Genomic DNA, 56,607 nt, shown 5'->3' on the forward strand with positions numbered 1-56,607 from the left:
TCGGCCCTCAGGCGGTCTTTTTCGGCCTCGTCAAGGTTCAGCGCCGCGCGGTCGTAAACGGGCGGGCGGCCCATGTTCAGCTGCTTCTTGCGCTTGAGGTCCAGCTCGGTCGGGGTCTCGAACGCCTCGTAGAACCGCTCCATCCCGCGCAGCTTCTCTGCCGCCTCGTGATAGCGGTCCAGCCGCTCGGACTGACGCTCGACCCGGTCCCAGTGCAGGCCCAGCCATTCGAGATCGTATTTCAGACCGTCGACATATTCCTCCTTGGAACGCACCGGATCGGTGTCGTCGATGCGCAGGATGAACGTGCCACCCGCCTTGCGCGCGATGAGCCAATTCATCAGCGCGGTGCGCAGGTTGCCGACGTGGATATAGCCGGTGGGCGAGGGGGCGAAACGGGTGATGGTCATGGCGCAGCTCCTTGATCGCATGGGATGTGTCACAGGGCGCGCGTCTTGTCCAGTTTCTGGCGCGGTTTCAGTCCATCCGGCGCACCATCAGCTGATTGCCCTCGCGCCGCGTCTCGAGCACCTTGATGGCGGTGATGAGATCGCTCAGCTTCTTGTGGCCATAGCTGCGGGTGTCGAAATCGGGATTGGCGGTCGTCATCTGTTGGCCAAGGCGGCCCAGCGCATACCAATCGCTGTCCTGATCAATGCTGTCCATCGCCTGAAAGAGCATATCCCGCGCCTCGTTGAGGTTCGCAGTGGATGGCTTGGCCGGGACCTCCTCGGGGGCGCCGCCAAGGTTCTCCAGATAGATGAAGCGCTTGCATGCCTTGCGGAACGCCTCGGGCGTCTTCTTGGCCCCGATGCCGAAAACATCCAGCCCCTGCTCGCGGATGCGCGAGGCCAACCGGGTGAAATCGCTGTCCGAGGAGACCAGCACAAAGCCATCGAAGCGGCCCGAGTGCATCAGGTCCATCGCGTCGATCACGAGGGCGATGTCGGAGGCGTTCTTGCCCACGGTATTGGCGGGCTGATGGTGCGGCACGAGGCCAAATTCGGCCTGCACCTTGTTCCAGCCCGTCATCTGCTGGGACGAGAAATCTCCGTAACAGCGGCGCACCGACGCCTCGCCGATGCCCGCAATCTCGTCGAAGATCGCCTTGGTCCAACGGGGGGATGTGTTGTCGGCGTCGATGAGAACGGCCAGAAGAGGGGTGCTGTCGCGCATGGGATGTCTCCTTTGCCGCCCTACATGCCCTATCGGAGCGCAAGGGGAAAGCCGTGTGCCGCGTGTCGCAGCGGACGCGATCGAGTATTTTTGGAACAATGAAAGCCCCTGACGGGCGGATGAGTGCCCTAGGGGCTGGCATTGACGCAGGCGGCGCGATACCTTGGCGAGCGGGCAAGAGAGCATCGAGAGGCGCGGGATGACGACGAGACGGGCGATGATGATGGGGCTGGGTGCCGCCGGGCTGCTGGCCGGATGTGGCAGCACGCCCGAGCGGATCGGCACCCAAGGCGGCGCCGCAGAGCTGGAGACGGCCCTCATGGCGCTGGGGCCGGACGTGGACCCCGCCGAGGCGGCGCGCGCGGCGCGGATGGCCTATTCCATCACAGCCGATCTGGTGCGTGAATACGAGATTGTCGACCCGCCCTTGGTGCATAACGCCAAGATCAATGTCGGGCTGAAGGAGCGTGGTCTTTGCTATCACTGGGCGCGCGACATCCAGACCCGCATGACCCACGCACGCTATGCAACGCTGCAATTCAACCGGCTCGTGGCCAATGCCGACAATCCTTTCCGGTTGGAGCATTCGACGGCCGTCGTCTTTGCCCGTGGCGGTGATTGGCGAGACGGGATCGTGCTGGACCCGTGGCGCACGGGCGGTCGGCTGCATTGGGACCAGGTGCGCGACGATACCAAGTATGACTGGAAGCTGCGCGCGGACGTGCCGGTGCGCAAGCGCGGCGCGGGCGTGACAATTGCCCGCGCCGATGGCTGAACACTGACGGCTTTCCCCTAACGGCTGACCGCCTCGGAGTATAGCTACTCCTTGGGGCCGATCTTGTCCTGCGTCTGCGTGTCGAAATCGGCGGCCGCGTGGCGTTCGTGCAGCTGCATCTCGGGCTTGCCGAAGTTGCGGTTTACCTTGCGGCCCCGCTGAACGGCCGGGCGCGCGTCGATGGACTGCGACCAGCGCTGAAGGTTCTCATAGCTGCCGACATCCAGAAATGTACCCGCGTCCTCATAGGTGCGCCCCAGCGCCAACTGGCCATACCACGGCCAGATCGCCATATCGGCAATGCTGTAGGCGTCGCCTGCGATGTGCTCGCGTTCGGCCAGTTGGCGGTCCAGCACGTCGAGCTGGCGCTTGGTCTCCATCGCGAAGCGGTTGATGGGGTATTCGTATTTTTCCGGCGCGTAGGCATAGAAATGGCCAAAGCCACCGCCAAGATAGGGCGCGCTGCCCATCTGCCAGAACAGCCAGTTGAGCGTCTCGGTGCGCGCCGCGCCCGAGGCAGGCAGGAAGGCGCCGTATTTTTCGGCCAGATGCAAGAGGATCGCGCCGCTTTCGAACACGCGCACCGGCGTCTCGCGCGAGCGGTCCAGCAGCGCGGGGATCTTGGAATTGGGATTGATGTCCGTAAAGCCGCTGCCAAACTGGTCCCCCTTGCCGATGTCGATCAGCCAGGCGTCGTATTCGGCGTCATGCCCGGCCTCGAGCAATTCCTCGAACATCACGGTAACCTTGACCCCGTTGGGCGTGGCGAGGGAATAAAGCTGGAAGGGGTGCTTGCCGACGGGCAGTTCCTTGTCATGGGTCGCGCCGGCGATCGGGCGGTTCGTGCTGGCGAATTTGCCGCCGCTTTCGGCGTCCCATGTCCAGACGCGTGGCGGTGTGTAGGTATCATCGGTCATTATCGAATGCTCCTTTAGCGATGCGTTGGCTGGGAAACTATGCCTTTCGGAGCGTGGCACAAGGGAGGATCTGCAAGCCCGCAGAGAGCAGTATCCTCCGGACGTCTGCTTTAGAGTTTTTGGCCGGGAAGCTTCAGCGCCTGTCGAACCCAGCTTGCCAGCTGCTTTGCATCAAGAGGTTCATCCTCATGAATATCCAGGTACCGGGTCCCCTCAACTCTGGATGCCTTGGGCGGCATTGGGTCAAGCGACGAGCCGGTCATGAAAGTGACTTGCACGTAGTTCTTGTAGCAATACATCGCGAGAAACCATCCGTCCTCCTTGCCATAGAACGGCGTGTTCCATCGAACCTGCTTGCGCACCTCGGGAAGGACGTTCTCTACGGTTTCGTCGATCTGTTTGCCGAGGACGCTCTTCCAGCCCGGCATCGCCGAAATATAGGCTTGCACAGGTTCGTCGCCGTCACCCTTCGGAATGTAGGGATTGGTGCTTGATGAATGAGTTGGTTTTCCCGGTTCAGCCATGAGCCAAGCTTAGCACAGAGATCGCGCAAAGCCGACCTTCGAACTTTCGCAGCATCAAGCACTACGGGCTCGACGCCAACATTTCGCTCCCAGCCTCATCTGCACCACGAAATGCAAAGGGCGACCGCTGCGGGCCGCCCTTGAAAACCGCGCCGTTAGGGGCTGGCTTCAGTAGACCACGACGCTGCGGATGCTCTCGCCCGCGTGCATCATCTCGAAGCCCTTGTTGATCTCGTCCAGCTTGAGGATGTGGGTGATCATGGGGTCGATCTCGATCTTGCCGTCCATGTACCAATCGACGATCTTGGGCACATCCGTGCGGCCGCGTGCGCCGCCAAAGGCCGTGCCTTTCCACGTGCGGCCCGTGACCAGTTGGAAGGGGCGCGTGGCGATTTCGGCGCCCGCAGGCGCGACGCCGATGATGACGCTTTCGCCCCAGCCCTTGTGCGACGCCTCGAGCGCGGTGCGCATCACACCGACATTGCCGGTGGCGTCGAAGGTATAGTCGCCGCCGCCGCCCGTCAGCTCGACCAGGTGGCCGACCAGATCGCCCTTGACCTCGTTCGGGTTGACGAAGTCGGTCATGCCGAAACGCTTGGCCATCTCGACCTTCTGGGGGTCGATATCGACGCCGACGATCTGGCTGGCGCCGGCCATGCGCAGGCCCTGAATGACATTGAGGCCAATGCCGCCAAGGCCAAAGACGATGGCGCGGCTGCCGATTTCCACCTTGGCGGTGTTGATGACGGCGCCGATGCCTGTGGTGACACCGCAACCGATGTAGCAGATCTTTTCGAAGGGCGCGTCCTTGCGGACCTTGGCCAGCGCGATCTCGGGCAGGACGGTGTGGTTGGAGAAGGTCGAGCAGCCCATGTAATGCAGGATCGGCGTGCCATCCAGCATCGAGAACCGCGAGGTGCCGTCAGGCATCACGCCCTGCCCTTGGGTCGATCGGATCGACTGGCAGAGGTTCGTCTTGGGGTTCAGGCAGTATTCGCATTCGCGGCATTCGGGCGTGTAGAGCGGGATCACGTGATCGCCCACTTCCAGCGATGTGACGCCCTCGCCCACCTCGACGACAACGCCCGCGCCCTCATGGCCGAGGATAGCCGGGAATGCGCCTTCGGGATCGGCACCCGAAAGGGTGAAATCATCGGTGTGGCACAGGCCCGTCGCCTTGATCTCGACCAGAACCTCGCCCTTCTTGGGGCCGTCGAGGTTCACTTCCATGATTTCCATGGGTTTGCCGGCCTCGAGGGCCACGGCGGCTGTCGTGCGCATGATGAGATGTCCTTGCTGTTTCGTCGGTCGGGCGCAGTTTGGGGGAAATCGCTGGGCGATTCAATGCGCGTCAATCAGGCATCTCAGACAGGGACTTGTATCCGGCGGCCCGCTGGGCGACGCTGAACTCTCAATCCGAGGAGAGTGCCATGCCCCGCCGTTTTCCGATGACCGCCCTGATTCTGAGCGCCGCAACAGCGCTGGCCGCCTGTGGCGGTGCGCCGGGGGACCGGCGCAGCGCGCAGCCGGCGAACAGCCCGGCAGTCACCGATAGCTGCGGCGCAGCCGCCTATTCGGACCGCATCGGCAAGGATCACAAGGCCTTTGACTTCAGCGCGCCGGACCGGCCCGTGCGTATCATCGGGCCGGATTCGGCGATGACGATGGACTACAATCCCGACCGGCTGAACGTCGACACGGACGGCAGCGGGCGCATCACGCGCATCTGGTGCGGCTGACCCAAGGGGTTGGCAGAGCCGGGCACGCTCAGCACCTGGGGCGGCGGCGCGGGATCGATGGACGTGGTCGCGGCCAAGGCCTTTATCGTTCACGCGCAAGCGCCCAGCCTACAAAGCACAAGAACACGTTGGAGCGAATCCTCGACTCTGCAGGTGGCCCATTCTATTTGTTCAGAACAAATAGCGAACAAAGCACTGCCATGCCCGCCCGCCGAATCCTCTCTGTCTGGTTTCCCCGCCTCGGGGCCGACCGCCTGCTGCGCCGCTTGGGCGATCTGCATGGCGCTCCCTTTGCCGTCGTGCAGGACACTGGCCAGATGCAAGTCATTTCGTCCCTCTGCCCGCTGGCCACGGCGGCGGGGCTGCGCGTGGGCCAGCCCGCCCGCGATGCCCATGCCATGTGCGCGGGCCTCATCACGCGGGTGCAAAACCCCCATGCCGAGGCGGCGTTCCTCAATGCGCTGACCCGCTGGGCCGGGCGCTATAGCCCATGGGTTGCGGCGCAGTCGCCCGATGCGCTGATGCTGGATGTGACAGGCTGCACACATCTATTTGGCGGCGAGGCGGCACTGATCGACACGGTCACACAGGAGGCTGGCGATCTGGGCGTTGCGGCGGACTGCGGGCTGGCCGATACGCCCGGCGCGGCTTGGGCGCTGGCGCGCTATGCGGGGCGCGGGGTAGTGCATGACCGCTCGGGCGATGCAATCGACCAGGAGGCGCGCGCGACACGCTCGCGCGCCGCCAAGCGACGTCATTGGGAGCGGGGCGGTGCGGCCCCTGCCACGAGTGCCCAAGGCGCCGCCCCCCGCATTGCCGCGCCCGGCCACACACGTCAGGCGCTGGCAGCCCTTCCCGTCAACGCCCTGCGCCTCGATGGCGATACCGCCGCCGCGCTGGCGCGTCTGGGTCTGCGCCGCATCGGCGATCTGACCGGGCAGCCGCGCGGGCCACTGGCCCGGCGCTTTGGCAAGGGTTTGCTCATGCGTATGGATCAGGCCCTGGGCGCGGTGCCCGAGCCTGTCTCGCCCCATGCCGCGCCGCCGCGCTTTGCCACGCGGCTCAGCCTGCCCGAGCCCATCGGCCTGCGCGAGGATGTCGAGGCGGCGCTGGCGCGCCTGATCCCGCGTCTGTGCGAGATGCTGCGCGCCAAGGGGCAAGGCGCGCGCGCGCTCCGGCTGGAGGCATATCGCAGCGACGGCACCGCGGGCTGGGTCCAGATCGGCCTCGCCCGCCCCGCCGACCAGCCCGAGCGTATCACCCCCCTTCTGGCGATGAAGCTGGACGAGCTGGATGCAGGCTATGGCATCGACATCCTGCGGCTGGAAGCGACTCAGACCGAGCCGGTCTATACCACCCGCCCCGCAGGGCATCTGGATGCTGGCCGCATCGCGCGCGAGCGCGCGGGGTCAGATGCGCGCGAGCGCGCCGGGCGCGATACCGCGATGGAGGATCTGATCGGACGCATCGGCGCGCGCGTCGGTCTCGACGCGATCACCCGCCGCCATCCAGCCAGCAGTCACATCCCCGAAAAATGCGCCACAGTGCAGCCCGCCACCTGGTCGGAGGCCGCCCCTGCGGGGACATGGCCCCGCCCGCCCGGTGCACGCCCGCTTCTGCTGTGGCGGCCCGAGCTGGTGAGCGCGCCCGAGACGCCGCGCCCGCCCACCACCTTTCGCTGGCGCGGGCAGGATCACACACTGGCCGATGCGCAAGGCCCCGAGCGGATTGCGCCCGAATGGTGGCTGGACGATCCCGAGTGGCGCAGCGGCGTGCGCGATTACTGGCATGTGGTGACGGCAGGCGGCGCGCGGCTCTGGCTGTTCTACGCGCATGGCGCGGCGCTCAGCCCCGGCTGGTTCTGTCAGGGGCAGTTCGCCTGAGCTTGGGCGTTAGGGCTTGATCTGCCGCGATTTCAGCGCAACTCTGATGTCATGAGTTACCAATCTGTCACACCGGGCTTTGCCCCGGCATCCGGCACCCCCGAGCAAGTCGCGTTTCACCGCACCGAGCTGGGGGTGATCCTGTCGCTTTACGGACGCATGGTGGCTGCCGGGGAATGGCGCGACTACGGCATCTCCAGCCTGCGCGAGGTCGCCGTCTTTTCCGTGTTTCGCCGCACTGCCGAAAATCCGCTTTATCGCATCGAAAAACGGCCCAAGCTGCGCGGCAAGCAGGGGCAATATGCGGTGATCGGCATGGATGGCCAGATCCTGAAGCGTGGCAGCGACCTGCGCCAAGTGCTCAGGGTGCTGGAGCGCAAGCTGATCCGCGCGGTGGAATGACACCCACGCCCTGCGCATCGCGCAATTGGCCTGCATAGCCGGCCCGCCGCGACCGCAGCGGTGATAATCCGCCGCCCCCTACTGCCGCCAGTCGAAAAAGCCCGGCCCCGCCTCTTTGAGCATGTCGGCGGCCATCGCGCGGCCCAGCTCGGGCCCGTCTTCAATGGGCGCGCTGCGGGCATCCTTGATGGATTGCGAACCATCGGGGCGCAGCACTTCGCCGCGCAGATGCAGCGTATCGCCGTCAAGCTCGGCCAGACCGGCAATCGGCGTCTCGCAAGACCCATCAAGCGCGGCGAGAAACGCGCGCTCGGCTGCAAGGCGCTGGCCGGTTTCTTCGTGGTGCAGCGCGCTCAGCATTTCGGCGGCGTTCATGTCGTCTGCGCGGCGCTCGATCCCGATGGCGCCCTGCGCAATCGCGGGCAGCATCACGGACGGGTCCAGCGCGCTTTGCGCCACATCGGTGCGGTCCAGCCGGTTCAGCCCCGCCATGGCGAGGAAGGTGCAGGCCGCAACACCGTCTTCCAGCTTTTTCAGGCGGGTCTGCACGTTGCCGCGAAACTCGACGACCTCCAGATGCGGATAGGCGACCAGCACCTGCGCGCGGCGGCGCAGCGAGGATGTGCCCACCTTGGACCCCTCGGGCAGATCCGCCAGCGTGGCATAGCCGGGCGAGACAAAGCCGTCGCGCACATCCTCGCGCGGCAGATAGGTGTCCAGCAGCAGGCCCTCGGGCTGAAGCGTGGGCATATCCTTCATCGAGTGGATCGCGATGTCGAGCGCGCCCGACAGCAGCGCATCCTCGATCTCGCGGGTAAAGAGCCCCTTGCCTCCGATGTCTTTCAGCGGGCGGTCGATGATGCGATCCCCCGTTGTTTTGATCACCACGATCTCGAACGCCTCGAACGGCAGATCGAACGCGGCGGCAAGGCGCGCGCGGGTCTCGTTGGCTTGCGCGAGCGCAAGTGGCGAGCCGCGCGTGCCCAGTTTCATCGGGGCCTTGGGAGTGGGCAATTGCAATGTCATGAAGGCGGTTTAATGTCGGAATTGCCGCAGGGCAATAGACGGCGCGCTTGACTTCCCTGGTCGTGGGCGCGACCAAACGTGCAAACGAGAGGACGCAACATGGCCAACCCCACCCCACAAAAGACGATTCTGCGCAGCCTTGCTGGCGAGACGCTCGAGACGCCGCCCATCTGGATGATGCGTCAGGCGGGGCGCTATCTGCCCGAATACAAGGCGACCCGCGCCGAGGCGGGCGACTTCCTGTCGCTGTGCTACAACCCCGATCTGGCCACCGAGGTGACGCTGCAACCGATCCGGCGCTATGGCTTTGACGCGGCGATCCTCTTCGCCGATATCCTGCTGGTGCCTCAGGCCCTGGGGGCCGATCTGTGGTTCGTCACCGGCGAGGGCCCGCGCCTGTCGACCATCACGGGCGAGGCCGAACTGGCGCAACTGCGCACCGTGGACGAAATTCACGAGACGCTGTCGCCGATCTATCAGACCGTGCGAAACCTTGCCGGCGCGCTGCCCAAGGAGACGACATTGATCGGCTTTGCTGGTGCGCCCTGGACGGTGGCCACCTATATGATCGCAGGCAAGGGCACGCCCGACCAAGGCCCCGCGCACGAGCTGAAAGGCACGCACCCGGCGGTCTTTGATGCGCTGATGGAGCGTATCACCGCCGCCACGATCGAATACCTCTCGGCCCAGATCGAGGCGGGCGCGGAAGTGGTCAAGATCTTTGACAGCTGGGCAGGATCGCTGGAGGGCCCCGATTTTCAGCGCTATGCGCTGGAGCCGACCAAGGAAATCATCGCAGCCCTCAAGGCGCGCCATCCAGACACACCGATCATCGCGTTTCCGCGTCAGGCAGGGGATGCCTACAAGGGCTTTCACGCGGCCACCGGCGCCGATTGCGTTGCGGTCGACGATTCAGTCAGCGCCGAGTGGGTGGCCAAGCATGTGCAGCCCGGTGGCTGCGTTCAGGGCAATCTGGCCTCGCGCCACATGGTCACGGGCGGCGACGATCTGGTGCGCGAGACGCGGGCCATCGTCGAGGCGCTGCGCGGCGGCCCGCATATCTTCAACCTCGGGCATGGCATCACGCCCGATGCGGACCCGGCAAACGTGCAGCTGATGATCGATACGGTTCGCGGCTCCTGATCACTTGCGCTTGCGCAGCTTCTTGGGCGTTTTCGAATGAAACGTGGCCGGGCGTTTGCGCATCCACGCAATGAACTTGGCAAGGCGCGGATGCGCGCGTAGCGCATCCGGTGTGTTGAACGCGCGCGCCAGCTCGGCCTCGGTCAGGGTCGCGTGGATCTCGTTGTGGCAGATCTGGTGGACCAGCACGACGGGCCCGCCCTTGCCGCCTTTCAGCTTGGGGACAAGGTGATGCAGACTTTGCCTCGCCTCGGGCGGGATGGGCCGCTGGCAGAGCGGGCATATGGGGTGCGGCGCGTCTATCACTTGGTCCTTCGGCACTTGATCCTTCGGCGTTCTGCGCCCAAGAGGATGGCACGGCACCGCGGGGAGGCAAGAGCATGACGACGGAAAACGCGCCTGACGCGCTGGTGATCGGCGCAGGCCCCGCCGGCCTGATGGCCGCCGAAGCGCTGGCGCAGGCTGGCCATGCGGTGATGGTGGCCGAGGCCAAGCCGTCGCCTGCCCGCAAATTCCTGATGGCGGGAAAATCCGGGCTGAACCTGACCAATGCCGAGGGCCTGGAGGCATTTTTGGCCGCCTATGGCGCGGGCGCCGCGCCCTTGCACCCCATTCTGACGGCCTTCGGCCCCGAGGCTGTGCAGGACTGGGCGCGCGGGCTGGGCCAGCCGCTTTTCACCGGCTCCACGGGCCGCATCTTTCCCGAGGCAATGAAGGCATCGCCGCTTCTGCGCGCATGGCTGGCGCGGCTGGACGGGATGGGCGTGCGCATCATGCGCCGCTGGCGCTGGCAGGGCTGGGAGGGGGACGCCGTATTGGTCGACACACCCGAGGGTGTCCGGCGATTGACACCCCGCGTCTGCGTGCTGGCCTGCGGCGGGGCCAGTTGGGCCCGGCTTGGGTCGGACGGGGCATGGGCCGCGCCCCTTCTGGACAAGGTGGCGCCATTTCAGCCCGCCAACATGGGGTTCGCGGTCACTTGGTCCGCGCATATGCAGCGGCATATGGGCCAGCCGGTCAAGGGGATCGCGCTCAGCGCCGGCGCGCTGACTTCGCGCGGGGAAATCGTGCTGAGCCGCGCGGGCATCGAAGGCGGCGGCATCTATGAGGTCTCGCGCGCCATGCGGCAGGGCGCGCCCCTCCTGCTGGACCTGATGCCGGATCTGAGCACCTCGGATCTGCGCCAGCGCCTCAGCCGCGCGCGCGGCAAGCAAAGCATGGCCAACCACCTGCGCAAGGCGCTGAAATGGACGCCGGAAAAGCAGGCCCTCCTGATGGAGTTCGCACAGCCCCTGCCAAAGGATCTGGCCCCACTCATCAAGGCGCTGCCCGTGACGCACCAAGGCCCGCTGCCGATGGATCAGGCGATTTCCACGGCGGGTGGCCTGCGATGGGACGCTCTGGACGGTGCCCTGATGCTGAAGGACCGGCCCGGCACCTTCGCCGCCGGTGAAATGCTGGATTGGGAGGCGCCGACGGGCGGCTATCTGATCACCGCCTGCCTTGCGACGGGGCGCCACGCAGGACAGAGCGCTGCGGCGTGGCTGGCGCGCTGAGGCGGTCCGCCCGTAGCTGATGTATGAGGCCAAAGACGTGGGGTGCTAAACGACCTGCCCCGCGTCCATCCGGGCCAAGAACGCCTCAGCGGTTTCCAGCACTTCGGCGCGGCGCTCCGCATCCATCTTGTCCCATGTGCGAAAGACCATGCCCATGCGGTGATTGCCCTCGAAGCGCTGGCGGTGGCGGTCCAGAAACTGCCAGTAAAGCGTGTTGAACGGGCAGGACCCCGCGCCTGTCTTTTGCTTTACCGAATAGCCGCAACCCTTGCAGTAGTCCGACATCTTGTTGATGTAATTGCCGGAACTGACATAGGGCTTGGATGCGATGATGCCTCCGTCGGCCCATTGGCTCATCCCGATGACGTTGGGCGCCTCGACCCATTCGTAGGCGTCGACATAGACTGACAGATACCATTCATGCACCTGTGCAGGATCAATGCCAGCCAGTAGCGCAAAATTGCCGGTGACCATGAGGCGCTGGATATGGTGGGCATAACCCTCGTCCCGCGTCTGGCCGATGGCGTCTGCCATACAGGCCATTTTGGTCTCGCCGCCCCAATACATCCACGGCAACTTGCGGTCGTGCCTCAGGATGTTGCGCGCGGTATAGTCCGGCCCCTCGCGGAAGTAGATGCCGCGCACATATTCGCGCCAGCCGATGATCTGGCGGATATACCCCTCGGCGGCATTGATCGGCGCGGCGCCCTCCTTCCACGCCTGCTCAACGCGGCGGCACACTTCCAACGGCCCCAGAAGACCGAGGTTGAGGTATGGCGACAGCAGCGAGTGGTTCACGAACGGATCGCCCGTCAGCATGGCATCCTGATAGTCGCCGAACCCCTCCAGCAGATGTTTGACGAAATGATCCAGCGCGCGCAGCGCCTGCCCGCGCGTCACGGCGAAATGAAACGGGCGCAGCGTGCCGAAGTTGTTGTCGAAGCGCCGCTCGACCAGTGACAGAACCTCTTCGGTGATCTCATCGGGGGTGAATTGCATCGGCGCGCTGCGCAGCATGTCGGCCTCGGCCGGTTTGCGATTGTCGTGGTCATAATTCCACTTGCCGCCCGCAGGCGCGCCGTCCTCCATCATGAGGCCGGTCTTGCGACGCATGTCGCGATAGAAATACTCCATCCGCAGCTCTTTGCGCCCCTTTGCCCAGCCGTCGAACTCGTCAAGCGTTGCGATAAAGCGGTCGTCGGCCAGTTGGCGCACCGTCAGGGGCATCTCGTCCAGCGCCTCGATCAGGCGCCACTCGCCGGGGCGCGTGGCGATGACCTCGCTGGTGTCATACTCCTGCGCGCGGCGCAGCAATTCGCCGGTGATCGAGCCGGAGTTTTTGCCATCGTTCAGTTGCGAATAGGCGACGGTCCAGCCGTCATCGCGCAAACTGGCGGCAAAGTGGCGCATGGCCGACAAAACGAGCGCGATTTTCTTGGGGTGGTGCGGCACATAGCCGGTCTCGTCCGTGACCTCGGCCATGACCACCACGTCGCGCGCCTTATCCGCCGCCGCCAGCGCGGACAGGCCCTCGCTCAGTTGGTCGCCCAGGACCAGAACCAGACGCGCTGTCACCAGACGACCCGCTCGCCCTGCCAGTCAAAGAACTGGCCCGTGTCGTCCGGGCCCAGCCCTTCGAGCACGCTGAGCAGATTGTGCGCGGCTTCGCTGGGCGCGACAGTCTTGTGCCGGCCTGCGTATTTGGCCGTGAAATCGGTGGCTACCGTGCCGGGATGCAGCGCCACGCAGACCGCCTCGCGGTGCGTGCGCTTCAGCTCGATCGCGGCACCGTGGATCATCTGGTTGAGCGCGGCCTTGGACGTGCGATAGGAATACCATCCGCCGATCTGGTTGTCTCCGATGGAGCCGACTCGCGCCGAAATCGCCGCAAAGCATGACGGCCCCTTGCGCGGCAGCATCGGCAGCGCGTGCTTCATGATCAGCGAGGGGCCGATACAATTCACGGCGAACTGATCGGCCATTGCCTTTGCGCTTATGTCCTTCAGCGCCTTTTCAGGCTCGGCGCCATCCACCTCGAGCGCACCGGTGGCGACAAAGATCAGTTGATATTCGCCCTCCGTCTTTTTGAGGCAGGTCTCGACGCTGGCCTCATCCGTCACGTCGAGGCCATCCTCGCTGCGCGAGAGCGTGGTCACGTCGCTGCCGTTTTCCTTGAGCCGCTTGGTGATCGCACTGCCGATACCGCCTGAGGCGCCGATGATGAGGGATCTGTGTGTCATGCCGCATAGGGTAGAGGGCGCGAGGCGCGCTTCAACGGCGGGCAGGCAAAAAACCGTCTTTTCATCGCGGCCCGCATTGCGTAACCTGACCCCATGACAATGAAGCAGCATATCACGACCCGCTCCCACGGCCTTTGCCGTGCGCGCCCTGCTGCCCTCCTGCTGCTAAACCGCCTCTGAGCGTGCCGGTCCGGCGCGAGCGCTCAGGGGATGTGCCATAGCGCGCCGGAATTCACACACCGGACCCGCATCAGGACCAAAGACCATGCAAAAGAACACCCTTGCCAGCACACTGTCGCAATTTCAGCCGCATCGCGATACTGAGGCTGCGCGCAGCCGCATCGCCACGGGTGCGGCGGCCTCAGCGTTCCAAGGCGCATGCTCTGCCGCCCCTGTCTGCGGGCAAGCCTGACACCGGACCCAGCGGCGTCCCCCGCGGCGACCGAACACCATATTTGAACGGAATTACTGATATGACCGACACAGCAAAAGACCGCGTTTACATCTTTGACACCACCTTGCGCGACGGCGAGCAGTCGCCCGGTGCCACCATGACCCATGCCGAAAAGCTGGAGATCGCCCAACTGCTTGACGAGATGGGCGTCGACATCATCGAGGCCGGCTTCCCGATCGCCTCCGAAGGTGATTTCAACGCTGTCAGCGAGATCGCCAAACGCTCGGACCGCTCGGTGATCTGCGGTCTGGCGCGCGCAAACCTCAAGGATATCGACCGCTGCTGGGAAGCCGTGAAGCACGCGCGCCAGCCGCGGATTCACACCTTCATCGGCACGTCGCCGCTGCACCGCGCCATCCCGAACCTCACGCAGGACGAAATGGCAGAGCGCATCCACGAGACAGTGACGCACGCGCGCAACCTGTGCGACAACGTGCAATGGTCGCCGATGGACGCCACCCGGACCGAGTGGGATTACCTGCGCCGCACCGTCGAGATCGCCATCAAGGCGGGCGCGACCACGGTCAACATCCCCGACACGGTGGGCTATACCGCCCCGGTGGAATCGGCAGACCTGATCCGCCGCCTCATCAACGAGGTGCCCGGCGCGGATGAGATCATCTTTGCCACGCATTGCCACAACGATCTGGGCATGGCGACGGCCAACTCCCTCGCTGCTGTCGAGGGCGGCGCGCGCCAGATCGAATGCACGATCAACGGCTTGGGCGAGCGTGCAGGCAACACCGCGCTGGAAGAAGTGGTGATGGCGTTGCGGGTGCGCGGCGACATCATGCCCTTCGCCACGGGCATCGACACGACCAAGATCATGAACATCTCGCGCCGCGTCGCCACGGTCAGCGGCTTTGCCGTGCAATACAACAAGGCCATCGTCGGCAAGAACGCCTTTGCCCACGAAAGCGGCATCCATCAGGACGGCATGCTGAAGAACGCCGAGACGTTCGAGATCATGCGCCCCGAAGATGTGGGCCTGACCGAGACGAACATCGTGATGGGCAAACATTCGGGGCGCGCGGCGCTGCGCTCCAAGCTCAAGAACCTCGGCTACGAATTGGCTGAAAACCAGTTGAACGACGTGTTCGTGCGCTTCAAGGAACTGGCCGACCGCAAGAAGGAGGTCTATGACGAGGATTTGATCGCGCTGGCCACCACCGATGCCGCCGAGGACGAAAACCGGCTTGTCATCAAGTCATTGCGCGTGATCTGCGGCACCGAAGGCCCACAAAGCGCTGCCCTGACCATGACCATCGACGGCGTCGAGCACTCTACCGAGGCCACTGGCGACGGGCCGGTCGATGCCAGTTTCAACGCGGTCCGGAACCTCTTTCCGCATGACGCGCGCTTGCAGCTCTATCAGGTGCATGCGGTGACCGAAGGCACCGACGCGCAGGCCACCGTGTCCGTGCGGATGGAGGAAGGCGGGCGCATCGTGACTGGGCATTCGGCCGATACCGACACCGTCGTCGCCTCGGCCAAGGCCTATGTTCACGCGCTGAGCCGCCTGATCGTGCGCCGCGAAAAGGCCGGCTCGGACACACGCGAGGTCAGCTACAAGGACGTCAGCTGAGCCAGTAAACGTCTGTCACATCTCTACGCGGGGGCTCCCCCCGCGTAGAGAAACCGGCGCGGGTTCAATGCGACACGCTCTATGCCTGAGACATCAGCAAGAGGCGCGGCGCGCGCGCCGTCAAAACCTGTAACCAAGGTTTCTGGCGGAACGCTTCAGCCCCTTCCCTCGTTTGCGGCAGCCTCGCCTGCCCACTCCCATGGGCGCGTGAATGCGCCCAATGCGCTCTCGACACGAGCGTCATCGCGATCCCCGTCGATCTGCGCGACGAGCCCACGTTTCTTGTCATCGACCACCTGCGCGACGCGCGCGCTGCTTCCGGCTTTTTCGAGGGCCGCGTCATAGACGCGGGCGATGGCCCGCTTGCGCAGGTCCGGCTTGAACACCTTGCCAACCGCCGTCTTGGGCAATTCGTCCAGCACTTCGATATGCTTGGGCACGGCGGCCCGCTCGCGCACGCGTTGGCGGCAATGCTCCAGCAGCTCTTCGGGGCTCGCCTCACCGCCCTCGACCAACTCGACATAGGCGCATGGCAGCTCGCCGGAATGGGCATCAGGCTGGCCGATGGCGCCCGCACCCGCGACTGCGGGATGGGCCATCAGCGCCTCTTCGATGTCGGCGGGGTCGATGTTGTGACCGCCGCGAATGATCAGGTCCTTGGCCCGGCCCGTGATCCACAGATAGCCGTCCGTGTCGATCCGGCCCAGATCGCCGGTGCGCAGGTGATCCCCGTGAAAAAGGTCGCGGTTGCGCGCGGGGTCGGTATAGGTCTGCCCGACATAGACACCCGGATTGCTGATGCAGATCTCGCCCACCTCGTCGGGCGCGCACATCATGGGGCCATCGTCGGTCGCATGGATGATCCGCACATCCGTATAGGGCAGCGGGATCCCGACCGAGCCAACCTTCTTGGACCCTTCGGGCGGATTGCACGACACGAGGCAGGTCACTTCGGTCAGGCCATACCCCTCGATCACGGTCATGCCCGTCGCGCTTTCGAACCGCTTGAAAAGCTCAAGCGGCATGGGCGCGCTGCCGGAAAACGCGTTCTTGACCCGGCTGATATCAGCATCCACCTTGCGCTGCATCAGCGCGGCGACGGCCGTAGGCACGGTGATGACAAAGGTCACGCCCCAGCGCTCGCACAGCTTCCAGAAATTGCCGATCACGCCATCGCCGCGATAGCCCGCAGGCGTCGGCAGGATGACATGCGCGCCAGATTTCAGCGCTGACATCAGCACCACATGACAGGCAAAGACGTGAAAGAGCGGCAGCGGGCACATCAGCACATCCTCCTCGTCAAAGAGAAGGCGGTCGCCCAACCAGCCGTTATAGATCATGCCGTCATAGCGGTGCTGCGCCATCTTGGGCATGCCCGTGGTGCCGCCCGTGTGGAAATAGGCCGCGACGCGATCCTTGCCGCTATCATCGAAACTTAGCGTGCCCGGCTGGCGCGCCACCTCACCCGCATAGCTCAGCACATCGGCGCGGTGCGTGCCCTTGTCCTTGGGGCGCAGAAACGGCACGATCCAGCTTTTCGGCGGGCGCAGATAGCGATTGAGGTCGATCTCGAGCACGGTGCCCACGCGCGGCGCATGGCGCACTGCCTCGGCGGTCTTGGCGGCAATGTCTGTCTTGGGAAACGCCTTGAGCGTCACGACCACGCGCGCGCCCGTCTCGCGCAGGAGTGCGGCAATCTGCTCGGGCTCCAGCAGCGGATTGATCGGCGCGACGACCCCGGCGATCATCGCCCCAAGGGTGGCTGACGCCGTCTCGAGGCTGTTGGGCAGGACCAGCGCGACCGCGTCGCCCTCGCTGATGCCCAAGCTGCGAAAAAGGTTGGCGGCGCGGCAGACCTCAGCGTGAAATTCGGCCCATGTCAGGGTCTGGGCCGCGTCGCGCGGCCCCGATGTCAACTGATAGCTGATGGCGGGCCTGTCCGGATGCGCGCGTGCCGTTGCGGCCAGCATGGCGTGGACCGTGCTTGGCCGCTCGCGCGCGGGCCATGGCATTTCGTTCTGGATGTCCAGCGCGTCGCTGCGCACGGCAAATGTCATCCCGGCCTCCTTGGGTCGCTCGCAGATAAGTGGCGGCGTGCTGAAAAGAATGGGCGCGAATGTCCGCCGGCGCAAGGCGAAGCGCTGAGTGAATGCCGCTTGACTATTTTAGTCAGAATTGGCACCCATGACTTATAAAAACTGTCGGGTTAAGAAGGATCCTCTGAATGCTACATTCCCTCACCGCGCGCCTCGCCGCTGCCACGTCGCTGATCGCCCTTGCAGGCACCGCGATGGCCGCCGAGGTCAACGTCTATTCCTCGCGTCATTACGACAGCGATCAGGCGCTCTATGATCAATTCACCGAAGAGACCGGCATCACCGTGAACCGGATCGAGGGCAAGGCGGACGAGCTGATCGCGCGCCTAGAGGCCGAGGGCGACAACAGCCCGGCGGATGTGTTCATCACCGTGGACGCCGGCCGCATGGCCCGCGCCGAAGAAGCCGAAGTCCTGCAAGCGCACGCGTCCGAGACGATCAACGGCGCCGTGCCGGAGTATCTGCGCCATCCGGACGATCTGTGGTTCGGCATCAGCCAGCGCGCGCGCATCATCTTCTACGCCAAGGACCGGGTCGAAACCCCGCCGCAAACCTATGAGGCGCTGGCCGATCCGGCCTATGAGGGCCAGGTTTGCATCCGCTCCTCCTCGAACGTCTACAACCAGTCGCTGCTGGCCTCGATCATCGAGGCGGATGGGGCCGAGGCCGCCAAGGAATGGGCGACAGGCGTCGTCGGCAACATGGCGCGCGCCCCGCAGGGCGGCGATACCGACCAGTTGCGCGGCATCGTTTCGGGCGAATGCGACATCGCGGTCGCCAACCACTATTACTTCCTGCGCGGCTTCGAAGAAGAGGTCGAGGGGCTGACATCCGGCATCGACAACATTGGCTGGGTCTGGCCCAATCAGGATGGACGTGGCGCGCACGTCAACCTGACGGCTGCCGGCATGGCCAAATCGTCCCCGAACCCCGAAGAGGCCAAGGCGCTTCTGGAATTCCTGGTCAGCGACTTTGCCCAGCAGCATCTGGCGAACCAGAACTATGAATACCCCGCTGTGGAAAGCGTCGAAGTCGACGGTGCCACCAGCCGTCTGGGCGATTTCGAGGCCGACAGCACGACACCCACGGCGGCCTTTTCGGCCAATGCCAAGGACGCGCAGGCGATCTTCAACGAGGTGAACTGGCAGTAAGCCAGACGCAATCGAGAGACGAAAAGCGGGCCTTCGAGCCCGCTTTTTTCGTGCCTGCCCTAGCCGCGCAGGACCGCGCCGGGGTTCATGATGCCCTTCGGGTCCAGCGCCGTCTTGATGGCGCGCATCGCGGCCAGTTTTGCCGGATCGCCGTAACGCTCCAGATCGCCCACTTTCAGCCGCCCGATCCCGTGCTCGGCACTGACCGAGCCGCCCATGGCATCGACCAGATCGTGCACGCAGCCCTTGATGGCATCGCGCTGATCGTCGTGATCGGCGCGGCTGCGGCCAGGCACTGGAAAGACGTTGTAGTGCAGGTTGCCGTCGCCCAGATGGCCAAAGCAGTTGATGCGAAACGCACCGATCTTGGCCAGCGCGGCCGGCGCCTGCGCGACGAACCCGGCAATCTCGCCCAAGGGCAGCGACACGTCGTGCGAGCTGATGGCGCCGATATGCCGGTTCGCCTCGGGGATCGACTCGCGGATGTTCCAGAACTCCTGGCGCTGCCCTTCGGACTGCGCGATCATCCCGTCGGACGTCAGCCCGGCATCGAAGGCCGCCTCGAACAGTGTCTCAAGCGCACCAGCAGGATCAAGGCCGCGCGCAAGGCCGACATCGATCAGCACGAACCATTCGGGCGCATCATCCCACGGCTGGCGAACCTGCGGCATCGTCTCGGCCAGAAAGCTCAGGCCCTCGCGGTGCATCAACTCGAACGCGCTGACGCCTTCGCCCATGTGGTCACGCGCCAGCGCCAACAGCTTGAGCGCGGCGCCCGGCCCGTCGACCACCATCAGCGCGGTGCCCTCGCCCGCTGGTTTCGGCGCCAGCTTGAGCGAGGCGGCCGTAATCAGACCCAGCGTGCCCTCGGAGCCAACCAGCAGGTTGCGCAGATCGTAACCGGTGTTGTCCTTGCGCAGACGTTTGAGCCCGTGCCAGATGCTGCCGTCCGGCATCACCGCCTCAAGCCCGAGGCACAGATCGCGCGCATTGCCATAGCGCAGCACATTGACGCCGCCCGCATTGGTCGCGAGCAGCCCACCGATCCGCGCGCTGCCCTTGGCGGCGATGCTGAGCGGGAACAGGCGCTGCACCTTTTCGGCGGCGTCATGCACATCCGACAGGATCGCGCCCGCCTCGACGATCATCACGTTCTCATCGGGATAGACCTCGCGGATCCGCGTCATCCGCTCGAGACTGATCAGCAGCGGCGCAGGGCCGCCATTGGCGACCTGCCCCCCGACCAGACCCGTGCCGCCCCCATAGGGAATGACCGGCACGCCCGCATCGCTGGCAAGGCGCAGCGCAAGCGCCGCCTCTTCTGTCGTGGCGGGCGCGACGATGGCGCAGGCATGCCCGTCCCAGCGGCCTCGCGGCTCGGCCAGGTAGTGCGGCGCCACGTCACGCAGGGCGGCGGCAGGCAAGGAGGAGGCGAGGCCGGTGAGAAAAGCGGAAATATCTGTCATGCGCCGGACCCTAGCGCCGTTGCCCCCCGCCGAAAACGGAAAAATCGCGGGCTATAGCCCCGCGTCACTGCGTCCGCGCCGATCGCTGCGCAGCGCGGCATAGAGGACATGGGTGCGCCAGCGCCCATCAATTTGCAGATAGCTCTGCGCGACGCCCTCGTATTTGAAACCCGACTTTTCCAGCAGGCCGCGTGATGCCGTATTCGACGGCAGGCACGCCGCCTCGATTCGGCTGAGATCGAGCCGGTCGAAGGCATAATGCACCATCGCCGGAATTGCCTCGCGCATGTAGCCTTGGCGCGCATGGGGCTCGCCGATCCAATAGCCCAGCGTGCCTGACTGGCTGGGACCACGCCTGATGTTATCAAGCGTGATCGCCCCCAATAGGCACTCATCCTGTCGACGGATCAGGAACAGCGGCAGGGCCGTGCCGCCCGTGATGCTGCGCTGCGCCCAGTAGACGCGATTGGTGAACCCCTTGCGCGAGAGATGATCCGCGGCCCAGGTCGGCTCCCACGGGGTGAGGAATGCCTCGGAGCTGCGGCGCAGGGACGACCAGTCCCGAAAATCGGTCATCAGCGGCTGGCGCAGGCTCATCCGCTCGGTCTCGATCCGAACCTTGCGCCGCGTCAGCAGCATCACGCAGCGCGCCGGGTCTGAAGGGCCTCCAGCGTCGGCGCATCCTCAACCGGGCCATAAAGCGCCAGCGCGGCGGGAGCATCCGCAGCCGTCCGCTCGGCAATGGCGCGCACATCCGCAAGCGTCACGGCGTCGATCTTCTCGACCACTTCCTCAAGGCCGGGCACGCGGCCCCAGATCTGAATCATGCGCGCCAGTCGTTCGGCGCGGTTCGAGGGGCTTTCAAGGCCCATGAGCAGGCCCGCCTTCATCTGGGCGCGCGCGCGCTCGATCTCGTCGGGGCGCATGTCGCTGGCGGCGCGCTTCATCTCGTCGATGGTGATTTCGGCAAGGCCGGCCATCGAATCGCCCGAGGTGCCCGCATAGATCGTCATCATGCCAGTGTCGGCATAGGCGCCCGCCTGCGCAAAGATCGTATAGCACAGACCGCGCTTTTCGCGGATCTCCTGAAACAGCCGCGACGACATGCTGCCGCCGAGCGCCGTGGAATAGATCTGCGCCGCGTGAATGGCCGGATCGCCGTAATCGGGGCTCTCAAAGGCCAGCGCCATATGCGCCTGCTCCAGCACCTTGACCGTCCGGCTCTCGCCGCCGCGAAACTGTGCGCGCGGGGCAACCTGAACGGGCTTGGCGGGCATATCGCCGAACATCGCCTCGGCCGCCTTGACCAGTGCATCGTGATCGACCGCGCCCGCCGCCGACAGCACCATCTGGCCGGGGTTGTAATGCTGATCGACAAAGCCGGTCAGATCCTCGCGGCCAAACCGGGCAACGCCCTCGTGCTGGCCCAGAATGGCCCGCCCAAGGGGGTGATCGGGATAGGCCTTTTCCTGAAGCCAATCAAAGATGATGTCGTCGGGCGTATCCAGCGCCTGACCGATCTCTTGCAGGATCACGCCGCGCTCGGTCTCGATCTCGGAGACATCAAAGACCGAATTGCGCAAGATATCGCCCACCACGTCCAGCGCCAAAGGCACTTCATCCTTGAGGACGCGCGCGTAATAGGCGGTGACTTCGCGGCTGGTGTAGGCGTTGATATAGCCGCCCACATCCTCGATCGCCTCGGCAATCTGCAACGCATTGCGCCGCCCGGTCCCCTTGAAGGCCATGTGTTCGAGGAAATGGGCGATGCCGTTCTGCTGGGGCAATTCGTTGCGCGCCCCGGCCAGAACCCAGACGCCGATGGCCGCCGATTGCAGGCCCGGCATCGCCTCAGTCACGATGCGGAAACCGTTTGGAAGAGTGGTGAGATTGACGCTCAATGCGCGGTCCGTTCTTTTATAAGGGTTTCGATAGCGCCGAGATCGTTCGGCACCTCGGTAATACGCTCCTCGCGGTCATAAAGGTCCGCCATATGCAAGGGCAAGGGGGGGTGCCGGCCGCTTGCCTCCTCGACCGCAGCCGGAAACTTGGCCGGATGCGCCGTGGCCAGCGTAATCATGGGCACGTTCGGGTCCAGACGCTGTTCGGCGACATGCACGCCGATGGCGCTATGCGGGCAAAGCAGCTCTCCGGTTTCGTCCCAGGTGCGCTTGATCGCGGCGCGGGTCTCATCCTCGCCCGCGCGGCCCGAATCGAAGACCTCGCGCAGTGCCTCCAGCGCCCCTTGGCTGACGGTGAAGCCGCCTGCCTTCAACTCATCCATCAGTTGCGCGGTGGCCGAAGCATCGCGCCCATAGGCCTCAAACAGTGCCCGCTCGAAGTTCGAGGACACCTGAATGTCCATGGACGGGCTGATCGAGGGGATGACACCATCGGGTTTGTAGGCGCCGCCGGACAGGCAGCGGTGCAGGATGTCGTTCTGGTTGGTCGCCACCACGAGCCGGTCAATGGGCAGGCCCATCCGCTTGGCGATGTAGCCGGCGAAGATGTCGCCGAAGTTGCCCGTCGGCACCGTAAAGCTGACCTTGCGATGCGGCGCGCCGAGGCTGACGGCAGAGGAGAAGTAATAGACCACCTGCGCCAGAACGCGCGCCCAGTTGATGCTGTTGACGCCCGCAAGGCTGACGGCATCGCGAAACTCGAAATCGTTGAACATGTCCTTCACGCGAGCCTGGCAATCGTCGAAATGCCCCTCCATCGCCAGCGCGTGAACATTCGGCTCGGCGGGCGTGCTCATCTGGCGGCGCTGCACCTCGCTGACGCGGCCATGGGGATAGAGGATGAAGACATCCACCGCGTCCAGCCCCCGAAACGCGTCGATGGCCGCCGATCCGGTATCGCCGCTGGTGGCGCCCACAATGCAGACGCGGCGGCCATTGCGGGTCAGCGACGCCTCGAAGAGCTGGCCGATCAGCTGCATCGCGAAATCCTTGAACGCGAGCGTGGGGCCGTGAAACAGCTCCAGTAGGTGATGCCCCGGCGCCAGCTGCACCAGGGGCGCGCGCGCGGCATGGGCAAAGCCCGCATAGGCGCGCGCGATGATGTCCTGAAACTCGGTGTCGGTGAAGGCATCCCCGATGAAGGGCCGCATCACGCGAAACGCCGTCTCCTCATAGCTGAGCCCCGCAAGTGCCGCGATGTCGGCATGCTGCATCTGCGGAATCGTCTCGGGCAGATAGAGACCGCCGTCGCGCGCGAGGCCCGTCAGCATGGCCTCTTCAAAGCTCAAGGTCGGGGCCTGTCCCCGTGTCGATACGTACTTCATGGCTCAGCCTCTTGTTTCGCGCGGGCGCGTCACGCGCCACATCAGGTATCCTGTCATGGCCAGCCAGAGCGCGGCCAGCGAAAACCAGGTAATCGCATATTGCAGGTGATTGTTCGAAATCGCGGCGGTGTCCACCGGCAAAGCGGTGATATCGGCCTGCGCTGCCGGCTCCTGGCGGCGCACGATCAATAGCACCGGCTCGGTCTCCAAGGCCGCCGCCATGGCGGGCACATCGCGCGCAAACCAGATGCCGCGCTCCGCGTCCGGTTCGGGGGTGTAGCTGTCGATTTCCTCGGGCCAATGCAGGTTGCCGGTCAGCGACACGGCCCCGCCCGGGCGCGGCGCGTCCTTGGCCTCCAGCGGCACCAGCCCGCGATCGACCATGATGCGCCGCCCGCCCGTCTCAAGCCCTTGGATCACGCGGTATCCCGCGCCCAGATCCTTTGCACCCACAAGCACATGCAGCTCCGGCCCGGCCAATATGCCCTCGAGGCTCACGGGCAGGTATTTGTCAGCCACCGGGTCGGGATCGGCCGGCAAACCCGCAGGCTCCGCCGAGAGGCGCGCCTCGATGGTCGCCAGGATGTCTTCCTTCCAGGCCAGGCGCTGGACCTGCCAGACACCCAGCCCGATCAGGATCCCGGCCCCAATCAGACCGATCATCAAAGGCACCACCAGCCGCCGCATCAGACCCCATCCCAAAAGACGAAAATGCGAGAGGCATACCCTCCCGCACTTTCATTGTTCCAAAAATACTCTCGCCGAAGACGCAGGGCTCTTGCCGAAGAATCATGCGCCACGCTGGGCGCGTTACTGCCCCCAGATATAGACCGCAGCAAAGAGGAAGAGCCAGACAACGTCGACAAAGTGCCAATACCATGCCGCCGCCTCGAACCCGACGTGGTTGTCAGGCGTGAAATGGCCGCGCACTGTGCGCAGGTAGCAGATAAAGAGAAAGATCGTGCCGATGATCACATGCGCACCGTGGAAGCCCGTCGCCATGAAGAAGTTCGCGCCATAGATATTGCCCGAGAAGCCAAAGGCCGCGTGGCTGTATTCATACGCCTGAAAGACGCTGAAGATAATGCCAAGCGCGACTGCCAGCAGCAGACCCATCTTCATGTCAGAGCGGTTGTTCTCATGCACCAGCGCATGGTGCGCCCATGTTGCCGCCGCCCCCGAGCAGAGCAGGATCAGCGTGTTGATCAGCGGCAGGTGCCACGGATCGAACGTCTCGATCCCCGCAGGGGGCCAGACGCCATCCGTTCCCGGCGACAGCTCGCCCATGGGGTACATGGCATGTTTGAAAAAGCTCCAGAACCACGCGGCAAAGAACATGACCTCGGACATGATGAACATGATGAAGCCATAGCGCAGGCCGATGCGCACGACGGGCGTGTGATCGCCTGCCTGATTCTCGGCTACCGTCTCGGCCCACCAGCCGTACATCGTGTAAAGGACGCCGACAAAACCGATCAGAAACATCCACGGCTGGTTGTTATCGACGCTGGGCGACATCCAAAGGACGGCGCCGAACAGCATGACAAAGGCCGCAACAGCCCCCAGAAACGGCCAGACCGACGGGGGCAGAATGTGGTAATCGTGGTTCTTCTCATGTGCCATGTCGGACTCCCTCGTGGACGGGCTTTGTTGATATGCGCGGGCAGTGGCCATGTCCATGGCACCGCCCTAGCGCGTCAGTTGACGGTTCTACCCGTTTCAGCGCCATCCGCAAGTGTGGCCTGCTGTTCCGGCAGATCGATTTCGTAGAATGTGTAGGAGAGCGTGATGGTGTGCGTGTATTTCGCATCCCGGTCGTCCACGATCTCGGGATTGACAAAGAACGTCACTGGCATCTCGACGCGCTCACCGGGTTGCAACACCTGTTCGGTAAAGCAGAAGCATTCGATCTTTTCGAAAAAGCCACCCGCCTCGTAGGGCGTCACGTTGTAGGACGCCTGCCCCGCGATGGGGCGATCAGTGGGGTTGTAGGCCTCGTAGAAGGCCAGGCCCGTCTCGCCGATACGCACTTCCATCTCGCGCTGCATGGGCTTGAACGACCATGCCATGTTACGCTCGAGGCTGCCGTCGAAACGCACCTTGATGGTCTGGTCCAGAATGACATCCGAGTCGCCTTGCGCCACGCCCGTCACGCCGCCAAAGCCCGTCACACGGCAGAACCAGTCGTAGAACGGCACAGAGGCCCAGGCCAAAGCGCCCATGGTCACGACCACACCGACCAGTTGGAGAACGGTCTTCCTTGTGTTCTTGCGCGTCAGGTCATCGTCAGTCGCCATAACCAGCCCCTTCCGAAGTCTCGGGAATTACAAATTCGTCCTGACTGACCTTGGCGACCGTGAGGCCGAAAACCAATGCGACAAATGCTGCCAGCACCACGCCCAACCCCAGATTACGGCTGAACCGGCGATTGTGCATCTCGTGGCTCTTGCGAAAAAACGCCATCAGAGGCCCCAGACGCCAAGAGTGCCGCCCAGCGCACCCGAAGAGATCACGCCCAAGCTGCGCAACGCCGCGTCGACGAGGATCGCCGAGAAGAGGACGAAGAGGTAGTAGAGCGAGTGCTTGAACACCGTCTTTTCCACACCATAGCCGTCGGCCTCCGCCGCCGTCTCGTCCCGGCGCCAGATGCGCCACGCGCCCCGCAGGAAGAGCGCGTTGAGCAGAACCGCCGCAACAAGGTAGAACGGCCCGCCGATCGAGGTGAAGGCCAGCGCAAAAGATACCGGCACCAGCAGGATCGTGTAGGCGAGGATATGGTTGCGCGTAACGCGGCGGCCATGGGTCGAGGTCAGCATGGGCACGCCGGCCTCGTCATAATCGGACTTCATGAACAGCGCGAGCGCCCAGAAATGCGGCGGCGTCCACATGAATATCAGCGCGAACATGAGCACCGATTCCACGCTGACACTCCCCGTGGCCGCAGCCCAGCCGATCATCGGAGGAAAAGCGCCGGCGGCACCGCCGATGACGATGTTCTGCGGCGTCCACCGCTTGAGCCACATCGAGTAGATGACGACGTAGAAGAAGATGGTGAAGGCCAGAAGACCCGCCGCGACCAGATTGGTCGCAAGGCCCAGCATCACCACCGAAATGCCCGACAGCGCCATGCCAAAACCGAACGCCTCGCCTTCGGTGATGCGCCCCGAGGGGATGGGCCGCTTGCGCGTGCGCTTCATGATGCGGTCTATGTCGGCATCCCACCACATGTTCAGCGCGCCTGACGCACCGCCGCCGATGGCAATGAAGAGGATCGCGGTAAACCCGACCACCGGATGCACCGGCATCGGTGCCGCCAGAAGGCCCACCAGCGCGGTAAAGACCACCAGCGACATGACGCGCGGCTTAAGCAGTGCAAAGAAATCCGCAAAGCCCGCATCTTGCGGGCGCGCGGCTTCGCCCTTGGAGGCGGATGCGTCAAAGCTGGCGTCGCTCATGTGGACCTCCGGTCAAAGGCGGCGCGGATGCGGTGCCCTCAAGTCTATATTAGATAGGTTTGCGCCCGCTCCGGCAGTAGGGGCGGACGCAAAAGGTGCATTGCGGCGGCAATTACTGGGCCGAAGCGACCTTGTAGCCATCCTGCGACGGCACGCCTGCATACTCTTCGATCGCACCCTCGAGCCAGGCGTCGTAGGCCTCTTGGCTCACGACCTTGACCGTGATCGGCATATAGGCGTGATCTGCGCCGCAAAGCTCGCTGCACTGGCCAAAATAGACACCCTCACGCTCGGCCGTGAACCAAAGCTGCGCAAGGCGGCCGGGAACGGCGTCCTGCTTGACCCCGAAGGCCGGGATCGTCCAGCTATGGATCACATCCGCGCCGGTGACCTGCATCACGACGGTCTTGCCCACCGGGACGACAACGGCGGTATCCGTGGCAAGCTTGAACTCGTCGCGGCTATAGCCCGCCTCCTCCAGCTCGGCGATCACCTCGTCGTTAAGGATCTTGCCGCTGCCGATCATGAAGCTTTGGAAGTCAAAGTCGTGGTCGGTATATTCGTAGCCCCAGTACCACTGATAGCCGGTTACCTTGATGTTGATATCGCCCTCGGGAATTTCCTGCTGCTTGAACAGAACGGGCAGCGAAAAGGCACCGATGAAGACGAGGATCAGGATCGGCACGACAGTCCACGCGATCTCGACCGGGGAATTATGGGTGAACTTGGCCGGGTTCGGATTCGATTTGCGGTTGAAGCGCACCATCGCATAGATCAGCAGCCCCGTGACGAAGAGCGTGATGATGGTGATGATGATCAGCACCATACCGTCGAGCCATTGCAGATCGCTGGCCAGCTCGGTCGCGGCGGGCTGAAAACCGGTGCCACCCTGCGTTGGCTTGCCCACGATCTCGAGGTTGTCCTGCGCCAGCGCGGGAACTGCGGTGAATGCCGCCAGCGAGGCCAGCAGGGAGGAAATGTATCGCATATGGCACCTTGATCGGTTGAAGCGGATATATCGTTGCATCTGGCGGCGCACCACCATGGCGGCGACCCAGCCGTTGAACATTGCGGTGTTAAAAACATATATCTCGCCGTGAGACAAGATTGACGGTTGCGGCAAACAGACGCTTTGTCTGATTTATCTGGAAAAGCGGCGCGCGCGAATGGCAAGATCACCGCAAGGTGGCAGGCCCCCGCCAAAAAGGCACCAAAAACTGTGCCATAATCAACGCGCGGGCCCGAATATGGCGCCCCGCGGATCAAGCAAAGCAGGACACATCCATGACCGGCACAGCCTTTCGCCCCTTTGACGACAATCTGGACAAGGACGCGGCCCTCGCCCAGCTGACCCGCGCCACGCAGGGCGCCGATGACGGCGAGCTTTTTCTGGAGCGGGTGCGCAGCGAGGCGCTGGTCTTTGACGACGGGCGCATCCGGACGGCGAGCTACGACGCGGGCGAGGGATTCGGCCTGCGCGCGGTGCGCGGCGAAGCGGTGGGATACGCCCACAGCTCGGACATCACCGATGCCGCATTGGGGCGCGCGGTGGATACCGCGCAACTGGCCGTCGGAGATGGCGGCGGCGTCATGGCACCCTCGCCCCGCCTGACCAACACGCAGCTCTATACGGATGTCGATCCCATCGCCGGCGCGGCCTTTCCGGTCAAGATCGAGACCCTGCGCGAAATCGACGCCTTTGCGCGCGATCTGGATCCACGGGTGGTGCAGGTGTCAGCGGTCATTGCCGCCTCCTGCCAGGAGATCGAGATCCTGCGCCCGGACGGCAGCCACCTGCGGGACGTGCGCCCCATGACGCGGGTCAATGTCTCGGTGATCGTCGAAGAGGACGGCCGCCGCGAATCCGGCACCGCCGGCGGCGGGGGCCGTGTCGGCCTTGATGGTCTGATCGATCCGGCGGACTGGCAGGCCAAGGCGCGCGAGGCGCTGCGCATCGCCACGGTCAATCTGCGCGCCGTTCCCGCGCCGGCGGGCGTCATGGATGTGGTCCTCGGTCCGGGATGGCCCGGTATCCTCTTGCACGAGGCCATCGGCCACGGCCTTGAGGGGGATTTCAACCGCAAGGGCGCCTCGGCGTTTGCCGGGCTGATGGGACAGCGGATCGCCGCACCCGGTGTCACGGTGCTGGATGACGGCACGATACCGGACCGGCGCGGAAGCCTGACCATCGACGATGAGGGCACCCCGTCAAAGCGCAACGTTCTGATCGAGGACGGCATCCTTGTGGGCTACATGCAGGACCGCCAGAACGCACGCCTCATGGGCGTCGAGGCGACGGGCAACGGCCGCCGCGAAAGCTATGCCCATGCGCCCATGCCGCGCATGACCAACACCTACATGCTGGGCGGTGACACCGCGCCGGGCGACATCGTGGCCGACCTGAAGGATGGCATCTATGCGGTTGGCTTTGGCGGCGGGCAGGTCGATATCACAAACGGCAAGTTCGTTTTCTCCTGCACCGAGGCGTATCGCGTTCAAAACGGTGTTGTCGGCGCTCCGGTCAAGGGCGCGACCCTGATCGGGGACGGCGCAACCGCTCTTCAACAGATCCGCGCGGTCGGCAGCGACATGGCGCTGGATCCCGGCATGGGCAATTGCGGCAAGGCGGGCCAGTGGGTGCCGGTCGGCGTGGGCCAGCCCACCTTGATGATCGGCGGGCTCACGGTGGGCGGCTCAGGCGGCTAGGCTGACCTGCCTGTCCGCTGGCGGCGCGATTGTTGCCCGCTTCATGAACGACCGCTGCGCCGTGGGCCGGTGCAGGGTTTTGAGTATTTTTGCCAAGATGAAGCCCCGCCCTTCAAGGAGCGCGCGTATCCACGGGAGTGGGGCGTGGTTTACGGGATGTTAACCACCCGTGCGCTACTGATGATTCTGTAAGCAGGCGGAGCCATGATGTCCTTGGAAACACATCCTTCCACTCACCCCCCACTCCCACCCACCACGGAAGATGACAGGGTATCGTGGCTTCGCCTCTTGCGCTCGCGGCGCGTGGGCGTTGCGACCTTTTATCGCCTGCTGGCCGAACATGGCACTGCGCTGGCGGCGCTGCCCGAAGTGGCCAAGGCCGCGGGCATGGACGACTACACCACCTGCCCCGAGGGCGTCGTGCTGGCCGAGATGCGGGCGGCGCGCATGGCCGGGGCGCTGCTGATCTGCGTGACGGACCCGCTCTATCCGGATGCGCTGCGGGACATTCCAGACCCGCCCCCGATTCTGTGGGCAATGGGCGATCTGGGCGCCCTGGCCCGGCCCAAGGTCGCTATGGTCGGGGCGCGCAATGCGTCGTCACTGGGCACCCGCATGGCGCGCGCGCTGGCCGCGGACCTGTCGAAGGCGGGCTATGTCGTCGTCTCGGGCCTTGCGCGGGGTGTCGATACGGCGGCGCATGCAGCGACGGTCGAGGGCGGCACGATCGCCGTCATGGCCGGCGGTGTCGATGTCCTTTATCCCGCCGAGAACGCCAAGCTGGCCGGTGATATCCTGCGCTGCGGCGTGCGGCTGTCGGAGATGCCGATGGGCACGGTGCCGCAGGCGCGTCATTTTCCGCGTCGCAACCGCATCATCAGCGGGCTTGCCGGCGCCGTCGTCGTCGTGGAAGCAGCCGCCAAGTCGGGATCATTGATCACAGCGCGCAACGCGCTGGACCAGGGCCGCGACGTGCTGGCCGTGCCGGGCCACCCGTTCGACGCGCGCGCAGCTGGCTGCAACATGCTTATCCGCGATGGCGCGCGCCTTGTGCGCTGCGCAGCCGATGTGATCGAAGCGCTGCCTGCACCGGCACAAGCAGCGGCAGCACCGTCACTGCTCGATCAGATTCCGCCCGCGCCGCCCGAGCGGCGCACGCTGGGCGAGACGGCCGATCTGCACAGCCGCATCCTGAACCGCCTCGGACCGTCACCATTGGCTGAAGATCAACTGATCCGCGACCTTGACGCACCGGCCCGGTCGGTCGCCCCAGCGCTGATCGATCTGGAACTGGACGGCCGTATCCGCCGGCAAGCCGGCGGCCTATTGTCGCTGGCCGAATGAGCCAGAAAGCCTAAGGCGCCATTGGCAAAGCAGGCCGTCTGTGCGAGGCCGGCCGCGCCGGATACGCGACACCGCATCGTTGACAATCCCCCTTGCACCGCCACATGTTGCCCGGCCATAAGCGTGTTTTCGTCGATGCGCGGAGTGGCCCGGTGCATTTGTCCCTTTGCGCCGCGGCCCTCAGCGCCTAGATGTGGCACTGCTTTTCGGTCTGCTCCGATCCTTTGAAGAGCCGCCGAAACACAAGAGTGATAAGGAATTTCATGCCCGTAGTCGTCGTCGAATCCCCCGCCAAGGCCAAGACCATCAACAAGTATCTCGGCACGGGCTATACCGTTCTGGCGTCCTATGGTCATGTCCGCGACCTGCCGCCCAAGGATGGCTCTGTCGATCCCGACAACGGCTTTGACATGAAGTGGGAGATCGGGGTCGACAGCCGCAAACACGTCAAGGCGATCGCCGATGCGCTGGCCGATGACAACGAATTGATCCTCGCGACGGACCCCGACCGCGAGGGCGAGGCGATCAGCTGGCACCTCGAAGAGGCGCTGCGCAAGCGCAAGGCGATCAACAAGGACACGCCCGTCAGCCGCGTCGTCTTCAACGCGATCACCAAGGCCGCCGTGACCGAGGCGATGGCCAATCCCCGGCAGGTCGACGCACCGCTGGTCGAGGCGTATCTGGCGCGCCGCGCGCTCGACTACCTCGTCGGCTTCAACCTCAGCCCGGTTCTGTGGCGCAAGCTGCCCGGCGCCAAGTCCGCCGGCCGCGTGCAATCGGTCTGCCTGCGCCTCATCGTCGAGCGCGAGATGGAGATCGAGGCATTCAACCCCCGCGAATACTGGTCCGTCAAGGCACAGCTGATCACGCCGCGCGGGCAGGAATACGAGGCGCGGCTGACCTCGCTCGCCGGCAAGAAACTGGACAAGTTCGATCTGGCCAACGCGACGCAAGCCGAAATGGCCGTGCAGGCGGTGTCGTCCCGCGCGCTGAAGGTCACATCGGTCGAGGCCAAACCCGCCAGCCGTAATCCGTCTGCCCCTTTCATGACTTCGACACTGCAGCAAGAGGCCAGCCGCAAGTTCGGCATGGGCGCGCGCCAGACTATGAGCGCAGCGCAGCGGCTGTATGAGGCGGGCCATATCACTTACATGCGGACCGACGGCATCGACATGGCCGCCGAGGCCGTGAGCGCCGCGCGCGAGGCCATCGCCGATCGCTATGGCAAGGATTACGTGCCGAGCGAGCCACGCATCTACAAGAACAAGGCCAAAAATGCGCAGGAGGCGCATGAATGCATCCGCCCGACCGAGATGGCCAAGGATGCCGCCGCCCTGAAAATCACCGACCGCGATCAGGCGCGTCTGTATGATCTGATCTGGAAGCGGACGCTGGCCTGCCAGATGGCGGGCGCCCGGTTGGAGCGCACGACAGTCGAAATCGGCAGCGATGATGGTCAGGTCGGCCTGCGCGCGACGGGTCAGGTCGTGCTCTTTGACGGTTTCCTGCGGGTCTACGAGGAAGGCCGCGACGATGTGGACGAGGGTGGCGATGATGCGCGCCTGCCGCAGATGTCCGAAGGCGACAAGGCCAGCTTTGGCAAGTCGGGCCTACGCGATCAATTCGCCAAGGCGGACAAGAGCGAGGCGTCAAACAGTCTGGTCGAAGACAGCGCAAAGGGCATGGCGCGCCACGAGGCCGCGATCCTGGCCGAAAACGCCGCCGTTCTGGGCCTGCAATCGCACACCCAGCCGCCGCCGCGCTATACCGAGGCGACGCTGGTCAAACGCATGGAAGAGCTGGGCATCGGCCGGCCGTCGACCTACGCCAGCATCGTGACCACGATTCAGGACCGCGAATACGTGCGCAAGGACGGCAATCGCCTGATCCCCGAGGACAAGGGACGCATTGTCACGATCTTCCTGCTCAACTTCTTCAGGAAGTATGTCGGGTATGAGTTCACCGCCGATCTCGAGCAGGAGTTGGACCATGTCAGCGCCGGTGATGCGGATTGGAAAGATATTCTGAACCGCTTCTGGCACGATTTCTCGGCCGCCATTGCCGAGACCTCGGAGCTGCGCATCTCCGAGGTGCTGGATGTGCTGGATGAGGCGCTGGCCCCCACGCTCTACCCGCCGCGCGAGGATGGCAGTGATCCGCGCATCTGCCCGCTTTGCGGCAATGGCAAGCTGCATCTCAAGACGTCGAAATCCGGCGGCTTTGTCGGCTGCGGCAATTATCCCGAGTGCCGCTATACCCGCCCCATCGGCGCGGACGCGGCCGAGGCGGGCGACCGCGTGCTGGGCGAGGATGACGGCGACGAAATCAGCCTGCGCTCGGGGCGTTTCGGCCCTTATGTGCAGCGCGGCGAGGCGACCGAGGAAAACAAGAAGCCGCCCCGCGCGTCGCTGCCCAAGGGCTGGACGCCGGACGCGATGGACCTGGAAAAGGCGCTGACGCTGCTGAGCCTGCCGCGCGAGGTTGGCCCCCACCCCGAGGACGGCGAGATGATCGAGGCCGGGATCGGACGCTATGGCCCCTTCGTCAAGCACGGCAAGCTCTATGCCAACCTCAAGGAGGTCGATGAGGTCTTTACCATCGGCATGAACCACGCGGTTGACGTGCTGGCGCAAAAGTTGGCCAGTCGCGGCGCGGGCCGGGCAGCGGCCAAGCCCCTCAAGGAGCTGGGCGAGCATCCCGAAAGCGGCGGCGCGATGAACGTCATGGAAGGGCGCTATGGTCCTTACGTGAAGTGGGAAAAGATCAACGCGACCATCCCCAAGGGGACGGAACCCGAGGATGTCACAGTTGCCATGGCGGTCGAGCTGATTGCCGAGAAGGCCGCGAAATCCGGCAAGGGCAAGAAGGCCGCACCCAAGAAGAAGGCAGCGCCCAAGAAAGCCCCGGCCAAAAAGCCCGCCGCGAAGAAGCCCGCTGCAAAAACAAGCGCAGCAAAGGCGCCTGCGGCAAGGAAAGCCGCCAGCAAGGAGTAAGCATCGCCCGTTTCGGCGGGCCATGCGTCTTCGCAACCCAGCCGTGCCACACAGCTTTGTCATTGGAACTTTATGGCGCTAAACTGCATGTAAAGCACGAGGGCAACGATTCTGCCCATCACTCAAGAGGACATGAGCCATGAAGACATCAGGCCTCAGCCGCCGCGCCGCATTGATCGGCGGTGCCGCGGCCTTTACGACATTGGCTGCGCCCGGTATCCTGCGCGCTCAGGATGTGGCCGGCACGCGCCGCAACACGTCCAGCTTCATAAGGCAGGACTGGCAGGACCACTTCGACTCGCTGGGCAGTGGCGCGATTGTTTGTGACACCGGATCGCGTGCGCTGCACTACTGGAACTCGGATGCCACGGATTACCGTGTTTATCCCACGTCCGTTCCGATGACAGACGCACTGACGCGCACCGGCTATACCAAGATCGTGCGCAAGAAAGTCGGCCCCGACTGGACACCAACCGCGAACATGAAAGAACGGGACCCCACCCTGCCCGATTACATGCCGCCGGGTCCGGGCAATCCCTTGGGCACCCACGCGATGTATCTGTCGTGGCCCGCCTATCTGATCCACGGCACGCATGACACGCGCAAGATCGGGCGCCGCTCGTCCTCGGGGTGCATCGGTCTTTACAACCAGAAGATCGAAGAGCTGTTCGAGATCACGCCCGTCGGCACTCAGGTGCGCGTGATCTGATTACCGCTGGCCCCGGCCTGAATCCGCCCCCGGCCCCACGTGGGCCGGGTGTATGAAGAAACCCCCTTGTCGGACAGGGCTGGCGGCGCGGTGGCATTGACTCTTGATGCGCCGCTGACCACAAACCTAGGAACCGTGCTTGAGAGGGATTTTTCATGAAGAAAGTATATGCGAACGCCACCGAGGCGCTGGAGGGTCTGCTGGAGGACGGCATGACCATCGCGGCCGGTGGATTTGGTCTGTGCGGCATCCCCGAGTTGCTGCTACAGGCGATCAAGGAACATGGCGCCAAGGATCTGACATTTGCCAGCAACAACGCGGGCGTCGATGATTTTGGCATCGGAATCCTGCTTCAGTCGCGGCAGGTGCGCAAGATGATGAGCTCTTACGTGGGCGAGAATGCCGAGTTCATGCGCCAGTATCTGGCGGGCGAGTTGGAGATCGAGTTCAACCCCCAAGGCACCCTGGCCGAGCGCATGCGCGCCGGCGGCGCGGGCATCCCCGGCTTCTATACCAAGACCGGCGTCGGCACGCAGGTCGCCGAGGGCAAGGAGCACAAGGAGTTCGACGGCGAGACCTACATCCTCGAACGCGGGATCGTGGCAGACCTCAGCATCGTAAAAGCGTGGAAGGCCGACGACACCGGCAATCTGGTGTTCCGCAAGACGGCCCGCAATTTCAACCCCCCCGCTGCGATGTGCGGCAAGGTCTGCGTTGTCGAGGTCGAAGAGATCGTGCCGCGCGGCACGCTCGACCCTGACCATATCCACCTGCCCGGCATCTATGTGCACCGTCTGATCCAGGGCGAGCACGAGAAACGGATCGAACAGCGCACGACGCGCAAGAGGGAGGAAGCCTGATGCCTTGGGACCGCAACCAAATGGCCGAGCGCGCCGCGCAAGAGCTGGAAGACGGCATGTATGTGAACCTCGGCATCGGTATTCCGACGCTGGTCGCCAATTACGTCGGCGACAAGGAGATCACCCTGCAATCCGAGAACGGAATGCTGGGCATGGGTGCATTCCCCTTCGAGGGTGAAGAGGACCCCGACCTTATCAACGCCGGGAAACAGACCATCACCGAGCTGAACCGCACGGCCTATTTCGATAGCGCGACCAGCTTTGGCATGATCCGGGGCGGCAAGATCGCAGCCGCGATCCTTGGTGCAATGGAAGTCGCCGAGAACGGCGATCTGGCCAACTGGATGATCCCCGGCAAGCTGGTCAAGGGCATGGGCGGCGCGATGGATCTTGTCGCCGGTGTCGGCAAGGTGATCGTCGTGATGGACCACACGAACAAGGCGGGCGACAGCAAACTGCTCAAGGAATGCACATTGCCGCTGACCGGGACGGGCGTCGTGAATCGCATCATCACCAACTTAGGTGTTCTGGATGTGGTGCCCGGCGGGCTCAGGATCGTCGAATGCGCGACAGGCGTCACCGAAGACGAGATCCGCGCCGCAACAGAGGCGACGATCGTCTGAGGCGCAGGCAGAACGCCAAGCGGAGTTTACCAGCAAGGTTTCGACTTTCCTTGCTCAAGATCAGGGGGCGGTGCCATGTGGCGCCGCCCCTTTTTCAGTTCGCCATGGCCATATTGAGGGCGCAACCGTCCGAGATGAACTCGGGCCGTGTCTTGCACAGGCCGCGGGCCAGATCATATGCGGCCAGCACCTTGGGCACATAATCACGGGTTTCGGCGTACGGCGGCACGCCCTGGTTGGCCTTGACCGCGCGCTCGCCTGCGTTGTAGCCGGCCAGCGCCAGGATGGGATCGCCCTCGAACTCCTTGAGCAACCAATCGAGATAGGCCACGCCGCCGCGGATGTTCTCGGCCTCCGACAGGCTGTCGGTCACGCCAAATCGCGCGGCGGTGTCGGGGATCAGCTGCATCAGGCCCTCGGCGCCCTTCTCACTGACCGCCGTGCGCCGCCCGCCGGATTCGACTGCGATCACCGCCAGCACCAGCGCGGGCGACACGTCGGTTCCGATCGTCGCCATCAGGATGTGCTGTCCTTGCGCTGCGGCGATGTCCTGCATGTCCTGCAAGCGGTAGCGCGGGCTTGCCATGCCCGCAGGCGGTTTGGCCAGAATGCCCAGCGCCTCGTCAAAGCGCAGCGTGCCCGCATCGGCGTAGCCCGGTGGCACCTTGTCCCAGAACCACCCGTAGCTGGCCGTGCGCACGTCCGGGGATGCGGCGACGCCGGTGTCTTCGCCCTCGGCACGCGGCGGGGTGCTGCGGGCCGGGGCGGGCTGATCGCCCGGCTGGATCTGGACATCGATGCGCTTGCTCGTTCCCTTCTTGGGGGGCTTGCCCATCTTGAAGGTAAACTCGGGAAAGGGTGCCGGATCGGCCACCAGAGGCGCCGGACACAGCAGCAAGGCCGCCAACGTCGGGGCAAGGATATGTCGCACGGGGTGTGTTCTGCCTGTTTGCGTTCTGTCTGATGCGTCGCGCTTTTCCTCAAATCATCGCAAAAAACCGGGCCTCGCGCCAGTCCCGTGACGCGCCCGAGGCGGATTCGGCGCCTGATTCGACGCAACCCCATCAAAAGGTAAGCAAATCTTTAATTTAAAAATATAATATTTTCAGCCTGTTAGGCATTCCCTCTTCAAAAATATCAATACGCTACAAAATCGCTCCAATCGCGCCTAATTTGCGCCTTCATTGAGCAGCAAAACCTACTCATCCGAGGCGCTGAGGGCCAACAGTAGAGAGGCGGCCCAGCCAGCAAGACGGTGAGAAACCTGAGCAACTCAATGATCCTTTGGAGGGACAACACATGATCAATTTCATCAAGAATTTCCGTGCAGACGAAGATGGCGCCGTGACCGTTGACTGGGTCGTTCTGACCGCAGCAGTCGTTGGCCTGGGCATTGCCGGTGTGGCAGCCGTCAAGGGCGGCGTCGAAGGTCTGGCTGGCACCATCGCGAGTGACGTCAACGATCTGGAAACCGGCGTCACTGCGACAGCCGTCCCTGAAGAGGGTTAATTCACGGATCTTTATGATCCAGAAAATTAGACGGTGAGCCGCAAGTCATCGATTTGCGGCTCATCTGCCACGAGGCATATAGTCGTAGCGACATCCTTACGCCATGCATTGCCCTCATAATGGATTCATCCAACGGGTGGGAACGAGAGTATGTCAATTTATCTCAAAGCGTGGCTCGAAGACGAATGCGGCGCAGTCACTGTCGACTGGGTTGTTCTGACCGCAGCAGTGGTCGCACTCGGTGTCACAGCGGTAGCATCTGCTCGCACGGGCATCGAAGGCCTGTCTGGAAAGATTGAAACTGACGTCGCTGCGATCGAAACTGGCACTGAATAACTTTCATCGTTGCTTTGCAAACATTCTAATGCCGGGACTGTTGTAACAAGAGCATTTCACTGCATCCACCAATCACACACCGGCACCCGGCCAGCCCACTGATTGAAAGGAAAAGCCATGCGTTTGATTTTTGGACTGGTCCTCGTTCTCGGCGTGGCGCTTGCTGGCTTTGCCGTCTACATGGCGCAAAGCTATATTCAGAATTATCAGAATGCTCTCGCGATCGAGCGCCAGTCGCGTCCCGAGCCGATCAAGACCGTCGATGTCTACGTCGCCAAACGCACGCTTGAATATGGCGAGCAGATCCTGACAAAGGACGTCAAGCAGGTCGCCTACCCCGAAGCGTCTTTGCCCGAGGGTGTCTTTCTGACCGAGGAAAGCCTGTTTCCCAGGGGCGAGGACGAGCCTCGCACCGCGCTGCGAGCCATGGAAAAAGGCGAGGCCATCCTCGCCATCAAGGTGACGGGGCCGGGCCAGGATGCCGGGATCTCGGCGAAGCTGGGGCGCGGTATGCGGGCCTTTGCGATCAAGGTCGACAGCACCTCGGGTGTTTCGGGCTTCTTGCGGCCGGGAGACCGCGTCGATGTCTATTGGACCGGCAATATCGGCCAAGGCAACCTGCGCACCGAAGGCGACAGTCGCGGCGATGTCACCAAGCTGATCGACAGCGGCGTTCGCCTGATCGCGATTGACCAATCCTCCAATTCGGACATGGCCGAAGCCAACATCGCGCAAACCGTCACGGTCGTCGTCCGCCCCGAGCAGGTCGCCGCCCTCGCGCAGGCCCAGGCCACAGGTCGTCTGACCCTCAGCCTTGTGGGCACGCAGGACGATGTCGTGGCCCAGGCGATCGAGGTGGATCAACGCCAGCTCCTCGGGCTTTCCGCCGCCCCGGCTCCTGCTGCAGCGCCCCGCGCAGAGGTTTGCACGATCCGCACACGGCGCGGCGCAGAAGTGATCGAAACACCTATCCCCTGCACGAACTAGCGCCCAACCTACTGTAAACACTATGACATCTTGGGGCGCTTCTTCCACGGCGCCCCAAAGTATTTGTGCAACTCAAAAATCACACAGTTTACAAAAAACGCCTAAGTGCCATTGATCCTTGAAAAAAAGAAAAAACTACCGCACAGTAAATCAATCTTGGGCGTCAAGACCCAACAATGAGGCGTGATCGGAAGGCAGGTCACATGAAAATGACGAACATATTTGCGGCAGCCCTGATCGGGCTGACGGCAATCCTATCCGGTGCGCCGGCACCTGTCCATGCGGACAGCCTTCAGGTTGTGCGCAAGGGCTCTGGTCGTGACCTGAGTGTCGCGATGAACCGCGCTGTGGTGGTCGAAAGCGACGTGCCATTTGCAGAACTCAGCATCGCGAACCCGGCCATCGCCGATTTTTCGACGCTGTCGGATCGCACCATTTATGTGCTAGGCAAATCGCCGGGTCGCACCACGCTGACACTTCTGGATGAAAACGGTCGCCTGATCGCAAATGTTGAAGTGCAGGTCAGCGCCGATGTTTCGGAATTCAAGGAACGCCTGCGCCAGATCCTGCCGAACGAGCAGATCGAGGTGCGCACCGCGAATGACGGCATCGTCATGTCGGGCACGGTCAGCAGCACACCGCGATTGCAGCGCGCGCTGGATCTGGCCGAACGCTATGCCCCCGAGCGGGTGTCGAACCTGATGAGCGTTTCGGGCAAGCAGCAGGTCATGCTCAAGGTCCGCTTTGCCGAGATGCAGCGCAATGTTGCCAAGAGCCTGTCCTCATCGCTGTCCATTGATGGTCTTTCTACTGGTGGTCTGGGCGCGGGCGCCGCAGTCAACGGCGTATCGTCAGATTTTCAGCCGTCAGGTATTACACCGGGCACGACGGCGTTGGGCAACAACAACGGCGCGGCCTTCTTTGGGTTCAATGCAGGTTCGGCGCAGATTGGTATCCTGCTTCAGGCGCTCGAGACAAAGGGTGTCGTGCGCACCTTGGCCGAGCCGAACCTGACAGCCCTTTCCGGCCAGGAGGCCAAATTTCTTGCGGGCGGCGAATATCCCATTCCCGTCAGCCAGGAAGACGGCGCGATCGCGGTCGAGTTCAAGCCCTTCGGGGTCGAGCTGAATTTCACGCCCCGTGTTCTGGACGACAACGTCATCAACCTCGAGTTGGCGGCCGCTGTATCGTCACTGGACCCGAGCAGCAGCATCCAGGCAACCGGCTTCAATATCAGTGGCTTCCGCCGCCGCGACACATCGACAACGGTCGCATTGCGCGATGGAGAGAGCTTTGCGATCGCCGGCCTCTTGCAGGACGATTTCCGCGATAATTCCGGCCAGGTGCCATGGCTGGGCGATGTCCCGGTCCTTGGCGCCCTCTTTCGCAGCGCCGATTATCAGCGCTCGCAGACCGAGTTGGTCATCATCGTGACGGCGCATCTGGTTTCGCCGACGCGCGGCGAGGCCCTTGTGTTGCCGACCGATCGGGTCAGACTGCCCTCCGAGGCAGATCTGTTTCTCAATGGCCGCGTCGCCCGCGATGCGCGCCCCCAGACCGGCGGCGCTGGTGAAGTTGCAGATCAGGACTTCAGCGGCTCTTACGGCTATGTGATGGATTGAGCAGGGAGCGGAGAAGATGAAGAGGACTCTTTCAATTCTGCCAATCCTGGCACTGGTAGGGTGCACCAACTCGCCCGAGGTATATCGGTCGTACTTCGGTGAGGCGGGATCGCTGGTGGATGGCGGCAATTTCGGCAACGCCGTCATGCACAACACCCAAGTGATGACCGGCGAGCGCAGCTATGTCTACAACCTGTCAAATCGCTTTGCGACCGAAGTGCTTTCAACGGTCAACTTTGCCTTCAACTCCGATCAGTTGGATGCAGGCGCCCGCGATACGCTGCGCGAGCAGGCGGCGTGGATACGCCAGTTTCCCGAGGTCCGCTTCAAGGTCTATGGGCACACGGACGCCGTCGGATCGAGCGCCTACAACAAGAATTTGGGTATGCGCCGCGCACGCGCCGTGGTGAACTATCTCACCGCGCAAGGCATCAGCCGTTCGCGCCTCGAAGCCGTCGTGTCCTTTGGCGAGGCGCAGCCCCTGATCGTGACCCAAGGCCGGGAGCGTCGCAACAGGCGCACCGTGACCGAAGTGTCGGGTTTCGTGAAATCGCATCCTATCATCATGGACGGCAAATACGCCCAGGTCGTCTATCGCGAGACAATCGTCAGCGCCAAACCCCAATCAGATCTCATGATGGCTGGCGAATCGCAGAGCCTGACAAGCGAATAGGCGCAAGAGCGCACAGGTTTTCTCCCTGCCCGGCTTGCCGGGACATCTCAAAACCCGCCGCATCGCCGGTGGGTTTTTTTTGTTCGACAGGCAGGCACGACTGCGGGCGCAAGATGCGCGTGAACGCACAATTACGATATTCCGGCCCTATTGTTGCCCAGATTTTCGGTGAGTTTGCATGAGGAGAAACCGGCCGGCGCCCGTGGTGCGGGCCGGGATTCGAACAATCGCGGCTCTGTGCAAAAGGACGGCCCACCCAAGAGGCCGCCCCCGCCAGCGCCACGCAAGATAGGACAGTAACGCAATGAGCAGTGCGACCAATCAACCCGAGGCAAGCCCCCTCGTCGCGTGCACGATCAGCCGCGATGTGACCAATTTCGACCTTTTGATCGAGGATATGGAATCTGCGGTCGGCGAGGCATGGGGTGATCTGGGATTTCCCGAGGCTTTGGCCTTCATGGGGCAGCTCGATGCGAAAATGCTGGAGTTCATCGCCATCGCCATTGACGAGGATGACGAGGCCGATCTCAGCATCATCGGCGATATCATCACTCTGGCAGGTCAGCTCAAGATCAAGGTGATCCTCATCGCCGACGATGTGACCCCCGCCGCGCTGCACAGCCTGCTGCGCCAAGGCGCGGACGAGTTTGTGCCCTACCCCCTGCCAGAGGGCGAATTGCAGGCCGCGATCGAGCGTATGCGCAAGCCTGCTGAGCCCGCTCCCACCGTCAGTTCAACACCCCGCGCGAATGGCGGCGATGGCGTGATTCTGGGCGTGCACGGCCTTGCGGGCGGCACCGGCGCAACGACATTGGCCGTCAACCTCGCTTGGGAGCTTGCCAGCGCATCCAAGGACAAGGCGCCCCGCGTGTGCATCATCGACATGGGTTTGCAATTCGGCTCGGTTTCGACCTTTCTCGATCTGCCGCGGCGTGAGGCCGTGTTCGAAATGTGGTCCGACACCGAAACGATGGATGAGGACATCTTCAAGCAGGCGCTGGTCAGCTATCAGGACCGCCTGTGGGTGCTGACCGCCCCGCCCGAGATGCTGCCCCTCGACATGATTTCGCCCGAGGATGTCACGCGGGTTCTGGACCAGGCGCGCAAGCATTTCGACTATGTCATCGTCGATATGCCGACAACGCTTGTGCAATGGACCGAGACGGTCCTTTGCGCCGCACAGATCTATTTTGCCACGCTCGAAATGGACATGCGCTCGGCCCAGAACACGCTGCGCGTCAAGCGCGCGCTCAAGGCCGAGGATCTGCCGCTGGAGCGGCTGAGATATTGCATGAACCGTGCGCCCAAATTCACCGACATGAGCGGCAAGAGCCGCGTCAAGCGCATGGCCGAAAGCCTCGAGATCAGCATCGAATTGCAGTTGCCGGACGGCGGCAAGGCTGTCGGCCAAGGTGCAGATCACGGCCTGCCCCTGGCCAAGGCGGCACCCAAGAATCCCCTGCGCAAGGAGATTGCCAAGCTGGCAGCCTCGATTCACGCGCTGGCCAAGAGTGACGCAGATGCCGCCTGAGCGCGCGCCTGCAGAAAGGTAACGAGCCGATGTTTTCACGTTATAAAAAGTCCGAAGGCGGCAAGGCTACGCCGGTCAAGCCCGCCGCAGCACCCACCCAGAGTGCGCCCGCAGCCGCCCCCAACCGCGCGACCGCCCCCAATGCCGCCAGCCTGCGCCGCCACCTGGCACCGGCCAAGGCCGATCTGCCCCCGCAGGATCGCGAGCGCAAGCGCAAGGAGCGGCTGAGCGAGATCAAGCTGGACATGCACCGCGCCCTTCTGGACAACCTGAACCTTGGCGCTCTCGATCAGGCGACCGAACAGGATCTGCGCGAGGAAATCAGCGCGATCACAGCCGAAGTTCTGGAAGAACGCAGTATCGTTCTGAACCGCGAGGATCGCATGACCCTCACGCAAGAGCTTTATGACGAGGTGCGCGGCCTCGGACCGCTTGAAACGCTGCTCAAGGACGACACGGTCAACGATATTCTGGTGAACGGCCCACAACAGATCTTTATCGAGCGCGATGGCAAGCTGGAGCTGTCTGACGTCACGTTCAAGGACGAAAAGCACCTTTTGCGCATCATCGACAAGATCGTCAGCGCCGTGGGCCGCCGCGTGGACGAGAGCAACCCTTACGTCGACGCCCGCCTTGCGGACGGCTCGCGCTTCAACGCGATGGTGCCGCCTGTTGCGGTCGATGGCAGCCTCGTGTCGATCCGCAAGTTCAAGAAGGACAAGCTGGGGATCGACGATCTGGTCAACTTTGGCGCCTTTTCCGAGGAAATGGCCGCCTATCTGCAAGCCGCCGTGGCTTGTCGCCTCAACATCATCGTCTCTGGCGGCACCGGCTCGGGCAAGACGACGACGCTGAACGCGCTATCGTCCTTCATCGACAATGCCGAGCGTATCCTGACGATCGAGGACACCGCCGAACTTCAGCTGCAACAGATCCACGTCGGCCGGATGGAGAGCCGCCCGCCCAACGTCGAGGGCAAGGGCGAGGTCAGCCCCCGCGATTGCCTCAAGAACGCACTGCGGATGCGCCCGGACCGTATCATCGTCGGCGAGACGCGCGGTGAAGAGGTCATCGACATGCTTCAGGCCATGAACACCGGCCACGACGGTTCGATGACCACGATCCACGCCAACAACCCGCGCGACGGGATCAGTCGCCTTGAAAACATGGTGGCCATGGCGGGTATCGAAATGCCGCTCAAGGCCGTGCGCAGCCAGATCGCGTCGGCCGTGCATTTGATCGTGCAGGCCTCGCGTCTTCAGGATGGCAGCCGCCGCATGACGTCGATCACAGAGGTGACGGGCATGGAGGGCGAGGTGATTTCGATGCAGGAGATCTTCCGCTTTCAGCGTGTCGGCCTGACCCCCGAAAACAAGATCATCGGACATTTCACCGCAACAGGCGTGCGCTCGCATTATTCCGAGCGGTTCCGCCTGTGGGGCTACGATCTGCCCGCATCGATCTATGAACCCGTGACGCCGGAGTAAATCACCATGACCCTCAGTGCAGAGCCAATCATCTACGGTCTGATCTTCTTCGGCGTGCTCGCCTTGGTCGAGGGGATCTATCTGACCGTCTTCGGCAAGTCGATCAGCCTCAATAGCCGGGTCAATCGCCGTCTGGAAATGCTGGACAAGGGCGGGCGCCGCGAAGAGGTAATGGAGAAACTGCGCAAGGAGATGCAGCAGCATCTGCGCTCGCGCCGCTTCCCGCTCTATTCCGTGCTGGCGACCAAGGCACAGAAGGCGGCCATCGCCTTTTCGCCCAAGCAGTTGATGATGCTGATGGTTCTGGTCTCGTTCATCGCCTTTATCGGCCTGACCATCGGCACCGCCACCTCCCTGCCCGTGCGCATCGCCGTGGCCATCGCCATGGGCGTCGGCGGCATCTTCATGTGGATTTCGATGAAGGCCAAGAAACGCATGGGCCTTTTGGAAGAGCAACTGCCCGATGCCATCGAGCTGATGGTGCGCTCGCTCAAGGTGGGGCATCCGTTCTCTTCCGCCATCTCAATCGTGGCCACCGAAGTGGGCGATCCGCTGGCCACCGAATTCGGCATCATTGCGGATGAGGCGGCCTATGGCCGCGATGTCGGCGAGGCGCTCAAGGACATGGCCGAGCGGCTGGACATGCAGGATCTACGCTTTCTGGCGGTGGCCGTGTCGATCCAGCAGCAGTCGGGCGGCAACCTTGCCGAGATCCTCGCCGGCCTGGCCAAGGTGATCCGCGCGCGTTTCCGCCTCTTTCGCCGGGTCAAGGCGATCACCGCCGAGGCGCAATGGTCGGGCAAATTCCTGTCGGGCTTTCCTCTGCTGGCCCTCGTCGGCATCCAGCTGCTCGATCCGAACTACTACGACAAGGTTCTCGACCACCCCTTCTTCATCCCCGCATGCCTCGCGGTGGGTGCGTTCCTGACGGTCAATCTGATCGTCATGCGTGCCCTCGTGAACATCAAAGTCTGAACAGGATCATTCCATGACCTTTCTCAATGACATCCTGACCGGCACACTGGGGCCGTTCGGCCCGATCATCGCGGTTGGCACGCTGGGCATCCTGCTTATCATGGTGACGCTGGTCATTATCATGAACCGGCCCGAGGATCCGCTGGACAAGCTGAAGCGCGACCAGAAAAACCTGACCAGCGGCACCCCCCAGCAGCAGCGTCTTCGCGGGTCCAAGAACGAAAAACTGGACAAATACGCCGGATTTCTGGAGCCACAGGACGAAAAACAGCTCAGCGAGATGCGCAAGAAGCTGATGCAGGCCGGCTACCGCAACCGCGATGCCGTGCGTTACTTTCACTTTGCGCAATTCGCGCTCGGCGTCGGTGGCTTGATCCTGGGTGTGGTCTACTACCTGTTGTTCAAATCGGGCGGCGAGACGAGCACGACACAGGTCATTCTCTACATCCTCGGCCCCGGCGGCATCGGCTATATCGCGCCCAAATACTGGGTGACCAAGCGCCAGCAGCAGCGGCAGGAAGAAATCACCGACGGTTTCCCCGACAGTCTGGACATGATGCTGGTCTGCGTCGAGGCTGGCCAGTCGCTGGACCAGTCGATCATCCGCGTCGCAAATGAGATCCGCAGCTCGTTTCCGGCCATTGCAGAGGAATATCTGATCGTCAGCCAGCAGATCAAGGCAGGCCGCGACAAGGCGTCGGTGCTGAACGAGATGGCCGAGCGCTGCGGCGTGCAGGATATCTCCAGCTTTGTCACCGTGCTGGTCCAGTCTCAGACCTTCGGCACCTCGATCGCCGATGCCTTGCGCGTCTACGCAGGCGAGATGCGCGACAAGCGTGTCATGCGCGCCGAGGAAAAGGCGAACAAGCTGCCGACAAAGATGACATTGGCCACCATGATGCTTACAGTGCCCCCATTGCTCATCATTCTGGTGGGGCCGTCGATCGTGGGCATCATGGAACTGACGGCGATGTCACAATAGTTGCGAGCGACCTGAACACGGCATGACCCGGACACACGCGATCCTAAAGCGTTTCGCTTTTAACCTGAGCCATCAGCAAAAGGCGAAACGCGTGCAACGTCCTGATGTCGCTCTGCGTTTCACGAAACTCTGTGAGTCAGTTTTTTCGCGAAACGCTTTAGGCTTTGTGGCAGCGGCGTCTGTTGCACTTCTTGCCGGATGTGCAGGCACCGACGCAGAGCGCAACCCGTTTGCGCCCGGCGTCGCCAAAAGTGGCACCGCCGTCGATGCCGCGCTGGTGGGCCACCGCCTGATGCGCGCGGGCGAGTATGAATTGGCGATCAGCTCCTTTTCGCGCGCCGCGCTGGACGATGGCCTGACTTCCGAAATCCTTCTGGGCCTTGGCAGTGCCTATCTGGGCCTAGGACGGGTCGGGCAGGCCGAGCAACTCTTGCGCGACGCGGTTGCCGAGGACGAAACCTCGCCAGAGGCGTGGAACAACCTCGGCGTAACCTTGATGGAACAGGGCGAAATCGCCGAGGCCGAGCAGGTGTTTCGCCGCGCCTATGCGCTCGACAATGGCGAAAGTGACTCAATTCGCGACAATTTGCGCTTGGCGCTCGCAAAACAGGAAAATTCGGTCTATGGTGAGGCCACAGAACAAGACTACAAATTGGTGCGCCGCGGCAGCAGTGATTACCTGATACGGTCCATTCCCTGACAAGGGCGCAAACCATCAGGCGGACCCGCAGCAGCGCCATTACGAGGCACGGCAGTAAAAGGACGCAAAAATGCGCCACCCTATTCTGATTTCGCTCTGCGCGGCAGGGGCAGTCATTCTGTCCGGCTGCGAGAAGTCCAAATCCGAGGACGTCGACCGCGCTTTTCAGGGCGTCAACGTCATCGACGAAAGCAACCTCAACGACGTGATGCTGACAGCGGGCGACCCGGCCGAGGCCGTCGCCTATTTTCAGCGCACACTTTCGGAAAAGCCCGGCCGCATCGACCTGCAGCGCGGTCTCGCCAAGAGCCTCGTGCGCGCCAAACGCGGCACCGAGGGCGTCTCGGCCTGGAAAAAGGTAACCGAGCACGAGGACGCCACCGACGAGGACCACGTCGATTTTGCCGATGCGCTGATCCGCAACAACGAATGGGAACGCGCCGAGACGGTGCTGGACGCCGTTCCGCCCACCTTTGAGACCTTCAAGCGCTACCGCCTCGAGGCGATGGTGGCCGACAGCAACGAGAACTGGAAGAAGGCCGACAGCTTCTACGAAACGGCGGTGGGCCTTACGACGCAGCCCGCCAACGTGATGAACAACTGGGGCTATTCCAAGCTGAGCCGCGGCGATTACGCCGATGCCGAGCGCCTGTTTTCCGATGCCATCCGCCAGGATGGCACGCTCTTTACCGCCAAGAACAACCTGGTTCTGGCACGCGGGGCGCAGGGCAATTACGCCATTCCCGTCATGCCTGTCAGCCAGACAGAGCGGGCGCAGCTGCTGTATACGCTGGGCCTGACCGCCATCAAGCAAAACGATATCGAGATCGGCAAGGGCCTGCTACGTGACGCGATCGAAACCCACCCCCAGCATTTCGAGGCCGCCGCGACCAGCCTTGCCGCGCTGGAAGGGCCAGTGACCAACTGAACCGCGCGGCAAGGAGACGGGCCCATGTTTATCACCGCCCATTCCGCGATGTGGTTCCTGCCCTTCGCCCTGCCCATCTGCTTTTGGGTCGCGCTGAGCGATTTGCGCGACATGAAAATCCCGAACAAGGCCGTCATGGCGCTGGCCGCCGTCTATCTGGTGATTGGCCTCATCGCGCTGCCGCTTGACGTCTATGCGTGGCGCTGGGTGCATCTGCTGGTGGTTCTGGTCGCCGGCATTGCCCTGAACGCCATCGGCGCACTGGGGGCGGGGGATGCCAAATTTGCCGCCGCCGCCGCGCCCTTCATCGCTATCGGCGATCTTAAACTCATTCTGATGATCCTCGCGGCCACCGCGTTCTTCGGCTTTGTCATCCACCGCATCGTCAAGCATAGCCCGATGCGCCGCCTGGCACCCCATTGGATCAGCTGGACGCGCGAGGGCAAGTATCCCCTCGGCCTCTCGCTGGGCGCTGCGCTGGCCATCTACCTCGCGCAGGGCGCGCTAAGCGGGGCTTAACGGGGAAACCTAGGTGCGTGTCCGACATGCGTCAGCCCGACGCCAGACCGCCCAGCGGAGGCCATAATTTGCCCCAGATTGGCAGGCAGTCTGCCGCCAATCTGACCGCAAATTCGAGGCTGTCCCATCATGAACATGCAAACGACACCGCAACAGGGCGTCCAGCCCCCGCCCCCGCCCGTCACGATCCAAGACATGCGCCTGAGCGTCGTGATGATGCGCGATATCCTGTTGAAAACCATCTTTCGCAAGAATGTGGACATGGTCAGCGACATCGCTACAGCCATCTGCCTGCCGCGCACCGTCACGCAGGAGCTGGTCGATATGGCGCGCGAGCAGCGCCTGATCGAGGCCACTGGCACGATGAGCGCGACAGCAGGCAGCGAGATGGGCTATCAGCTGACCGATGCGGGCAAGGCGCGCGCACTGGATGCACTGGCCCAGTCCGAATACTTCGGCCCCATGCCCGTGCCGCTCACTGTCTACGCCGAGCAGGTCAAGCGGCAGTCGATCCGCAATATCCAGATCACGCGCGACCAGCTGACCGGCGCGATGGGCCACCTTGTCCTGCCCAACACGCTGCTGGACCAGCTTGGCCCCGCTGTCAGCGCCGGTCGCTCGATCCTGATGTATGGGCCTCCGGGCAACGGTAAATCCAGTATTTCCAACGGCATCCGCGATGCGATGGGCGACAGGATATACGTGCCCATGGCAATCGAATACGCGGGGCAGGTCATCACGGTCTACGACCCCATCGTCCACTCCAAGGCCGAGGCCGAGAAGGATGATCCCAATTCCCTGCGCCGGCGCCGCACCTTTGATGCGCGCTACGTGCGCTGCGAGCGGCCCACCGTCATCACCGGGGGCGAGCTGACGCTCGACATGCTGGATCTGGTCTATAATCCCACCGCGCGGACGTATCAGGCGTCACTTCAGCTGAAATCGACGGGCGGCATTTTCATCGTCGACGACCTTGGTCGGCAAGCCGAGCCGCCGCAGAACCTGGTCAACCGCTGGATTGTCCCCCTGGAGGAGAGCAAGGATATCCTTGCCCTGCAATCGGGCGAGAAGTTTGAGGTGCCCTTTGACACCCTTGCGATCTTTTCGACCAACTTTCACCCGAACAAGATCTTTGACCAGGCCGCGCTGCGCCGGATTTTCTACAAGATCAAGATCGACGGCCCCAATCAGGCCGACTTCCTCAAGATCTTTGCCATGGTCGCACGCAAGAAACAGATGCCGCTGAATGAGCCTGCGCTGGTTCACCTGCTCAAGCAAAAATACCCCGAAATCAACAACGTCTATGCCAACTACCAGCCAGTGTTCCTGATCGACCAGATGATCTCGATCTGCGAATTCGAGGGGATACCGTATCAGATGACGCCCGAGCTGGTCGACCGCGCATGGGCCAACATGTTCGTGGAGGAAAGCGAGATCGTTAACTGATCTTTTCGGCGGATTCTGCGCGATATTTCCGGCCGCCCGCCCTAAGTAAGGGGCATGACGCAATTGCCCCCGAAATTCACCGACTGGTTTGCCGCGCGCGGCTGGTCGGTGCATCCCCACCAGCAAGAGATGCTGGACCGCGCAGGCGACCCCTCGCTTTTGCTGATCGCGCCCACCGGCGGGGGCAAGACGCTGGCCGGGTTTCTGCCCACGCTGGCCGAGCTTGGCAATGGCGGGCACAAGGGGCTGCATACGCTCTACATCTCGCCGCTCAAGGCGCTGGCGAGCGATATCAAGCGCAACCTGACCACCCCGGTCGAGGAAATGGGCCTGCCCATCCGCATTGAGGACCGTACCGGCGACACCACCTACACGCAAAAGCGCCGCCAGCGCGCGGATCCTCCCGACATCCTGCTGACCACACCCGAAAGCCTCGCGCTGCTGACGTCCTACGAGGATGCGCCGCGCATTTTCGCGGGCTTGCAGCGCGTCGTCATCGACGAAATTCACGCCCTCGCCGAATCCAAACGCGGCGATCAACTGATGCTGGCGCTCAGCCGCCTGCAGGCGCTCTGCCCGGGCCTGCGGCGCGTCGGCCTCTCGGCCACGGTCGAGGATCCGGGCGCAATCGCGCGCTTTCTTGCGCGCCATCCCGACCCTTGCAAGATCATCGAGGCCGATCCCGGCCCCGAGCCTGATATCGAGATGCTTCAGGTCGCCGAGGCGCCGCCATGGTCCGGCGGCGGCGCGGCCTATGCGATCGGGGCCGTGCTCGAGCAGGTCCGCGCACATAACACCACGCTGATTTTTCACAATACCCGCGCACAAGCCGAGATATTCTTTCGCAACCTGTGGCTGGCCAATGACGGCAATCTTGCCATTGGCATTCACCACGGCTCGCTCGACCGGGGGCAGCGCACGCGCGTCGAGGGCGCGATGCAGCGCGGCGACCTGCGCGCGATCGTCTGCACCGGCAGCCTTGATCTGGGCATCGACTGGGGGGATGTGGACCTCGTCATTCAGGTCGGCGCGCCAAAAAACGTCAAGCGGCTGGTGCAGCGCATCGGGCGCGCCAACCACCGCTACAATGCGCCGTCCAAGGCGCTCCTGGTTCCTGCGAACCGTTTCGAAGTGGTCGAATGCGTCGCCGCGCTGGAAGCGGTGCGCGAACGCGACCTCGACGGCGAGCCGCGCGGCCCCGGCCCGCTCGATGTTCTGTGCCAGCATATCCTGATCGCCGCCTGTTCGGGGCCGTTCGACGCCGATGACCTCTATGGCGAAGTGCGTTCCGCCGGGCCTTATGCCGCCCTCACCCGCGCCGAATTTGACGATTGCCTCGATTTCTGTGCGACCGGCGGCTATGCCTTGCGCGCCTATGACAAATGGCAGCGGCTGGTGCAGCGCGGGGGGCTGTGGCACCTGCGCGATCCGCGCAGCGCGCAGATCATCCGCATGAACATCGGCACCATTCAGGACAGTGACCTGCTGAAGGTCCGAATGCAGCGCAATCGGGGTGGCAAGCCCTTGGGCGAGATCGAAGAAGCCTTTGCCGCCACACTGACCCCCGGCGATACCTTCCTCATGGGCGGCCAGGTCGTGCGATACGAGAGCTTGCGCGAGATGACCGTCGAGGTCAGTCGCTCGGACGGGAAAAAGCCCAAGATCGCCACCTTTGCAGGGACCAAATTCGCTACTTCTACCCAGCTGAGCCAGCGCATCATCACCCTGCTGGCGCAGCCCGACTGGCCTGCCCTGCCCGCGCATACCGCCGAATGGCTGCACCTTCAGCGGCGCGTCAGCCGGATGCCGCAGGCAGGGCGCCTACTGATCGAGAGTTTTCCGCACGAGGGGCGCGAGCATGCGTGCATTTACGGCTTTGCAGGCCGCAACGCGCAGCAGACGCTGGGCCTTTTGCTGAGCAAACGGATGGAAGAGCTGGGCCTTGATCCGCTCGGCTTCGTCGCAACCGATTACGCGACGCTGATCTGGGGGCTGGAGCCGCTGATGGATGCGGGGCCGCTCTTTGACGCCGAGGCGCTGCGCGACGGGCTGGACAGCTGGCTGACGGGCAACGCCGTGATGAAAAGGACATTTCGCGCCTCGGCCACCATCGCGGGGCTGATCCAGCGCAATCTGCCGCAGGCGCGCAAATCGGGGCGGCAGGCGACGTTTTCCTCGGACATTCTCTATGACACGCTGGTCAAATATGACCCCGATCACCTCCTTTTGCGCATCACCCGGCAGGAGGCGATGCGCGGCCTCGTCGATTTTGGCCGGATCGAAGAGATGATCGCGCGCATCGGCGACCGGATTGATCTGATGCGCCTGCCGCGGGTCACGCCGCTGGCCGCGCCGCTCTTTCTGGAGGCCGGGCGCACCCCTGTCAGCGGCGCAGGCGAAGAGCGTCTGCTGAGCGAAGAGGCAGACCGGCTGATGCGCGAGGCGGGCCTCGCTCAGACGTCCTGAATGCTCTCAAGATAGCTGAGCAGTGCAGCCAATGGGCGCGGCGTCGGGGTCATCACGCCATCGCCGGTATCGACGGGCACCGTCTCGCCCGTCAACAGCGCACCGAATTCCGGCATCTGCTGGCCCGGCACCTGCGCGCGGTGATAGCCGTCGATGGTCGAAAGAACGCGCGCGCGCGGGAATGTGCCCCCCTCGGCAAGCTGCGTGAGGTCTGAGGGCGCGGGGTTCATCCCCTTGGCCCACGGGCCGTCGCCGCGCCCGACGGGGCCATGGCATTGCGCACAATTCTCGACATATAGCGCACGGCCCTCGCCCGCCTCGGGCATCGACGCCGTTTCCATGCAGGCGGCCAGCGCGCCCAACCCTGCCAGTCCTGCAACGCTCCATGCGTATTTCATCGCGCTCTCCCTTTTGCCTCACTCTGCGCCGCTCTTCGCGCCTGCGCCTTGATGCAGCGCAAGCCGGGCGGCCTCAGACGAACTTGCCAGCCAGCGCGTCGTCGATCAACTGCCGCGTCTCATCGACGCCATAAAGCGCGATAAACCCGCCAAAACGCGGGCCCTGGGACGCGCCCAGCAGCACCTCGTAGAGCGCCTTGAACCAGTCGCGCAGCGGATCGAACCGCTCGCGGCCAACGCTATAGACCACCGATTGCAGCGCTTCGTCGTCAAGTGGGCCATCATAGCTGGCCAATTGATCGCGCAGATCCTCCAGCGCCTCACGCTCGAGGTCCGTGGGCGCGCGGAACACCTTGGCCGGCTTCACGAAATCCTCGTAATAGCGCAGCGCATAGCCGACGGCGGCGTCCATGTCCGGGTTCGTCTCGGCGCTCGCCTCGGGTGCATAGCGCTGGATAAAGCCCCAAAGCTGGCTCTTTTCCTCGGCGCCCGCAACGGACGCCAGATTGAGCAGCATCGAGAAGGGCACGACCATCCGGCTTTCAGGCACGCCCTCGGGGTGGATGTGAAAGACCGGGTTGTTCACCTGCTGCGCCGCGTCCTGCGTGGGGTAGGCGCGCAGCTGCTGGTGATACTCGTCCACCGCCTTGGGGATGACATCGAAATGCATGCGCTTGGCCGTCTTGGGCTTGGCATACATGAAGTAGCTGAGCGATTCCGTCGCGGCATAGGTCAGCCATTCGTCGATGCTGATCCCGTTGCCGGACGACTTCGAGATTTTCTGCCCGTTCTCGTCGAGGAAAAGCTCGTAAGTGAAATGCTCGGGTTTGCGACCGCCAAGGATCTCGCAAATGCTGTCGTAGATCGGCGTATTGGTGCTGTGATCCTTGCCATACATCTCGAAATCGACGTCAAGCGCGGCCCAGCGCGCGCCAAAATCGGGCTTCCATTGCAGCTTCACGTTTCCGCCCGTCACCGGCAGCGTCATCTCCTCGCCCTCTTCGGTGTCAAATGTGATGGTGCCGTTGGCCGCATCCACGTGCTTCATCGGCACATACATCACGCGCCCCGTTTCGGGGTGGATCGGCAGGAAGATCGAATAGGTCTGCTGGCGCTCTTCGCGCAGGCTTTTCAGCATGACCTTCATGATCGCGTCATACCGCTCGGCAGCGCGCAGCAGCACCTCGTCGAATTCGCCCGAGCGATAGAACTCGGTGGCGCTGATGAACTCGTAGTCAAAGCCGAAGGTGTCCAGAAACCGGCGGAGCATGGCGTTGTTATGGTGACCGAAACTGTCGTGCGTGCCGAAGGGATCGGGCACCGATGTCAGCGGCTTTTGCAGATGCTCGGCCAGCGCCTCGCGGCCCGGCACATTGCCCGGCACCTTGCGCATTCCATCCAGATCATCGGAAAAGCAGATCAGGCGCGTGGGAATATCGCTGATCACCTCGAAGGCGCGGCGGATCATCGTGGTGCGCAGCACCTCGCCGAACGTGCCGATATGGGGCAATCCGCTGGGGCCATATCCCGTCTCGAAGAGGACATAGCCCTTTTCCGGCGCGCCCTTCTCGTACCGTTTGGCGAGGCGGCGCGCTTCTTCAAAAGGCCAGGCTTTCGATGTCATCGCGGCGTCGCGCAGATCGGACATAATATTCTCCAAGGATCACGCCCCTGCGCGGATGCGCGCATAGGTCAGCCGCTTCCTATTGCCGAGGGCGGCCAAGGTCAATAATGTGCGCGCGAACGCCCGGCCTGCAACAGACCGGTTTTGAAAAGGACACCCCCGATGAACGACACCGCGACCCATCCGCTGAGCGCCCAGGACTGCCTGGTGGCCGTGATGATCGCCGTTTCCGCCTCGGACGAGCAGATCCGCACCGCCGAGCTGGTCAAGATCGAGAGCGCGGTGAACAACCTGCCCATCTTCGGCAATTACGATGCGGACCGCATCAATGTCGTTTCCCAAACCGTCTTTGACCTCTTTTCGGACGAGGATGGCCTCGATGCGCTCTTTGGCCTCATCCGCGCCAGCCTGCCCGAGCGCCTGTTCGAGACCGCCTATGCGCTGGCCTGCGATGTGGCCGCCGCCGACGGTGTGCTGGGCGACTCCGAATTGCGCCTGTTGGAAGAGATCCGCTACGAGCTGGACCTTGACCGGCTGCATGCGGCCGCGATCGAGCGGGGCGCGCGCGCCCGGCACCTGAGCCTCTGAGGCTGCCCGAAATACGAAGGATATTCCCATGCGCTGCGTTTTCGTGAACATCCGCTGCAAGCCCGGCACCTCTTACAAGGTGGCCGAGGAAATTGCCCTGCGCGAAGTTCATTCCGAGCTTTATTCGACCTCGGGGCCCTTCGATCTGCTGCTGAAGCTCTATATTTCCGACGGCGAGGACGTGGGCAAGTTCATCAATGAGAACCTGTTGCAAATCCCCAATATCGAGCGGACCGAGACCACGCTGACCTTCAAGGCATTCTGAAGCATGCTGGACCGACTGCGCGAGATCATCGGCGCCGCCAACGTTCTGACCGGCGAGGATATGGCAGGGTATGATGCGGATTGGTCCGGTCACAAGCGCGGCACACCGCTGGCCGTGCTGCGCCCCGGCTCGGCCGAGGAAATCTCGCAGATCGTCAAGCTGGCGAATGAGACAGGCACGCCCATCGTGCCGCAGGCGGGCAATACCGGGCTGACCGATGCGACCGATGCGGGCGGTGCGCTGCTCTTGTCGGTGGGGCGGATGAACAAGATCCGCGAAATCCGCCCGTCGGGGCGTATCGCCATCGTCGAGGCGGGCGCGATCCTCGCGTCGATTCACGATGCGGTGGCCGAACACGGGCTGATCTTTCCGCTTTTCTTCGGTGCGCGTGGGTCGGCCATGATCGGCGGGGCGCTGTCGACGAATGCGGGCGGCTCCAACGTGCTGCGCTATGGCAACACGCGCGATCTTTGCCTCGGGATCGAGGCGGTTCTGCCCAATGGCGATATCGTCGATCTGATGCGCGAGCTGCACAAGGACAACTCGGGCTATGACCTGCGCCATCTGCTGATCGGGGCCGAGGGCACGCTGGGGATCATCACCGCCGCCGTCATCAAGCTGCACCCGGCCCCGCTTGCCAATGCGACGGCGATGGTCGCGGTGCCGTCCGTGTCGGACGCCCTCGACCTGCTGAACCGGCTTCAGCAGGAGACGGGCGGCGCCGTACAGGCGTTCGAATACATGCCCCGCGCCTATATGGAGACCTATCTGGAGCTTTCTGCGGCGCATCGCGAACCCTTCGAGGGGCGCCATGACGTGAACATCATGGTCGAGGTCGGCGCCATCGCACCACGCGATGCCGCCCCGGATGCCAGCGGCCAGATCCCCATAGCCGCACATCTCGAAGAGGTGCTGACCACACTTTTCGAGGAGGGTGCGATCCTGGATGCGGTCGTCGCCCAGAACGAGGCACAACGGCGCGACATGTGGGCGCGTCGCGAGGCCGCCGCCGAAGTCATCACCCTGCACGAGCCATATGCCGATCGGGACATTGCCGTGCCCGTGGACCGCATGCAGACCTTTCTGGACGAGGTGGCCGCCATCATCGCCCGGATTGACCCCGGCGCGCGCGATGTATCGGTCGCGCATCTGGGCGACGGCAACCTTCACTTGGGTGTCTTTCCCACACGCCCGGACCCGGCCCTTTGCACCCAGATCGGCAACGCGGTCGAGGATGCGGCGCTGGCCCTCGGCGGCAGCTTCTCGGCCGAGCACGGGATCGGCCTGAGCAAGCGGGCCAGCATGGCGCGCTACAAAAGCCCCACTGCACTCGCGGCGATGCATGCGATCAAGGCGGCGCTGGATCCAAACGGCATCATGAACCCCGGCAAGGTTCTGCCCCCCATCTGAGCGGGCTGTTGAGTATTTTCAGAACAATGAAAGAGCGCAGGCCGCCCCGGTC

General features: G+C 63.5%; 56 protein-coding genes (2 of these 56 only partly in view). 32 read left to right on the forward strand and 24 right to left on the reverse strand.

Going from position 1 to position 56,607, the window contains the following annotated elements:
* Both gltX and V8352_RS04635 read right to left on the reverse strand, forming a co-directional pair.
* Positions 1-410 carry the beginning of a glutamate--tRNA ligase gene (gltX, locus tag V8352_RS04630; RefSeq protein WP_336423089.1) on the reverse strand. Its footprint begins 916 nt before the window's first position, so only the first 410 of its 1,326 coding nucleotides appear in the window; it begins with the start codon at positions 408-410; its stop codon lies off the left edge, out of view.
* Positions 411-477: 67 nt separating this feature from the next.
* On the reverse strand, positions 478-1,176 hold the full coding sequence (locus V8352_RS04635; RefSeq protein ID WP_336423090.1) for an NYN domain-containing protein: 699 nt from the start codon (positions 1,174-1,176) through the stop codon (positions 478-480).
* A gap of 199 nt (positions 1,177-1,375) precedes the next feature.
* Here V8352_RS04635 and V8352_RS04640 point away from each other — a divergent pair, with 199 nt between their 5' ends.
* On the forward strand, positions 1,376-1,951 hold the full coding sequence (locus tag V8352_RS04640; RefSeq protein WP_336423091.1) for a hypothetical protein: 576 nt from the start codon (positions 1,376-1,378) through the stop codon (positions 1,949-1,951).
* 44 nt (positions 1,952-1,995) lie between these two features.
* Here the strand turns inward: V8352_RS04640 and yghU are convergent, their stop codons facing one another.
* From yghU to V8352_RS04655, 3 genes are all read right to left on the reverse strand, one after another.
* On the reverse strand, positions 1,996-2,868 hold the full coding sequence (gene yghU / locus V8352_RS04645; protein ID WP_336423092.1) for a glutathione-dependent disulfide-bond oxidoreductase: 873 nt from the start codon (positions 2,866-2,868) through the stop codon (positions 1,996-1,998).
* A gap of 110 nt (positions 2,869-2,978) precedes the next feature.
* Complete coding sequence (locus V8352_RS04650; RefSeq protein ID WP_336423093.1) at positions 2,979-3,392, reverse strand: DUF1801 domain-containing protein; 414 nt, start codon at positions 3,390-3,392, stop codon at positions 2,979-2,981.
* 168 nt (positions 3,393-3,560) lie between these two features.
* Positions 3,561-4,673, reverse strand: a complete 1,113-nt coding sequence (locus V8352_RS04655) for an S-(hydroxymethyl)glutathione dehydrogenase/class III alcohol dehydrogenase (RefSeq protein ID WP_336423094.1) — start codon at positions 4,671-4,673, stop codon at positions 3,561-3,563.
* A gap of 149 nt (positions 4,674-4,822) precedes the next feature.
* Here V8352_RS04655 and V8352_RS04660 point away from each other — a divergent pair, with 149 nt between their 5' ends.
* The 3 genes from V8352_RS04660 to V8352_RS04670 all read left to right on the forward strand — a co-directional run bounded on the left by V8352_RS04660 (position 4,823) and on the right by V8352_RS04670 (position 7,416).
* The gene (locus V8352_RS04660; RefSeq protein WP_336423095.1) at positions 4,823-5,131 is read left to right on the forward strand and encodes an I78 family peptidase inhibitor; all 309 of its coding nucleotides are present in this window, start codon (positions 4,823-4,825) and stop codon (positions 5,129-5,131) included.
* Between the two features lie 200 nt (positions 5,132-5,331).
* Positions 5,332-7,014 (forward strand): Y-family DNA polymerase, encoded by a 1,683-nt coding sequence (locus V8352_RS04665; protein WP_336423096.1) that lies wholly within the window; start codon positions 5,332-5,334, stop codon positions 7,012-7,014.
* Positions 7,015-7,065: 51 nt separating this feature from the next.
* The gene (locus V8352_RS04670) at positions 7,066-7,416 is read left to right on the forward strand and encodes a DUF2794 domain-containing protein (RefSeq protein WP_336423097.1); all 351 of its coding nucleotides are present in this window, start codon (positions 7,066-7,068) and stop codon (positions 7,414-7,416) included.
* A gap of 78 nt (positions 7,417-7,494) precedes the next feature.
* On the opposite strand, the gene hemC is transcribed toward V8352_RS04670, so the two are convergent.
* Positions 7,495-8,442, reverse strand: coding sequence for a hydroxymethylbilane synthase (gene hemC / locus V8352_RS04675; protein ID WP_336423098.1), 948 nt, complete (start codon positions 8,440-8,442; stop codon positions 7,495-7,497).
* 99 nt (positions 8,443-8,541) lie between these two features.
* Here hemC and hemE point away from each other — a divergent pair, with 99 nt between their 5' ends.
* Positions 8,542-9,585 (forward strand): uroporphyrinogen decarboxylase, encoded by a 1,044-nt coding sequence (gene hemE / locus V8352_RS04680; protein ID WP_336423099.1) that lies wholly within the window; start codon positions 8,542-8,544, stop codon positions 9,583-9,585.
* Here the strand turns inward: hemE and V8352_RS04685 are convergent, their stop codons facing one another.
* Positions 9,586-9,906: an HNH endonuclease gene (locus V8352_RS04685; RefSeq protein ID WP_336423100.1), complete on the reverse strand. Its 321-nt coding sequence runs from the start codon at positions 9,904-9,906 to the stop codon at positions 9,586-9,588.
* Positions 9,907-9,965: 59 nt separating this feature from the next.
* Here V8352_RS04685 and V8352_RS04690 point away from each other — a divergent pair, with 59 nt between their 5' ends.
* Positions 9,966-11,141, forward strand: a complete 1,176-nt coding sequence (locus V8352_RS04690) for a TIGR03862 family flavoprotein (protein WP_336423101.1) — start codon at positions 9,966-9,968, stop codon at positions 11,139-11,141.
* A gap of 45 nt (positions 11,142-11,186) precedes the next feature.
* Here the strand turns inward: V8352_RS04690 and V8352_RS04695 are convergent, their stop codons facing one another.
* Positions 11,187-12,716 carry a cryptochrome/photolyase family protein gene (locus V8352_RS04695; RefSeq protein ID WP_336423102.1) on the reverse strand — a complete coding sequence of 510 codons (1,530 nt, stop codon included), beginning with the start codon at positions 12,714-12,716 and terminating at the stop codon, positions 11,187-11,189.
* Positions 12,713-13,381 (reverse strand): SDR family NAD(P)-dependent oxidoreductase, encoded by a 669-nt coding sequence (locus tag V8352_RS04700; protein WP_336423103.1) that lies wholly within the window; start codon positions 13,379-13,381, stop codon positions 12,713-12,715. Before V8352_RS04700 ends, V8352_RS04695 begins: the two co-directional genes overlap by 4 nt.
* 265 nt (positions 13,382-13,646) lie before the next feature.
* Here V8352_RS04700 and V8352_RS04705 point away from each other — a divergent pair, with 265 nt between their 5' ends.
* Both V8352_RS04705 and V8352_RS04710 read left to right on the forward strand, forming a co-directional pair.
* On the forward strand, positions 13,647-13,793 hold the full coding sequence (locus V8352_RS04705) for a hypothetical protein (RefSeq protein WP_336423104.1): 147 nt from the start codon (positions 13,647-13,649) through the stop codon (positions 13,791-13,793).
* A 61-nt stretch (positions 13,794-13,854) separates the two neighbouring features.
* Positions 13,855-15,420, forward strand: a complete 1,566-nt coding sequence (locus tag V8352_RS04710; protein WP_336423105.1) for a 2-isopropylmalate synthase — start codon at positions 13,855-13,857, stop codon at positions 15,418-15,420.
* 155 nt (positions 15,421-15,575) lie between these two features.
* Here V8352_RS04710 and V8352_RS04715 read toward each other — a convergent pair whose 3' ends face one another.
* Entirely contained in the window at positions 15,576-17,477 is a 1,902-nt protein-coding gene (locus V8352_RS04715; protein ID WP_336423106.1) for an acyl-CoA synthetase, read from the reverse strand.
* Positions 17,478-17,644: 167 nt separating this feature from the next.
* Here V8352_RS04715 and V8352_RS04720 point away from each other — a divergent pair, with 167 nt between their 5' ends.
* A complete protein-coding gene (locus V8352_RS04720) occupies positions 17,645-18,667 on the forward strand; it encodes an extracellular solute-binding protein (RefSeq protein ID WP_336423107.1) in 1,023 nt (340 codons plus the stop codon).
* Between the two features lie 59 nt (positions 18,668-18,726).
* Here the strand turns inward: V8352_RS04720 and V8352_RS04725 are convergent, their stop codons facing one another.
* From V8352_RS04725 to coxB, 10 genes are all read right to left on the reverse strand, one after another.
* The gene (locus V8352_RS04725) at positions 18,727-20,133 is read right to left on the reverse strand and encodes an FAD-binding oxidoreductase (protein WP_336423108.1); all 1,407 of its coding nucleotides are present in this window, start codon (positions 20,131-20,133) and stop codon (positions 18,727-18,729) included.
* Positions 20,134-20,184: 51 nt separating this feature from the next.
* Positions 20,185-20,772 (reverse strand): GNAT family N-acetyltransferase, encoded by a 588-nt coding sequence (locus V8352_RS04730; protein ID WP_336423170.1) that lies wholly within the window; start codon positions 20,770-20,772, stop codon positions 20,185-20,187.
* Positions 20,772-22,034, reverse strand: a complete 1,263-nt coding sequence (locus V8352_RS04735) for a M16 family metallopeptidase (protein WP_336423109.1) — start codon at positions 22,032-22,034, stop codon at positions 20,772-20,774. The genes V8352_RS04730 and V8352_RS04735 overlap by 1 nt, the downstream gene beginning before the upstream one ends.
* Complete coding sequence (gene thrC, locus V8352_RS04740; protein ID WP_336423110.1) at positions 22,031-23,419, reverse strand: threonine synthase; 1,389 nt, start codon at positions 23,417-23,419, stop codon at positions 22,031-22,033. Before thrC ends, V8352_RS04735 begins: the two co-directional genes overlap by 4 nt.
* 3 nt (positions 23,420-23,422) lie before the next feature.
* Positions 23,423-24,082, reverse strand: coding sequence for an SURF1 family protein (locus V8352_RS04745; RefSeq protein WP_336423111.1), 660 nt, complete (start codon positions 24,080-24,082; stop codon positions 23,423-23,425).
* Between the two features lie 147 nt (positions 24,083-24,229).
* A complete protein-coding gene (locus tag V8352_RS04750) occupies positions 24,230-25,042 on the reverse strand; it encodes a cytochrome c oxidase subunit 3 (RefSeq protein WP_336423112.1) in 813 nt (270 codons plus the stop codon).
* A 74-nt stretch (positions 25,043-25,116) separates the two neighbouring features.
* Positions 25,117-25,716 (reverse strand): cytochrome c oxidase assembly protein, encoded by a 600-nt coding sequence (locus tag V8352_RS04755; protein WP_336423113.1) that lies wholly within the window; start codon positions 25,714-25,716, stop codon positions 25,117-25,119.
* Complete coding sequence (locus V8352_RS04760; RefSeq protein ID WP_336423114.1) at positions 25,706-25,882, reverse strand: hypothetical protein; 177 nt, start codon at positions 25,880-25,882, stop codon at positions 25,706-25,708. Before V8352_RS04760 ends, V8352_RS04755 begins: the two co-directional genes overlap by 11 nt.
* Complete coding sequence (gene cyoE / locus V8352_RS04765) at positions 25,882-26,874, reverse strand: heme o synthase (RefSeq protein WP_336423115.1); 993 nt, start codon at positions 26,872-26,874, stop codon at positions 25,882-25,884. The genes V8352_RS04760 and cyoE overlap by 1 nt, the downstream gene beginning before the upstream one ends.
* Before the next feature lie 112 nt (positions 26,875-26,986).
* Entirely contained in the window at positions 26,987-27,862 is an 876-nt protein-coding gene (gene coxB / locus V8352_RS04770) for a cytochrome c oxidase subunit II (protein ID WP_336423116.1), read from the reverse strand.
* A 296-nt stretch (positions 27,863-28,158) separates the two neighbouring features.
* Here coxB and tldD point away from each other — a divergent pair, with 296 nt between their 5' ends.
* The 6 genes from tldD to V8352_RS04800 all read left to right on the forward strand — a co-directional run bounded on the left by tldD (position 28,159) and on the right by V8352_RS04800 (position 36,109).
* Positions 28,159-29,580: a metalloprotease TldD gene (tldD, locus tag V8352_RS04775; RefSeq protein WP_336423117.1), complete on the forward strand. Its 1,422-nt coding sequence runs from the start codon at positions 28,159-28,161 to the stop codon at positions 29,578-29,580.
* Positions 29,581-29,787: 207 nt separating this feature from the next.
* A complete protein-coding gene (gene dprA / locus V8352_RS04780; protein ID WP_336423118.1) occupies positions 29,788-30,924 on the forward strand; it encodes a DNA-processing protein DprA in 1,137 nt (378 codons plus the stop codon).
* A 263-nt stretch (positions 30,925-31,187) separates the two neighbouring features.
* Entirely contained in the window at positions 31,188-33,917 is a 2,730-nt protein-coding gene (topA, locus tag V8352_RS04785; protein WP_336423119.1) for a type I DNA topoisomerase, read from the forward strand.
* A 139-nt stretch (positions 33,918-34,056) separates the two neighbouring features.
* Entirely contained in the window at positions 34,057-34,626 is a 570-nt protein-coding gene (locus V8352_RS04790; protein WP_336423120.1) for a L,D-transpeptidase, read from the forward strand.
* A gap of 155 nt (positions 34,627-34,781) precedes the next feature.
* Entirely contained in the window at positions 34,782-35,486 is a 705-nt protein-coding gene (locus tag V8352_RS04795; protein WP_336423121.1) for a CoA transferase subunit A, read from the forward strand.
* Positions 35,486-36,109, forward strand: a complete 624-nt coding sequence (locus tag V8352_RS04800) for a 3-oxoacid CoA-transferase subunit B (RefSeq protein WP_336423122.1) — start codon at positions 35,486-35,488, stop codon at positions 36,107-36,109. Before V8352_RS04795 ends, V8352_RS04800 begins: the two co-directional genes overlap by 1 nt.
* Before the next feature lie 94 nt (positions 36,110-36,203).
* Here the strand turns inward: V8352_RS04800 and V8352_RS04805 are convergent, their stop codons facing one another.
* A complete protein-coding gene (locus V8352_RS04805; RefSeq protein ID WP_442970958.1) occupies positions 36,204-37,040 on the reverse strand; it encodes a lytic transglycosylase domain-containing protein in 837 nt (278 codons plus the stop codon).
* 368 nt (positions 37,041-37,408) lie between these two features.
* Between V8352_RS04805 and V8352_RS04810 the strand changes: the two genes are divergently transcribed.
* The 14 genes from V8352_RS04810 to V8352_RS04875 all read left to right on the forward strand — a co-directional run bounded on the left by V8352_RS04810 (position 37,409) and on the right by V8352_RS04875 (position 52,270).
* Complete coding sequence (locus V8352_RS04810; RefSeq protein ID WP_336423123.1) at positions 37,409-37,618, forward strand: Flp family type IVb pilin; 210 nt, start codon at positions 37,409-37,411, stop codon at positions 37,616-37,618.
* Positions 37,619-37,768: 150 nt separating this feature from the next.
* Positions 37,769-37,954, forward strand: coding sequence for a hypothetical protein (locus tag V8352_RS04815; protein ID WP_336423124.1), 186 nt, complete (start codon positions 37,769-37,771; stop codon positions 37,952-37,954).
* Between the two features lie 117 nt (positions 37,955-38,071).
* Positions 38,072-38,941 (forward strand): Flp pilus assembly protein CpaB, encoded by an 870-nt coding sequence (cpaB, locus tag V8352_RS04820; RefSeq protein WP_336423125.1) that lies wholly within the window; start codon positions 38,072-38,074, stop codon positions 38,939-38,941.
* 209 nt (positions 38,942-39,150) lie between these two features.
* Entirely contained in the window at positions 39,151-40,563 is a 1,413-nt protein-coding gene (locus V8352_RS04825) for a type II and III secretion system protein family protein (RefSeq protein ID WP_442970964.1), read from the forward strand.
* Positions 40,564-40,579: 16 nt separating this feature from the next.
* Complete coding sequence (locus tag V8352_RS04830; protein ID WP_336423127.1) at positions 40,580-41,236, forward strand: OmpA family protein; 657 nt, start codon at positions 40,580-40,582, stop codon at positions 41,234-41,236.
* A gap of 304 nt (positions 41,237-41,540) precedes the next feature.
* Positions 41,541-42,767, forward strand: a complete 1,227-nt coding sequence (locus V8352_RS04835) for an AAA family ATPase (RefSeq protein WP_336423128.1) — start codon at positions 41,541-41,543, stop codon at positions 42,765-42,767.
* A gap of 29 nt (positions 42,768-42,796) precedes the next feature.
* Complete coding sequence (locus tag V8352_RS04840) at positions 42,797-44,254, forward strand: CpaF family protein (protein ID WP_336423129.1); 1,458 nt, start codon at positions 42,797-42,799, stop codon at positions 44,252-44,254.
* Between the two features lie 6 nt (positions 44,255-44,260).
* Positions 44,261-45,229: a type II secretion system F family protein gene (locus tag V8352_RS04845; protein WP_336423130.1), complete on the forward strand. Its 969-nt coding sequence runs from the start codon at positions 44,261-44,263 to the stop codon at positions 45,227-45,229.
* 13 nt (positions 45,230-45,242) lie between these two features.
* Positions 45,243-46,211, forward strand: coding sequence for a type II secretion system F family protein (locus V8352_RS04850; protein WP_336423131.1), 969 nt, complete (start codon positions 45,243-45,245; stop codon positions 46,209-46,211).
* A 166-nt stretch (positions 46,212-46,377) separates the two neighbouring features.
* Positions 46,378-46,911, forward strand: a complete 534-nt coding sequence (locus V8352_RS04855) for a tetratricopeptide repeat protein (RefSeq protein WP_336423132.1) — start codon at positions 46,378-46,380, stop codon at positions 46,909-46,911.
* A gap of 70 nt (positions 46,912-46,981) precedes the next feature.
* Positions 46,982-47,839 (forward strand): tetratricopeptide repeat protein, encoded by an 858-nt coding sequence (locus tag V8352_RS04860; protein WP_336423133.1) that lies wholly within the window; start codon positions 46,982-46,984, stop codon positions 47,837-47,839.
* 24 nt (positions 47,840-47,863) lie between these two features.
* Positions 47,864-48,358, forward strand: a complete 495-nt coding sequence (locus V8352_RS04865) for a prepilin peptidase (protein WP_336423134.1) — start codon at positions 47,864-47,866, stop codon at positions 48,356-48,358.
* 129 nt (positions 48,359-48,487) lie between these two features.
* Positions 48,488-49,804, forward strand: coding sequence for an ATPase (locus V8352_RS04870; protein WP_336423135.1), 1,317 nt, complete (start codon positions 48,488-48,490; stop codon positions 49,802-49,804).
* A gap of 54 nt (positions 49,805-49,858) precedes the next feature.
* The gene (locus V8352_RS04875) at positions 49,859-52,270 is read left to right on the forward strand and encodes a ligase-associated DNA damage response DEXH box helicase (RefSeq protein ID WP_336423136.1); all 2,412 of its coding nucleotides are present in this window, start codon (positions 49,859-49,861) and stop codon (positions 52,268-52,270) included.
* On the opposite strand, the gene V8352_RS04880 is transcribed toward V8352_RS04875, so the two are convergent.
* Together V8352_RS04880 and V8352_RS04885 are read right to left on the reverse strand one after the other, a co-directional pair.
* Positions 52,258-52,668: a c-type cytochrome gene (locus V8352_RS04880; protein WP_336423137.1), complete on the reverse strand. Its 411-nt coding sequence runs from the start codon at positions 52,666-52,668 to the stop codon at positions 52,258-52,260. The two genes, V8352_RS04875 and V8352_RS04880, sit on opposite strands and share 13 nt — an antisense overlap.
* A 73-nt stretch (positions 52,669-52,741) precedes the next feature.
* On the reverse strand, positions 52,742-54,316 hold the full coding sequence (locus V8352_RS04885) for a lysine--tRNA ligase (RefSeq protein WP_336423138.1): 1,575 nt from the start codon (positions 54,314-54,316) through the stop codon (positions 52,742-52,744).
* Positions 54,317-54,454: 138 nt separating this feature from the next.
* On the opposite strand from V8352_RS04885, the gene V8352_RS04890 reads away from it, so the two are divergent.
* The 3 genes from V8352_RS04890 to V8352_RS04900 are packed head-to-tail and all read left to right on the forward strand — an operon-like array spanning position 54,455 to position 56,555.
* On the forward strand, positions 54,455-54,880 hold the full coding sequence (locus V8352_RS04890; RefSeq protein ID WP_336423139.1) for a tellurite resistance TerB family protein: 426 nt from the start codon (positions 54,455-54,457) through the stop codon (positions 54,878-54,880).
* 28 nt (positions 54,881-54,908) lie between these two features.
* Positions 54,909-55,145, forward strand: a complete 237-nt coding sequence (locus tag V8352_RS04895; RefSeq protein WP_336423140.1) for an Lrp/AsnC ligand binding domain-containing protein — start codon at positions 54,909-54,911, stop codon at positions 55,143-55,145.
* 3 nt (positions 55,146-55,148) lie between these two features.
* Positions 55,149-56,555 (forward strand): FAD-binding oxidoreductase, encoded by a 1,407-nt coding sequence (locus V8352_RS04900; protein WP_336423141.1) that lies wholly within the window; start codon positions 55,149-55,151, stop codon positions 56,553-56,555.
* 50 nt (positions 56,556-56,605) lie between these two features.
* On the opposite strand, the gene V8352_RS04905 is transcribed toward V8352_RS04900, so the two are convergent.
* Positions 56,606-56,607, reverse strand: partial view of a C40 family peptidase gene (locus V8352_RS04905; protein ID WP_336423142.1) — a 2-nt sliver only. 823 nt of this gene lie beyond the right edge of the window; only 2 of the gene's 825 nt are visible here; the start codon falls outside the window, past its right edge — the gene reads right to left on this strand; the stop codon is cut by the window's right edge — 2 of its three bases fall inside, at positions 56,606-56,607.

This window comes from Roseovarius sp. D0-M9, from assembly GCF_037083805.1.
GTDB lineage: Bacteria > Pseudomonadota > Alphaproteobacteria > Rhodobacterales > Rhodobacteraceae > Roseovarius.

Excerpts from the sequence above, each read along its gene's own strand:
- V8352_RS04835 (WP_336423128.1), top strand. The coding sequence starts at position 41,541 with ATGAGCAGTGCGACCAATCAACCCGAGGCAAGCCCCCTCGTCGCGTGC.
- V8352_RS04870 (WP_336423135.1), top strand. The coding sequence starts at position 48,488 with ATGAACATGCAAACGACACCGCAACAGGGCGTCCAGCCCCCGCCCCCG.
- V8352_RS04880 (WP_336423137.1), bottom strand. The coding sequence starts at position 52,668 with ATGAAATACGCATGGAGCGTTGCAGGACTGGCAGGGTTGGGCGCGCTG.
- V8352_RS04700 (WP_336423103.1), bottom strand. The coding sequence starts at position 13,381 with ATGACACACAGATCCCTCATCATCGGCGCCTCAGGCGGTATCGGCAGT.
- V8352_RS04755 (WP_336423113.1), bottom strand. The coding sequence starts at position 25,716 with ATGGCGACTGACGATGACCTGACGCGCAAGAACACAAGGAAGACCGTT.
- V8352_RS04690 (WP_336423101.1), top strand. The coding sequence starts at position 9,966 with ATGACGACGGAAAACGCGCCTGACGCGCTGGTGATCGGCGCAGGCCCC.
- V8352_RS04810 (WP_336423123.1), top strand. The coding sequence starts at position 37,409 with ATGATCAATTTCATCAAGAATTTCCGTGCAGACGAAGATGGCGCCGTG.
- tldD (WP_336423117.1), top strand. The coding sequence starts at position 28,159 with ATGACCGGCACAGCCTTTCGCCCCTTTGACGACAATCTGGACAAGGAC.
- V8352_RS04725 (WP_336423108.1), bottom strand. The coding sequence starts at position 20,133 with ATGACAGATATTTCCGCTTTTCTCACCGGCCTCGCCTCCTCCTTGCCT.
- V8352_RS04750 (WP_336423112.1), bottom strand. The coding sequence starts at position 25,042 with ATGGCACATGAGAAGAACCACGATTACCACATTCTGCCCCCGTCGGTC.
- hemE (WP_336423099.1), top strand. The coding sequence starts at position 8,542 with ATGGCCAACCCCACCCCACAAAAGACGATTCTGCGCAGCCTTGCTGGC.
- V8352_RS04635 (WP_336423090.1), bottom strand. The coding sequence starts at position 1,176 with ATGCGCGACAGCACCCCTCTTCTGGCCGTTCTCATCGACGCCGACAAC.
- V8352_RS04800 (WP_336423122.1), top strand. The coding sequence starts at position 35,486 with ATGCCTTGGGACCGCAACCAAATGGCCGAGCGCGCCGCGCAAGAGCTG.
- topA (WP_336423119.1), top strand. The coding sequence starts at position 31,188 with ATGCCCGTAGTCGTCGTCGAATCCCCCGCCAAGGCCAAGACCATCAAC.
- V8352_RS04670 (WP_336423097.1), top strand. The coding sequence starts at position 7,066 with ATGAGTTACCAATCTGTCACACCGGGCTTTGCCCCGGCATCCGGCACC.
- V8352_RS04790 (WP_336423120.1), top strand. The coding sequence starts at position 34,057 with ATGAAGACATCAGGCCTCAGCCGCCGCGCCGCATTGATCGGCGGTGCC.
- V8352_RS04885 (WP_336423138.1), bottom strand. The coding sequence starts at position 54,316 with ATGTCCGATCTGCGCGACGCCGCGATGACATCGAAAGCCTGGCCTTTT.
- V8352_RS04860 (WP_336423133.1), top strand. The coding sequence starts at position 46,982 with ATGCGCCACCCTATTCTGATTTCGCTCTGCGCGGCAGGGGCAGTCATT.
- V8352_RS04850 (WP_336423131.1), top strand. The coding sequence starts at position 45,243 with ATGACCTTTCTCAATGACATCCTGACCGGCACACTGGGGCCGTTCGGC.
- cyoE (WP_336423115.1), bottom strand. The coding sequence starts at position 26,874 with ATGAGCGACGCCAGCTTTGACGCATCCGCCTCCAAGGGCGAAGCCGCG.
- thrC (WP_336423110.1), bottom strand. The coding sequence starts at position 23,419 with ATGAAGTACGTATCGACACGGGGACAGGCCCCGACCTTGAGCTTTGAA.
- V8352_RS04890 (WP_336423139.1), top strand. The coding sequence starts at position 54,455 with ATGAACGACACCGCGACCCATCCGCTGAGCGCCCAGGACTGCCTGGTG.
- V8352_RS04665 (WP_336423096.1), top strand. The coding sequence starts at position 5,332 with ATGCCCGCCCGCCGAATCCTCTCTGTCTGGTTTCCCCGCCTCGGGGCC.
- coxB (WP_336423116.1), bottom strand. The coding sequence starts at position 27,862 with ATGCGATACATTTCCTCCCTGCTGGCCTCGCTGGCGGCATTCACCGCA.
- V8352_RS04660 (WP_336423095.1), top strand. The coding sequence starts at position 4,823 with ATGCCCCGCCGTTTTCCGATGACCGCCCTGATTCTGAGCGCCGCAACA.
- V8352_RS04825 (WP_442970964.1), top strand. The coding sequence starts at position 39,151 with ATGACGAACATATTTGCGGCAGCCCTGATCGGGCTGACGGCAATCCTA.
- V8352_RS04710 (WP_336423105.1), top strand. The coding sequence starts at position 13,855 with ATGACCGACACAGCAAAAGACCGCGTTTACATCTTTGACACCACCTTG.
- V8352_RS04720 (WP_336423107.1), top strand. The coding sequence starts at position 17,645 with ATGCTACATTCCCTCACCGCGCGCCTCGCCGCTGCCACGTCGCTGATC.
- V8352_RS04865 (WP_336423134.1), top strand. The coding sequence starts at position 47,864 with ATGTTTATCACCGCCCATTCCGCGATGTGGTTCCTGCCCTTCGCCCTG.
- V8352_RS04745 (WP_336423111.1), bottom strand. The coding sequence starts at position 24,082 with ATGATCGGTCTGATTGGGGCCGGGATCCTGATCGGGCTGGGTGTCTGG.
- cpaB (WP_336423125.1), top strand. The coding sequence starts at position 38,072 with ATGCGTTTGATTTTTGGACTGGTCCTCGTTCTCGGCGTGGCGCTTGCT.
- V8352_RS04760 (WP_336423114.1), bottom strand. The coding sequence starts at position 25,882 with ATGGCGTTTTTTCGCAAGAGCCACGAGATGCACAATCGCCGGTTCAGC.
- V8352_RS04830 (WP_336423127.1), top strand. The coding sequence starts at position 40,580 with ATGAAGAGGACTCTTTCAATTCTGCCAATCCTGGCACTGGTAGGGTGC.
- V8352_RS04900 (WP_336423141.1), top strand. The coding sequence starts at position 55,149 with ATGCTGGACCGACTGCGCGAGATCATCGGCGCCGCCAACGTTCTGACC.
- yghU (WP_336423092.1), bottom strand. The coding sequence starts at position 2,868 with ATGACCGATGATACCTACACACCGCCACGCGTCTGGACATGGGACGCC.
- V8352_RS04705 (WP_336423104.1), top strand. The coding sequence starts at position 13,647 with ATGCAAAAGAACACCCTTGCCAGCACACTGTCGCAATTTCAGCCGCAT.
- V8352_RS04715 (WP_336423106.1), bottom strand. The coding sequence starts at position 17,477 with ATGACATTTGCCGTGCGCAGCGACGCGCTGGACATCCAGAACGAAATG.
- V8352_RS04640 (WP_336423091.1), top strand. The coding sequence starts at position 1,376 with ATGACGACGAGACGGGCGATGATGATGGGGCTGGGTGCCGCCGGGCTG.
- V8352_RS04655 (WP_336423094.1), bottom strand. The coding sequence starts at position 4,673 with ATGCGCACGACAGCCGCCGTGGCCCTCGAGGCCGGCAAACCCATGGAA.
- V8352_RS04895 (WP_336423140.1), top strand. The coding sequence starts at position 54,909 with ATGCGCTGCGTTTTCGTGAACATCCGCTGCAAGCCCGGCACCTCTTAC.
- dprA (WP_336423118.1), top strand. The coding sequence starts at position 29,788 with ATGTCCTTGGAAACACATCCTTCCACTCACCCCCCACTCCCACCCACC.
- hemC (WP_336423098.1), bottom strand. The coding sequence starts at position 8,442 with ATGACATTGCAATTGCCCACTCCCAAGGCCCCGATGAAACTGGGCACG.
- V8352_RS04730 (WP_336423170.1), bottom strand. The coding sequence starts at position 20,772 with ATGCTGCTGACGCGGCGCAAGGTTCGGATCGAGACCGAGCGGATGAGC.
- V8352_RS04875 (WP_336423136.1), top strand. The coding sequence starts at position 49,859 with ATGACGCAATTGCCCCCGAAATTCACCGACTGGTTTGCCGCGCGCGGC.
- V8352_RS04815 (WP_336423124.1), top strand. The coding sequence starts at position 37,769 with ATGTCAATTTATCTCAAAGCGTGGCTCGAAGACGAATGCGGCGCAGTC.
- V8352_RS04650 (WP_336423093.1), bottom strand. The coding sequence starts at position 3,392 with ATGGCTGAACCGGGAAAACCAACTCATTCATCAAGCACCAATCCCTAC.
- V8352_RS04795 (WP_336423121.1), top strand. The coding sequence starts at position 34,782 with ATGAAGAAAGTATATGCGAACGCCACCGAGGCGCTGGAGGGTCTGCTG.
- V8352_RS04845 (WP_336423130.1), top strand. The coding sequence starts at position 44,261 with ATGACCCTCAGTGCAGAGCCAATCATCTACGGTCTGATCTTCTTCGGC.
- V8352_RS04840 (WP_336423129.1), top strand. The coding sequence starts at position 42,797 with ATGTTTTCACGTTATAAAAAGTCCGAAGGCGGCAAGGCTACGCCGGTC.